The 57,581-nt window shown below is 37.5% G+C and carries 47 protein-coding genes and 1 rRNA gene (1 of these 48 only partly in view); 30 read left to right on the top strand and 18 right to left on the bottom strand.

The window, feature by feature from the left end:
• The first annotated feature begins 174 nt into the window (after positions 1-174).
• Positions 175-284 (top strand): 5S ribosomal RNA (rrf, locus tag ACPDG9_RS04400).
• A 243-nt stretch (positions 285-527) separates the two neighbouring features.
• Here the strand turns inward: rrf and ACPDG9_RS04395 are convergent.
• Together ACPDG9_RS04395 and nadE are read right to left on the bottom strand one after the other, a co-directional pair.
• Positions 528-986, bottom strand: a complete 459-nt coding sequence (locus tag ACPDG9_RS04395; protein WP_430526547.1) for a hypothetical protein — start codon at positions 984-986, stop codon at positions 528-530.
• A gap of 5 nt (positions 987-991) precedes the next feature.
• Positions 992-1,798, bottom strand: a complete 807-nt coding sequence (gene nadE, locus ACPDG9_RS04390) for an NAD(+) synthase (protein ID WP_430526546.1) — start codon at positions 1,796-1,798, stop codon at positions 992-994.
• Positions 1,799-1,870: 72 nt separating this feature from the next.
• Here nadE and gldB point away from each other — a divergent pair, with 72 nt between their 5' ends.
• On the top strand, positions 1,871-2,851 hold the full coding sequence (gene gldB / locus ACPDG9_RS04385) for a gliding motility lipoprotein GldB (RefSeq protein ID WP_430526545.1): 981 nt from the start codon (positions 1,871-1,873) through the stop codon (positions 2,849-2,851).
• Positions 2,851-3,189 carry a gliding motility protein GldC gene (gene gldC / locus ACPDG9_RS04380; protein WP_430526544.1) on the top strand — a complete coding sequence of 113 codons (339 nt, stop codon included), beginning with the start codon at positions 2,851-2,853 and terminating at the stop codon, positions 3,187-3,189. The genes gldB and gldC overlap by 1 nt, the downstream gene beginning before the upstream one ends.
• A 39-nt stretch (positions 3,190-3,228) precedes the next feature.
• Here the strand turns inward: gldC and ACPDG9_RS04375 are convergent, their stop codons facing one another.
• The 3 genes from ACPDG9_RS04375 to ACPDG9_RS04365 all read right to left on the bottom strand — a co-directional run bounded on the left by ACPDG9_RS04375 (position 3,229) and on the right by ACPDG9_RS04365 (position 5,931).
• Positions 3,229-4,212 (bottom strand): acyl transferase, encoded by a 984-nt coding sequence (locus ACPDG9_RS04375; protein ID WP_430526543.1) that lies wholly within the window; start codon positions 4,210-4,212, stop codon positions 3,229-3,231.
• An 83-nt stretch (positions 4,213-4,295) separates the two neighbouring features.
• Positions 4,296-4,655 (bottom strand): T9SS type A sorting domain-containing protein, encoded by a 360-nt coding sequence (locus ACPDG9_RS04370; RefSeq protein WP_430526542.1) that lies wholly within the window; start codon positions 4,653-4,655, stop codon positions 4,296-4,298.
• A gap of 136 nt (positions 4,656-4,791) precedes the next feature.
• Positions 4,792-5,931 (bottom strand): hypothetical protein, encoded by a 1,140-nt coding sequence (locus ACPDG9_RS04365; protein WP_430526541.1) that lies wholly within the window; start codon positions 5,929-5,931, stop codon positions 4,792-4,794.
• 598 nt (positions 5,932-6,529) lie between these two features.
• Here ACPDG9_RS04365 and ACPDG9_RS04360 point away from each other — a divergent pair.
• On the top strand, positions 6,530-8,623 hold the full coding sequence (locus ACPDG9_RS04360; protein WP_430526540.1) for a DUF4280 domain-containing protein: 2,094 nt from the start codon (positions 6,530-6,532) through the stop codon (positions 8,621-8,623).
• A 55-nt stretch (positions 8,624-8,678) separates the two neighbouring features.
• Here ACPDG9_RS04360 and ACPDG9_RS04355 read toward each other — a convergent pair whose 3' ends face one another.
• Positions 8,679-11,426, bottom strand: coding sequence for a TonB-dependent receptor domain-containing protein (locus ACPDG9_RS04355; RefSeq protein ID WP_430526539.1), 2,748 nt, complete (start codon positions 11,424-11,426; stop codon positions 8,679-8,681).
• Positions 11,427-11,611: 185 nt separating this feature from the next.
• Between ACPDG9_RS04355 and ACPDG9_RS04350 the strand changes: the two genes are divergently transcribed.
• From ACPDG9_RS04350 to ACPDG9_RS04330, 5 genes are all read left to right on the top strand, one after another.
• A complete protein-coding gene (locus ACPDG9_RS04350) occupies positions 11,612-12,301 on the top strand; it encodes a response regulator transcription factor (RefSeq protein ID WP_430526538.1) in 690 nt (229 codons plus the stop codon).
• A 4-nt stretch (positions 12,302-12,305) separates the two neighbouring features.
• The gene (locus ACPDG9_RS04345; RefSeq protein ID WP_430526537.1) at positions 12,306-13,373 is read left to right on the top strand and encodes a sensor histidine kinase; all 1,068 of its coding nucleotides are present in this window, start codon (positions 12,306-12,308) and stop codon (positions 13,371-13,373) included.
• Between the two features lie 75 nt (positions 13,374-13,448).
• Positions 13,449-14,120 carry a tRNA (guanosine(46)-N7)-methyltransferase TrmB gene (gene trmB, locus ACPDG9_RS04340; RefSeq protein WP_430526536.1) on the top strand — a complete coding sequence of 224 codons (672 nt, stop codon included), beginning with the start codon at positions 13,449-13,451 and terminating at the stop codon, positions 14,118-14,120.
• Positions 14,121-14,123: 3 nt separating this feature from the next.
• Complete coding sequence (locus ACPDG9_RS04335) at positions 14,124-14,747, top strand: LysE family transporter (RefSeq protein ID WP_430526535.1); 624 nt, start codon at positions 14,124-14,126, stop codon at positions 14,745-14,747.
• On the top strand, positions 14,747-15,076 hold the full coding sequence (locus tag ACPDG9_RS04330) for an MGMT family protein (protein WP_430526534.1): 330 nt from the start codon (positions 14,747-14,749) through the stop codon (positions 15,074-15,076). The genes ACPDG9_RS04335 and ACPDG9_RS04330 overlap by 1 nt, the downstream gene beginning before the upstream one ends.
• Before the next feature lies 1 nt (position 15,077).
• On the opposite strand, the gene ACPDG9_RS04325 is transcribed toward ACPDG9_RS04330, so the two are convergent.
• Positions 15,078-16,403: a sensor histidine kinase gene (locus ACPDG9_RS04325; RefSeq protein ID WP_430526533.1), complete on the bottom strand. Its 1,326-nt coding sequence runs from the start codon at positions 16,401-16,403 to the stop codon at positions 15,078-15,080.
• A gap of 12 nt (positions 16,404-16,415) precedes the next feature.
• The gene (locus tag ACPDG9_RS04320) at positions 16,416-17,762 is read right to left on the bottom strand and encodes a sigma-54-dependent transcriptional regulator (protein WP_430526532.1); all 1,347 of its coding nucleotides are present in this window, start codon (positions 17,760-17,762) and stop codon (positions 16,416-16,418) included.
• A gap of 154 nt (positions 17,763-17,916) precedes the next feature.
• Here ACPDG9_RS04320 and ACPDG9_RS04315 point away from each other — a divergent pair, with 154 nt between their 5' ends.
• From ACPDG9_RS04315 to ACPDG9_RS04245, 15 genes are all read left to right on the top strand, one after another.
• Positions 17,917-19,158, top strand: a complete 1,242-nt coding sequence (locus ACPDG9_RS04315; RefSeq protein WP_430526531.1) for an efflux RND transporter periplasmic adaptor subunit — start codon at positions 17,917-17,919, stop codon at positions 19,156-19,158.
• Between the two features lie 2 nt (positions 19,159-19,160).
• The gene (locus tag ACPDG9_RS04310) at positions 19,161-19,865 is read left to right on the top strand and encodes an ABC transporter ATP-binding protein (protein ID WP_430526530.1); all 705 of its coding nucleotides are present in this window, start codon (positions 19,161-19,163) and stop codon (positions 19,863-19,865) included.
• 12 nt (positions 19,866-19,877) lie between these two features.
• Entirely contained in the window at positions 19,878-20,630 is a 753-nt protein-coding gene (locus ACPDG9_RS04305; protein ID WP_430526529.1) for a GIN domain-containing protein, read from the top strand.
• A 57-nt stretch (positions 20,631-20,687) separates the two neighbouring features.
• Positions 20,688-23,021, top strand: a complete 2,334-nt coding sequence (locus tag ACPDG9_RS04300; protein ID WP_430526528.1) for an ABC transporter permease — start codon at positions 20,688-20,690, stop codon at positions 23,019-23,021.
• Between the two features lie 3 nt (positions 23,022-23,024).
• Positions 23,025-25,436, top strand: coding sequence for an FtsX-like permease family protein (locus ACPDG9_RS04295; RefSeq protein ID WP_430526527.1), 2,412 nt, complete (start codon positions 23,025-23,027; stop codon positions 25,434-25,436).
• A 2-nt stretch (positions 25,437-25,438) separates the two neighbouring features.
• Positions 25,439-27,838 carry an ABC transporter permease gene (locus tag ACPDG9_RS04290; protein WP_430526526.1) on the top strand — a complete coding sequence of 800 codons (2,400 nt, stop codon included), beginning with the start codon at positions 25,439-25,441 and terminating at the stop codon, positions 27,836-27,838.
• Positions 27,839-27,840: 2 nt separating this feature from the next.
• Positions 27,841-30,258 carry an ABC transporter permease gene (locus ACPDG9_RS04285; protein WP_430526525.1) on the top strand — a complete coding sequence of 806 codons (2,418 nt, stop codon included), beginning with the start codon at positions 27,841-27,843 and terminating at the stop codon, positions 30,256-30,258.
• Positions 30,259-30,261: 3 nt separating this feature from the next.
• On the top strand, positions 30,262-32,676 hold the full coding sequence (locus tag ACPDG9_RS04280; protein WP_430526524.1) for an ABC transporter permease: 2,415 nt from the start codon (positions 30,262-30,264) through the stop codon (positions 32,674-32,676).
• A gap of 19 nt (positions 32,677-32,695) precedes the next feature.
• Positions 32,696-33,508 carry a GIN domain-containing protein gene (locus ACPDG9_RS04275; RefSeq protein ID WP_430526523.1) on the top strand — a complete coding sequence of 271 codons (813 nt, stop codon included), beginning with the start codon at positions 32,696-32,698 and terminating at the stop codon, positions 33,506-33,508.
• Between the two features lie 7 nt (positions 33,509-33,515).
• Positions 33,516-33,950 (top strand): ABC transporter permease, encoded by a 435-nt coding sequence (locus tag ACPDG9_RS04270; RefSeq protein ID WP_430526522.1) that lies wholly within the window; start codon positions 33,516-33,518, stop codon positions 33,948-33,950.
• On the top strand, positions 33,943-35,238 hold the full coding sequence (locus tag ACPDG9_RS04265; protein WP_430526521.1) for a TolC family protein: 1,296 nt from the start codon (positions 33,943-33,945) through the stop codon (positions 35,236-35,238). The genes ACPDG9_RS04270 and ACPDG9_RS04265 overlap by 8 nt, the downstream gene beginning before the upstream one ends.
• 117 nt (positions 35,239-35,355) lie before the next feature.
• Positions 35,356-36,486, top strand: a complete 1,131-nt coding sequence (locus ACPDG9_RS04260; RefSeq protein WP_430526520.1) for a P-loop NTPase — start codon at positions 35,356-35,358, stop codon at positions 36,484-36,486.
• A 22-nt stretch (positions 36,487-36,508) separates the two neighbouring features.
• The gene (locus tag ACPDG9_RS04255) at positions 36,509-36,748 is read left to right on the top strand and encodes a NifU family protein (protein WP_430526519.1); all 240 of its coding nucleotides are present in this window, start codon (positions 36,509-36,511) and stop codon (positions 36,746-36,748) included.
• Between the two features lie 109 nt (positions 36,749-36,857).
• On the top strand, positions 36,858-37,910 hold the full coding sequence (locus tag ACPDG9_RS04250; RefSeq protein WP_430526518.1) for an NAD(P)/FAD-dependent oxidoreductase: 1,053 nt from the start codon (positions 36,858-36,860) through the stop codon (positions 37,908-37,910).
• A gap of 2 nt (positions 37,911-37,912) precedes the next feature.
• A complete protein-coding gene (locus ACPDG9_RS04245) occupies positions 37,913-38,248 on the top strand; it encodes a ferredoxin (RefSeq protein ID WP_182647342.1) in 336 nt (111 codons plus the stop codon).
• Between the two features lie 77 nt (positions 38,249-38,325).
• On the opposite strand, the gene ACPDG9_RS04240 is transcribed toward ACPDG9_RS04245, so the two are convergent.
• Positions 38,326-39,024 (bottom strand): DedA family protein, encoded by a 699-nt coding sequence (locus ACPDG9_RS04240; protein ID WP_430526517.1) that lies wholly within the window; start codon positions 39,022-39,024, stop codon positions 38,326-38,328.
• Positions 39,025-39,058: 34 nt separating this feature from the next.
• Complete coding sequence (locus tag ACPDG9_RS04235) at positions 39,059-40,312, bottom strand: dicarboxylate/amino acid:cation symporter (RefSeq protein WP_430526516.1); 1,254 nt, start codon at positions 40,310-40,312, stop codon at positions 39,059-39,061.
• Positions 40,313-40,596: 284 nt separating this feature from the next.
• Between ACPDG9_RS04235 and ACPDG9_RS04230 the strand changes: the two genes are divergently transcribed.
• From ACPDG9_RS04230 to ACPDG9_RS04220, 3 genes are all read left to right on the top strand, one after another.
• Positions 40,597-42,498: an alpha/beta fold hydrolase gene (locus tag ACPDG9_RS04230; RefSeq protein WP_430526515.1), complete on the top strand. Its 1,902-nt coding sequence runs from the start codon at positions 40,597-40,599 to the stop codon at positions 42,496-42,498.
• Positions 42,499-42,689: 191 nt separating this feature from the next.
• Positions 42,690-43,889, top strand: coding sequence for an aminopeptidase C (locus ACPDG9_RS04225; protein WP_430526514.1), 1,200 nt, complete (start codon positions 42,690-42,692; stop codon positions 43,887-43,889).
• Positions 43,890-43,912: 23 nt separating this feature from the next.
• Positions 43,913-44,740 (top strand): mechanosensitive ion channel family protein, encoded by an 828-nt coding sequence (locus ACPDG9_RS04220; RefSeq protein ID WP_430526513.1) that lies wholly within the window; start codon positions 43,913-43,915, stop codon positions 44,738-44,740.
• A gap of 142 nt (positions 44,741-44,882) precedes the next feature.
• Here ACPDG9_RS04220 and ACPDG9_RS04215 read toward each other — a convergent pair whose 3' ends face one another.
• The 6 genes from ACPDG9_RS04215 to dusB all read right to left on the bottom strand — a co-directional run bounded on the left by ACPDG9_RS04215 (position 44,883) and on the right by dusB (position 48,585).
• Positions 44,883-45,176 carry a hypothetical protein gene (locus tag ACPDG9_RS04215; RefSeq protein ID WP_430526512.1) on the bottom strand — a complete coding sequence of 98 codons (294 nt, stop codon included), beginning with the start codon at positions 45,174-45,176 and terminating at the stop codon, positions 44,883-44,885.
• Positions 45,177-45,322: 146 nt separating this feature from the next.
• Positions 45,323-45,592, bottom strand: a complete 270-nt coding sequence (locus ACPDG9_RS04210) for a hypothetical protein (protein ID WP_430526511.1) — start codon at positions 45,590-45,592, stop codon at positions 45,323-45,325.
• A 267-nt stretch (positions 45,593-45,859) separates the two neighbouring features.
• A complete protein-coding gene (locus ACPDG9_RS04205; protein ID WP_430526510.1) occupies positions 45,860-46,207 on the bottom strand; it encodes a hypothetical protein in 348 nt (115 codons plus the stop codon).
• A 50-nt stretch (positions 46,208-46,257) separates the two neighbouring features.
• Complete coding sequence (locus tag ACPDG9_RS04200) at positions 46,258-46,638, bottom strand: hypothetical protein (protein ID WP_430526509.1); 381 nt, start codon at positions 46,636-46,638, stop codon at positions 46,258-46,260.
• A complete protein-coding gene (locus ACPDG9_RS04195; RefSeq protein ID WP_430526508.1) occupies positions 46,639-46,893 on the bottom strand; it encodes a hypothetical protein in 255 nt (84 codons plus the stop codon).
• A 699-nt stretch (positions 46,894-47,592) separates the two neighbouring features.
• Entirely contained in the window at positions 47,593-48,585 is a 993-nt protein-coding gene (gene dusB, locus ACPDG9_RS04190; protein ID WP_430526550.1) for a tRNA dihydrouridine synthase DusB, read from the bottom strand.
• Between the two features lie 140 nt (positions 48,586-48,725).
• On the opposite strand from dusB, the gene ACPDG9_RS04185 reads away from it, so the two are divergent.
• The gene (locus ACPDG9_RS04185; RefSeq protein ID WP_430526507.1) at positions 48,726-51,107 is read left to right on the top strand and encodes a hypothetical protein; all 2,382 of its coding nucleotides are present in this window, start codon (positions 48,726-48,728) and stop codon (positions 51,105-51,107) included.
• Here the strand turns inward: ACPDG9_RS04185 and ACPDG9_RS04180 are convergent.
• Positions 51,088-52,245, bottom strand: coding sequence for a Pycsar system effector family protein (locus ACPDG9_RS04180; protein WP_430526506.1), 1,158 nt, complete (start codon positions 52,243-52,245; stop codon positions 51,088-51,090). The genes ACPDG9_RS04185 and ACPDG9_RS04180 overlap by 20 nt on opposite strands.
• A 27-nt stretch (positions 52,246-52,272) precedes the next feature.
• Between ACPDG9_RS04180 and ACPDG9_RS04175 the strand changes: the two genes are divergently transcribed.
• Complete coding sequence (locus tag ACPDG9_RS04175; RefSeq protein ID WP_430526505.1) at positions 52,273-55,980, top strand: metallophosphoesterase; 3,708 nt, start codon at positions 52,273-52,275, stop codon at positions 55,978-55,980.
• Here ACPDG9_RS04175 and ACPDG9_RS04170 read toward each other — a convergent pair.
• Positions 55,963-56,844: a hypothetical protein gene (locus tag ACPDG9_RS04170; protein ID WP_430526504.1), complete on the bottom strand. Its 882-nt coding sequence runs from the start codon at positions 56,842-56,844 to the stop codon at positions 55,963-55,965. The genes ACPDG9_RS04175 and ACPDG9_RS04170 overlap by 18 nt on opposite strands.
• A 337-nt stretch (positions 56,845-57,181) precedes the next feature.
• Here ACPDG9_RS04170 and lepA point away from each other — a divergent pair, with 337 nt between their 5' ends.
• Positions 57,182-57,581, top strand: partial view of a translation elongation factor 4 gene (lepA, locus tag ACPDG9_RS04165; protein ID WP_430526503.1) — the start only. It continues 1,397 nt past the right edge of the window; only the first 400 of its 1,797 coding nucleotides appear in the window; its start codon is at positions 57,182-57,184; its stop codon lies off the right edge, out of view.

Below are 57,581 nucleotides of genomic sequence, written 5' to 3'. Positions count from 1 at the left end.
ATAGATGTAAAGGCAGTAATGTCAAAGTCGAGTAGTACTAATAGCCCGTAAGCTTATGTGTATCTCCCTCTCTTAATAGAGAGGGAGGGCAACTTTCTAAAAAGATATGTATTTGTTCTGTTATAATATACAAAATTAGTTATAGGATTAGCAATAAACTTATAACAACCGCTTTAGGGTGGTTATTGCGGCGGGGCTCACCTCTTCCCATTTCGAACAGAGAAGTTAAGCCCGCTAGCGCAGATGGTACTGCCACATGGTGGGAGAGTATGTCGTCGCCCTTCTTTTGAAAAGCCTGATTACGTTAGTAGTCAGGCTTTTTTTTTGGTTATCTGTTATCAGTTATGAGGTATCGGTCAATTTTTCTGAAATAGAAAGCCCTTTATTTAAACGATAATCGGGACAACCAACGACGAACGACTCACAACGCAAAACTCACAAAAAAAGCCCTTTTAAGGACTTTCTTTATTTTTATATACCAATATGAGATTAATGTCTTATCGTTGCTTGATGTCTCCTATAAAGCGCTAAGGCAGGAGTTCTACAGTCTCTACGTAGACCGGGTCATTCGGGTGTAGTTTGGGAACGATGGCATGATACGTGACGTATCGCGGTCGACCACCCCAATTTTGTAGAAATTCAACGGATAGGATGAATTCGTTATATCGGTTTTTTCTGTAGATATATTTAATGTCTTCTGTATTAGATTCCACCCAATATTGTCCAATGATTAAGTCAAAGTATCTAAAATCAAGGGCAGCGTTACAACCTTGAACTAATTTTCTATAGTCATATGAATTGGTAATGATGATAAATTCATTTCCTCTAAGACTTGGTACAAACAAGTTTTCCTTCGTATTATAGCATCCGTACTGCTCTAAGCCTTCTGTTCGGATGAATTGGTCTCTGTCATAGTAATCGTCGTTTATATCACAACCAGTAAACAGTACAAGAGATCCAAGTATAAGACAATATTTTTTTATCATTGTAATTATTTTAAATGTTGAGGAATGGTACAGACAGGAATCGGATTGATTTTATGTTGATTGATTCGATTCAAGCGTGTATAAATAAGATAGACTTCTTTTGCTCTGCCCTCATCGAAGTCTGCTAATGTTTTACCTTGATCCACAGCAAGCATCGCTGCTTCAAGTTCATCGTACGTTGCTCCTAATTGATCTTCATCTGTGCGATCATCTCCAAATAATCCATCTGTTGGCTTGGCTTTACAGATGCTTTGAGGAATTTTTACGTATTCACCAATTAAGCGCACTTGTGATTTTAATAAGTCTGCAATTGGACTTATATCTACACCACCATCGCCGTATTTCGTAAAGAAACCCACACCGAAATCTTCTATTTTGTTTCCTGTTCCAACAACCAGGTAGCGGTGAATGCCTGCATAGTAGTATAAGGTGGTCATTCGTAGTCTCGCTCTTGTATTCGCTAGTGTTAACGCTTGGAGCTGTTCTTCCTCAGTCGTTGGAATATGTTGTTTGAGAAGTTCAAATGTCGATGTTAAATCGGTTGTTGCCGTATTTACATTGGAAAAGTTAGCTTTTAAAAAATCCAAATGTTCTTTGGCTCTGTTCAGTTGTGAATTCGCTTGGTGAATTGGCATTTCCACACAGAGTAACGGCAATCCTGTCATCGCACATAGTGTAGAGGTGACGGCAGAATCAATCCCTCCAGATATACCAATAGTGAATCCTTTGACCCCACTTTCTAAAGCATAATTCTTAAGCCATTCAACGATGTAATGCGTTACCGCTTCGGTCTGAAAGTTTTGATTCATCATGGTAATTTTGTGATTGATTTGTGGTTCTTCTTTTTATATTTGTAGTGATTAGAATAATAATTCAAGAATACTATGTTCAAAATTAGCAAAATATCTTTATCCTTCTTGTTGGTTTCTGGTTTTTTTGTTGTGGGTTGTGGGAACCCCCAATCGAAGTTAGACAAAGAAGTAGAACAAATACCGATGGAGGTTGTTGTAGAACGCTTTGATCAAGAGTTTTACAACGGTAAGGATGAGGACTTCCAATCGTTAAAAGCGAAATTTCCCTATATGTTTCCTGAAGGTGTCTCTGATGATGCTTGGTTAGAGAAGAAAAAAGACACTATTTTCCAAGAACTGCAGGATGAAGTAACGAAACAATACGCAGATTTAGGTACTTTACCGGAAGATTTAAAGCGTTTATTTCAATATATCAAGTATTATTATCCTGAAGAGTCTGCAGATAAAAAACTGATTACCGTACTTTCTGAAGTAGATGTTTCAGTGAAGGCCATTTATGCAGATACACTAGCACTTGTAAGTTTAGATACGTATTTAGGCAGTGATCATCACTTTTATAAGAGTTTTCCAGCATATACCCATACCACGTTTGATCGCACTCAAATCTTACCCGATATGGCTGAGAGTTTTGTTGTTCAAAAATTGCCTAAGAGTATGGATCGCACCTTTCTTGGTGCGATGATACAAAAAGGGAAAATGGCTTATGCAAAAGAGGCTTTATTACCTGGAGTTGCGAAGGAAACACTGATAACGTACACCAAGGAAGAATATGCGTGGTGTGTGGCAAATGAAGCGCAAGTTTGGCGCTATTTTATCGATAATCAGTTGATGTTTGATACGGATGGGAAATTAGCAGCTCGCTTCATTGATCCTGCACCTTTCAGCAAGTTCTATTTGGATATTGATAGTGAATCCCCTGGTAGAGTTGGTGTTTGGATGGGGTGGCAAATTGTTCGTTCGTTTATGGAAAATAATAATGTAACTTTGCAGGAACTCTTTGCAATGAATGCAAAAGATATTTTTGAAAAATCAAAGTATAAACCCAAGAAGTAATGAGTAAAAATCACGTTTCTGATATCAATATTAGAGTAGAATTAGATGAGAATCGCGTTCCTGAAAAATTAACTTGGACCGCTAAAGATGGTGGAGTAGATAAGGCAAAATCAAAGGCCATGTTGTTGTCAATATGGGATGATAAAGTACAAGAAACACTGCGTATTGATTTGTGGACAAAAGATATGCCTGTAGATGAAATGAAGAAGTTTTTTCATCAGACGTTAGTCGCTATGGCAGATACCTATGAACGTGCGACGGAAGATGAGAAGATGTCGGCTACTATGCGCGACTTTTGCGACTATTTTGCGGAGAAGAACGATTTATTGGACAAATAAAAAAGAGGGAGGTTTTATCAGTAAAATCTCCCTCTTGTATTATACGACCATGAGGTTACACCCTCTGATGTCGGAATGGTCAAATCGACCTAATATTTCAAAGCTACCATCCTCGAATTTTTTCCCTAAGTCTTGTGTGGCGATAAAAGAACAAGAGTTGATATTGGCTAAATCGATAACGTTAACTCCTCCTGTTTTTCCGAAAGCTTCAATTCGCGTTAAAGGATCTTCAGGGTCTCGAATTACGATATCCATCCAACTAGGGCATTGGAAGAGGCCATCACCAAGCGAATAGGCTTGAGAGAGCAGTTCTGTCATTCCATATTCGGAGTGGATTTTAGTTACACCAAATCCCTCGCATAAGATTGAGTGAAGTTCTGCTCGAATCATTTCTTTTCGCTTGCCTTTCATTCCTCCTGTTTCCATGATAATGGTGTTGTTTAGCTTGAATTGCTGCTGTTCAATAATATCGAGTAGTGCGTAAGTTACTCCTAATAAAAGAACATTTTTCCCCTGCTGATCTAACTGGTGTAGTGTAGTGATTAGGTCTTCATAGTTATGAAGGTAAAACCCACTCTCCGGATGCTTAGATTCTTGAATAAAGTCTTCTGCCATATAGATGAGAGAAGATCCTTCTCTTTCTAAATAAGAGGGCAATAGAGCTAAAACGACGTAATCTTCTATCGGTCCATAAAAATAAGCGAATCCCTTTCTAAAACTCTCTTCATAGTACGTTAAGTCCGTTACCTGGTGTTTGCTTGTGATCATTCCCGTTGTACCGCTACTAGTAAAAGTAGTTTGAACAGGTCGTGTACTACTCAATACCTCTTTATTTTTGAAGAATTCAATAGGGAGAAAGGGAACTTGATCTAAACTGCGAACTTCAGTCGGTGTTTTTCGAATGAGATTACAAAATTCACGATACACCGTATTGTTCTCATACTGAAAGCGATATACTTTCATCGCTATTTTATGAAACTCTTTTCGGGTTTGTATGCTAATGATATCTTCTGGTGTAAACACAATGCAATAATTTGGTACAAAAGTACAATAAAAAAAGCATCCTTGTTGAAAGGATGCTTTAGATTTATCTAAAATGCGTATTGTTACTTGACAATTAGTTTTCGCGTTGCAGAGGTGTTATTTTCTTTAATTTTGATAATGTAAATTCCTGCTGTCACGGTATTAGGTAAAACTAATTCTTTGGTATTTAGGCTTGTGGAGAAAATTTTCTTACCCACTACGTTGTAAATTTCGATTTCTTTAGCCTCATTGTTTTTTGTTTCGATCGCTATCTTACCGTTTATTGTAACGGGATTAGGATAAATAGAAAGATTTTCAATTGTTTTCACAACTGTTGCTTTATTTTGAGGTGTACCAACAGTACTCACCTGAGCAAAGCTCAGACCGGTAAGCAATACAAACGTTATAATAAAGAAATGTTTATGAAAGTAATTTTTAATCATCCAAACAAAATTAGTCGTATAAAAATAGTAAATATTTCTTATATGATAAAAAAAATATTTGCTTTTTAGGGCAAATATTTTTCTTTAACATAAATTAGTGACTTATTCTTGTTTGTGATTTAAAAAAATCAAATTCTTATAACCCTGCAGTCCAGCCTTTTGTCCACTCTGGTGTATTTGAACCGTTACCAGCTCCTTGGTTTTCACCTTCTACAAATACACCATTTACATCTACTGATTCGCCTGCTGTATTTTTACCTTTTGCTTTTTCTGTTACATCGATTAGTTTAACTGTGTTTACAAGTAATGATCCATTAGCAACGTTTGCAATTGTTTCGTCATGCTCTACGTCAAAGGCTGTTTTCCATCCACTTAACACTACGTTGTTCAGTTTTCCTTTTGTTCCTTCACGTAATTTCATCGCTGTTCCTTCTCCTTTTACTGCCGAGATTAAAGTAATTCCGTCAATTGTTGGATTAGAATAAGGCTCTGCTGTTCTTGTTTTTGAGTTGTTGTCCGCTTCAAATCCTTTGTCTGCTGTTCCACTTTGCTTAGAATACCAGAATTTGTTTTCTTGTCCACTCCATCCTTCTGTCCAGTCAAACTGATCATCATCGTTATGGCTAGATACTAAGTATTGTGCACTTACAGTTCCACCAAACCACTCGAATCCGTCATCAGAACCCTCGTGTGCTTGTACGTATTCAATTTTTGTTCCGCTTCCAACTCCGAATAAAGATAATCCGTTGAATTCTTTCTCACTGTTAAAGTTTGCTCCTGCGTACTCAATTCTCAAGTAACGGATAGAACCTGAATTGTCGTTGGTTACATCTCCACCATACGTTAAATCAGAAACCTCTGCAGTAGCTGTTTTAGCTTTGTTGATCGGAGCTTTTCCACATACTACTAAACCTCCCCAGCTTCCTCTTTTTTTCTCAAGAGCAGTCATAACAACTGGGTTTGTATTGGTTCCTTTTACAAAGATTTGTCCTCCTTGTGCAACCGCGATATAAGAAGATGTTCCTCCTGTTCCGATGATCTCAACCCCTTCTTCAATGTTTAAGGTTGCTCCATCTTCTACTACCAATTTCGTTGATAGGTTGTATTTTTTATTTTTTTCTAAAGTAAGTGTCTGTCCTTTTTTTAGTGTTTGTCCAATGTTCTCTCCTGGATTTGGACCTCCTCCGTTGTCGTTTGAATTGTCGTCTGATGAACAGCTAACGATTAAAGCTGATACTAATGCAATTGATAAAGCTGATTTGAATAATCTTTTCATAAAGTAATTGTGTTATTTTATTTTAACTGATACAAAGATTGCCTACTTGTATGAACTGATAGTTAGCTCTTTATCATTGAATTGTTATGATGTTAAAGGGAAATATTAATGAATTGTTACCAAGTGAATTTCTCAAACCTTTAAGCTGATGCTGAAACAAAAAGTGATCTTTTCTCTTTTTTTTTGAGCTAGGTGCTCCATTTCGTAGCGATTATTTCATATAAAAAACAATTAAAATAAAAGAATTTCGTAATAAAAACACCTATTCCAGTAGGGTTGATTTATTTTTAATAAGGATTGCTTGTATATTCGTTAGGCTGAAGGTTGGACGTCGCGTTTTTTTATTGCTACATTTTGAATGTATCAGGAAGTAAGCTAAGGCAATTGCGATGGTGCCATCCGGGCAATCGAAAGAGATGTTATGCGATTTAAACAAGAGCTCCTAAGTGCAGTGCTTTTTAAAGGCGATAGGAATAAGTCAATTGAGGGGCATAGAATTCGACATAGAATTCGACAAAGTCTACAGGTATTAGGGAGAATATTCTTTGTTTGTATGCGGTGTAGCAGTGATTTATAATAACGATTATGCAGGAAATAAATGAAGGAAAAAACAGCAGAACCAACGTCAATTTTAGTGGCGGCAGTCACACAATCTTTTTCAGATCTAGTGGTCTGTTCAGGGGCGACCTGTATGTGTACAGGGAATCCTACTATTTTTGCGTCACTTTCAATCACTACGCATCAAAAGTACTACCTCAATGCAGTAGATAAACTTATCGCCACTGTTGAAGATACTCAATTTGAATCGGGATCTTCTCCTTTTCAACAATGCAAGCATAAAAAAGGAAGGGATAAAACGTGTGTATATCAACCTTCTGGCAATTGGGAGATGGATGCTAAAGAATCGGTTCACACTATTGATGGAAGGGGGATTTTAACGAAAACGGGCACGTTGCGCTGTGGAAAAGGAGGTGTATTATCCATACAGACTACAGGTCAGGTGGACGGTATGGAGGACGTTCATAAGCTAGAAAAAGAACAAGCGTTCAGCAAAGGGAAAACGACAAGGGTAAAGCGCGTAGATTTTAGAAGCTATCCAGCTCAAGCCACGTCTTATGTTTCTCAAGTAGAAGAATTGACGTTGTGTAATCTAGAGCAACTCCACTGGGGCAGCCTTATGCGAGATAATCCGCGTGCTTTGCGCATACTGAAAGGAGATGAATTAATCTTTACTGCTGCGACTAGAGGTAAAGAAGAGTCGAAAAACATCACTTGGAGTGTGCTTTATGCAAGGGAAGGTTCCCGAGTATTGGAAGTAGGTAAAACAGGAAAAACAATAGTACTCCATGCTGTTGGAGAGGGGTATCAAACTTATAGCACGAAACATCGGGCTTTTAGTTGGCAACCCCAAAGCGCAGGTGTTTACCTGATTGGGGTATCGCCTTCACCACAATTGGGAGTAAGTAAAACGTATGAAGAAAATTTTTATTACTATTTGGAGGTAGTGGAAGATGCTACAATAACATCTTTACAACTAAGTGTAACTCCGGAGGAAAAAATGGTTGTGGGTGATCGTGTTGGTATTACGTTACACAGTGATATTAAATTAACTACAAGGCAAAAAGAGCAGTTGCGCATTAAGGTTAGTGCTAAGGATGTTCACCCTGGCAATCATACGGCTTATATCTTCACTTCTAAAGGGAAGGATTCGTTTAAACAAAGAGGCACCGCAGTACAAGTGATCTTTGATTGTGTGAATGTCAATTCGTATCAAGTGGAGGTGTATAAAAACTTAGTGCGTCAAACAGCGATCCCCACACCAGAATTTACCGTTGAGTGTAGCGATCTTTTAACGGTTCTTCCCCCTGTAGAAAGTGTTCGAATAGGCAGTCGTCTTGTGTTGGCTGCCGAGTTTAAAAATGGGGCAAATATAAACCCCCTCTTAGTTCAATGGCGCATTAAAATGCCAGATAGTGAGGTTTTTCAAGAGCACTTTATCAAAGATAGAACGATGTCTTTGTCTTTCTCAAGGCCAGGAGAGTATGTCATTGAATGTGTGTATGATCGTTTAGGCGTGCAGCGACAGCGTTTTCGACGTACGATAAGAGCTGTAGCGAATACGTTAGAAGAACTGATCGTGCTACCTTGTATTTCGGTTGAAAGCCCAAAAGATAACAAGTTTAAAATTAGTGGTAAGGATCGCGTTAAGGTTATTCTGGGAACCACCATTGGTTATCAACCTCCTACTGTGGAACCAGCTTATGTTGAAGTACAAACAAATGAAGAATCAAGCTCTTTTACAAGGATCATTCAACGCACTCTTTCTCCCCTGGAAAAAAAGAGTATACGTCCAAGACAGCTTAGTACAGATACAGCAATCGTTTGGACGTTGCGCTATATCAAGGGAGCTAAAAAGAAGGTTGGGTTTGGTTTATCGATCTATTATGAAACTCCAAAACCAACGAAAGCAGCGCAAGGTAGCGTAAAACAAGGGATCCTTAAACAGGTTGCTCCAACAGTAGCAGTTGTAGCCCCCTTGTCTATTTATTCCATTTACACCCAAACAGGTTGTATTGTATTGCGTTCGAATAGCGCTCAGTTTGATTTTCAATTTGAAGAGGTAGGGGTTTATCAATTGGATGTAGCATTCAATCAGATCACTAAATCCTATGAAATAGAGTGTGTAGAGTAAAACACAAAAAAGCCCGCATACTATGCAGGCTTTTCTGTGAACAGGATATTTTGATTTAGAAGGTATATTTAAACCCTAAACTGAAGTTCTGACCAAGTTTGTATGATTGGACTAAAACGTCTTGGGTTGTGTTTTCTTGTTTTCTTTCTATAGCTGGATCTAGCAAGTTTCTCGCATTAAAACTCATGCCGAATTTCTTAGAGAAATCATACTTGAAAGCAAAATCTAAAAATCCAAATGCTTTGTCAACCAAGTTTCCACTTTGTTCCGTTCCTAACGAATAAAGTTTGTCTGAGAAATGGGCATACGATAGTGTTGCCATTAATTTTTGATCTCTTTCCCATTCTTTGATATACGAGATGTCTGCATTGAGTAATAAATCAGAAGCTCCTGTAAAACTTGCATTGTCGTGGGTAAAAGAAGTGCTTAAATATTTGTTTTCTCTGTTTACTTTTTCATTATCAAGTTTTTGATACGTTTTCATCAATGATGCATTTAACCCTCCTGTAATTTTGTTCGTTAAAGCATCGTCAAAGCTAAATAAGGTTTTGCGAACTTCAACTTCTAATCCTGCAGCATATCCATAATCTCCTGTATTCGCGTATGTAATATCGTTGGAAGAAGAAGCTGAAACGATTTCATTGATAGGGTTTTTGATGTACTTTCCGAATACGGTTGCTGAAATAACTTCATCTGTTTGAGGGAAGTATTCCCATTTCAAGTCTACGTTGTAATCATCAGAAGCGTATAAATCAGGGTTACCTACTTTGATTTCTGTTACGTCCTCATAGATGAAACGCGCTCTTTCTTTAAATTGAGGTAATGTATAGGTTTTGGATAAAGCGAAACGCAAGTTGTTGTTGTCGTTTGCTTCGTATTTTAAAGACAAACTAGGTAAGAAAGCATTTTTTGTAAACTTGTTGCTTGTTTGATTGGCATCAAGTTGCGTTTGCCACGTAACATCTTGCGAAATAGTTTCGAAACGCGCACCTAAAGATCCAGATAATTTGTCTGTTAATCGATATTCTACGTTTACAAAACCTGCATGGATAAATAATTCTCCATCATAGGTCTGCGGTACTAATGCATTAGGTGTACCAGAACCTCCTCTAAAAGTATAGATGTCGAAGTAACCCTTGTCAAAATTAGATTGATTGAAGAACTGATCTAAAGCGTTTGGATTGATGTTATTGTTGTATTCTCTGTTGATTTGGAATACAAACTGAGTCGCTTTAAAATTTCTGTCTTTTTTTCTGAAGTTGTAGCCCACGGTTAATTTACCATCGAATAAATTTTCTTCGTTCTTAGCAAATTTGTAATCTGCTGCAATATTCGCCGCTAGTTCATTTTCTTTTAGATCTTCAAAGTAACGGTTGTTGTCTGATCTAGAGTTAATAGAAAATTGGTAGCTGTCAATGTCTTTTAATTTGTTTAAGGTGTATTGTTGCCTATCTGGTGTTTGAGCTGAAATTGTATTGAAAGCAGCTCCCCAGTTTAAGTCAATTTGCTCTGTTAAGTTGTGATTACCCAATAATTGGTTTACCATTAAGCGATCTTGACGGTAGGTTTGTCTGTTGATCTGTGTATAATCGGAGTTATCTAAAGTAATATCTCTTACATATCCGCGGTAATCTTCATTTTTTTCTTTTGAATCGTTTACAACTAAGAAATTGTATTTTAGGGAGTTGTTTGCGTTGATATCAAATTTAGCATTTAACATTCCCGTTGTGTTTGTACTGTATTCAAAAGCTTCTAGATTTAGATCTTTTGTGAATGAGTTTTGTGCTTGTGCAGTTCTTGTAATTCCCTCTTTTTGTTTGAAGTTGTTGCCAAATGAAGCCGTTGCAAATAAATGTAAAGCAGATTCGCCAAAGAAGAATGATTTTCCTGTATTAATGCTTAAGCCAGCCCCCCAAGGACTACGTGTATCGCTTTGGGTTGAGTTCTTAAAATGGTATCCTTTTAGTGCATTACCTGGTATTTTGGTGTCGGAAAAACCAAAGAAACTGCGGTTAGATAACGTTTTAAAGTTGTCTTGTTTTACAGCGTTGGTGTTGATATTCGAGCTTAATCCTACTTCTACAAAACCTTCTCCTGCGTGATTTTTGGAGATAATGTCAATATTTCCACCTGCAAAATCTCCGTAATTTCTTGCAAAATACGTTTTGTCAATCGCAATGTACTCTACAATATCGGTAGAGAAAATATTCAAATCGATGTTTTTCTTTTCAGGATCATTAGAGGCTAATGGCAATCCGTTTAAGGAGGTGCTATTGTATCGGTCTCCCAGTCCACGAACAAAAATAGTTCCCGAACCTTCTTGTTTGGCTACTCCTGTTGTTTTGGCTACGGCACTCGCAACATCACTTACTCCTTTTCTAGCAAGTTCTTGCGATCCAATATGTTGTTTCATCTCAACCGAGCGTTGTTGATCAATTAACAAGGTAGCTTCTCTGGATTTTGAGCGTGTAGCTTGTACAACAACTCCTTCGAGTTGTACACTTTCTGAAATTAAATCAACCGTTACTTCTATCGTTTGATTGGGTTTTACCTCTATGGTTTTGTCTGTAGAAGTATATCCAACATAGTTAAAAGTCAAGGTTTGCGTTCCTTCCGGTACTTCTATGGTAAAGAAACCGTCTAAATCTGTATTTACACCTTGTGTCGTTCCTTTGATGCTTACAGAAGCAAAAGCTAGCGGTTCTTTGGTTGTGGAGTCTTGTAAAAGCCCCTTAATCGTTCCATTAGATGCTCCAACTATTTGGCTAATAAATAATAGAGCGAATAGTAACATTGATTTCATAATTCTTATTTTATTTAAGCTAGTGCAAAGAACAAGCGTAAATATGTCTTGTGTGTTATCGCTTCTTTAACACATTTTACAGTAAACGTTATTAAATGGTTATCACATTAAATAATTGTAAACTTTACTTAACATAATGTATTATCTTTATCTTTGGACTGATTTATAACACACACACTTAAAGCATGAAAAACGCAGACATTAAGGTCTTGTTGGTTGATGATGAACAAGATATAATTGAGATTATCAGTTATAATTTAGAGAAAGAAGGGTATCAAGTAAGCACAGCAAGAAATGGAAAAGAGGCTATTGAGAAAGCTAAAAAAGAGCTTCCGCACCTTATTATCTTGGATGTGATGATGCCAGAAATGGACGGAATGGAAGCTTGTGAACATATTCGTAAGATAGACAGCTTGCAAAACGTAATTATTGCTTTTTTAACGGCTAGAGGTGAAGATTATTCACAAGTAGCAGGGTTTGACGCTGGAGCAGATGATTACATCACCAAACCTGTTAAGCCAAAGGTTTTAATGAGTAAGATTAAAGCATTGTTGCGCCGTTTAAAAACAATTGAAGAAGCAGAACAAGGCGATGTAATTCAAATTGGCAATATTGAAATCAACCGCGATGAATATAAAATCATGATTGATGGGGTAGAGCTATCTTTACCTAGAAAAGAATTCGAATTGTTGTACTTGCTGGCTTCAAAACCAGGCAAAGTCTTTACAAGAGAAGAAATTTTAGATCGCGTATGGGGTAATGAAGTAGTTGTTGGAGGAAGAACAATTGACGTTCACATTCGAAAATTAAGAGAAAAAGTGGGAGATGATTGTTTTAAAACAATAAAAGGAGTAGGTTATAAATTAGATATGTAATTGAATGTCAATACGCTTTAAAAAATCTTATAAATTTGCTGTTAAGTCAGCTTTATTGATAACCATTTGTTCTCTTATTATTACGCTTCCCTTTGTTTTTTTAGTTCAAGAAGGATTGGGTAAACTCCTTATCGTTCATACGATTTTGGTTTATTTTGCTTCTTTTTTTGTCATTCAATATCGAGTGGAGCATTTTATCTATCGTCGAATTAAGAAGATTTACGATAAAGTTTCGCTTTTAGAACACACGGACTTCCGAGCTAATGCGGTTACGACAGATATGAAAACGCTGACGGAAGAGATTGAAAGGTTCGCAACCAATAAAAAGATTGAGATCGAATCGTTGCAAGTTCGAGAGGAGTATAGGAGGGAGTTTTTAGGAAACATATCACACGAATTAAAGACGCCGCTGTTTATGATTCAGAGCTATCTAGAAACGTTAACAGATGGTGCAATAGATGATTTAGAAGTGCGCGATCGCTACTTAGAGCGTGCAGCACAAGGGGTAGATCGCTTGATCTATATTGTACAAGACTTGGATATGATTTCCAAGTTAGAGTCGGGTGACTTACACTTGAATATTGTGGAGTTTGACCTGATTGAGATGATCCAGAATGCCTTTGACTTTCTAGAGTACAAAGCTAAAAAGAAGAATATTTCCCTGTTGTTTGATATGGGCTATAAGAAGCCAATTTACGTTTTGGGCGACAAAGAACGCATCGGACAAGTGATCACCAATTTAATTGAAAACTCAATTAAGTATGGAAAAGAAAAGGGAACAACAGAAGTTAGCATTGAGAACTTAGTGCAGAATAAATTAATTATCCGCATTACCGACAACGGATTGGGCATTCGCAAAGAGCATATTCCACGCTTATTTGAGCGCTTCTATCGCATTGATAAAAGTGGTGCGCGAAGTGTCGGAGGGTCTGGGTTGGGCTTATCCATTGTTAAGCATATCGTTGAGGCACATGACGAGCATATCTATGTAGAGAGTAGTTATGGTTATGGCTCGGAGTTTTCTTTTACTTTAGAAAAAGCAGTTGAAGGATCTACAGAAAGCGGAAGTTAATTTGTGTTCCCTATAAAAAGGTTTTACTTTCGTGATAATTATTTAATTTTGCGTCGAATTTAAACGAATAACCCTGTGGGAAGTAAAAACAAGTTAAAGCGATTTAGAGAAAACGAAACTTTTGGTAATGTTTTCCAACCATCAAGAGAAGAAATGATTGCCAAATTGCCACAAAAAGGCAAATGGGCATCGGAAGTATTTAAAAACAATAACCCTATTGTTTTGGAATTAGGCTGTGGAAAAGGAGAATATACGGTAGAGTTGGCTCGTCGTTTTCCCAATACGAACTTTATAGGAATCGACATCAAAGGGGCTCGTTTTTGGAGAGGAGCGAAAACGGCTGTTGAGGAAGGACTAACCAATGTAGCTTTCTTGCGTACTCAAATTGAATTGATTGAATTTGCTTTCGAAAAAGAAGAAGTAAGTGAAATCTGGATTACTTTTCCAGATCCGCAAATTAAGTACAAGCGCACGAAACACCGTTTAACGAACACAGAGTTTCTACAGCGTTATAAAGGCATTTTAACGGAGGACGGTGTCGTTAACTTGAAAACGGATAGTGAATTTATGCATGGGTATACGTTAGGCTTGCTACATGGTGAAGGTCACGAAGTAATTTATGCCAATCACCATGTTTATAAAAACGAGGGAGCTCCTTCAGTTGTAACGGAAATCCAAACGTTTTATGAATCCCAATATTTAGAACAAAATAAAGCCATTACTTATATTCAATTCAGAATTAAATAGCGGATGGATCACTATTTTATCTTATTATTATTTGGCTTTTTAGCGGCAGTGATAGGTGTTTCTCTTCCGGGGTTATTGAATATGACTGCTGTTAAAGTAGCACAAGAAAGGGGAAAAAAAGCGTCTATTTTATATATTGCAGGTGCTTTATCCATTATTTTCATTCAAACCTATGTTGCGATTTTCTTTGCTAAACTGATTGATTCTAGTCCTTTTATCACTGAAATTCTGCACGAAATAGGATTGGTTATTTTTGGATCGTTGACGCTATACTTTTTGGTTTTTGCCAAACGGAAGGAGAAAAAGGACAACGACGAGGTGAATCGTTTAAAAAACCCATATATATACGGGGCTTTATTAGCCTTAATCAACGTGTTTTCTATCCCGTATTATGTTTTCCTAAGCGTTACGTTAGCCTCTTATGCCTATCCTATTTTTGAATGGGCGTATACGGTTATTTTTTCTACTGGAGTTGTGATAGGCTCTGGTTTGATGTTTTACTCCTATATTTCTATTTTCCGAAAAGTCGCTAATGAAAATACTTTTCTCATGCGAAATATAAATTATGTTATCGGATCTATTACGGGGATTATCTGTTTGATTACGCTCTATAAATTACTGCGTTAATGCCTGATACACCCTCTTTTTTTGAACGTGTGTATGGCGTAGTTCGCGAGATTCCTTTTGGAAGAGTGACTACGTATGGTGCGATTGCAAAAGCAATTGGTGCTCCTCGTTCTGCGCGAATGGTGGGATACGCGATGAATGCTTCTCATTTTGACGACTCTGTTCCTGCACACCGTGTGGTGAATCGATTGGGGATGTTAAGTGGAAAACATCACTTCGATGGTTCCAATTTGATGCAGCAACTGCTTGAAAGCGAAGGGGTTGAGGTCAAAGATAATCAAGTGCAAAACTTTGCGTCAATCCTTTGGATTCCCCCTGTGCAATTCTAAATTAGTTCAGCGGAAAATTAAGACTGAAATAAGTTAGTTCCTCTTTTCGGTTAAAGGTTAAGTAACCGTTGTGCATTTCTACAATATTTTTAGACAAGGGCAATCCAATCCCTGCACCATCGGCTCTTGTAGTATAAAACGGAATGAAAATTTTGGGTTTTATTTCTTCCGGAATCCCTTTTCCGTTGTCTATGATATCAATCCACAGGCGATTGTTGCGTTCAAATACGTGGACTTGAATCGTTCTTTCATGCTGATTTTTTACGGCATAAATAGCATTCGTCAATAGATTGATGAATACTTGCTCCATTTGCTTTGCGTCCCAGTACTGCGATACTTGTGTTTCGATTGCCGAATGTAAATCCACTTTGTACTGTTGGCAGATAGGCTTGAGTATAGCTATGCTATTTGTGATAATCTCAGCGCTGTTTACCCAAGCTTTTTGAGGACTTGGAAGCATCGTTAGCTTGCGGTAGTTATCGATAAACTGACGCAAGTGATCCGTTCTATTGGCAATGGTTTGTATACTCAATTTTAAATCATCCATGTCATCCGCTGTTAGGGGCGAATCTTCTTCAAGAATACCTAAGGTATTGTGGGCTAACGAATGTATAGGCGTTAAGGAATTCATGATCTCATGTGAAATTACTTTCATTAAGTTTTCCCAGGTGTCTTTTTCTTTCTTGTCCAATACTTTTTGGATCGAATCAAGTAAGACAATATAAAATTCTTGGTTTTGACTTGTAGTAATCGATGTTTGTAAGATAAACGTCTGTTTTTCTTCCCCTTCAATTCGCATATCAAGGGAGTTTTTAGACTCTTTAAACTCCAATTGTTCAAGATGATGTGTCAAATTCGGCAATAAACGCGAAAGATTTTTCCAAGACTTAACTTTGGGAATATCGAATAGTTTGGCAAAGTAATCGTTGATCAAGAAAATATCCCAATTGTTTTTGTTGCGTTCAAAAATAACAATTCCCGTTTCTAGGTTGTTGAGAATGTTGAGGTAAACCAATTCCTTGACTTCATTTTGCTCCTGTTCGTGTTGTAATTTTTGATAGAGCTGTTGTAAATTGTGAAAGGTCTCGTTGGCTTGTTTTTTGTTTGATTTCAAGGAAAAATCATTGTAAATCATCGCCAAGACTAAGCGGTCAATGATGCTGTAATACTTGCGTTGAAAAGAATATAGCTCAATCAAGAAACCAATAATTACGAGTATGGCAATGAAGAAAGTATAGGTATACGCCTGTAAATACAACCAAACGGCAATCAAGGATAAGCCGATGATCACCAGAATACGCATAAAAACTTTGAGGTGGAATGACATATGCGGTGGTTGTTAGTTTTTAATATTGTACTTTTCGAGTCTGCGATACAAGGCTGCACGCGATAAGCCTAGCTCATCTGCTGCTTGACTGATGTTGCCACTGCATTTTTCAAGTGTGCGAATGATGGTCGTTCGCTCGATATCTTGAAGGGTGGAATCATCAAGGGGTGTTTCCTTAATTACAGCCGCAGAGATTCCAAAATCTTGCAGGTTTAGTTCTCCTGCATCTGTTAGAATCAGCGCGCGTTCAACGCGGTTTTGCATTTCGCGTATATTTCCTCTCCATTCATAATGGCAAAGCGAGTCTAAAGTGTGAGGTTGAATCTTAGGAATCTCAATTTGGTATTTTGTTGCATATTGCGCTATGAAAAAGTCGAGCAAGGCAGGGATATCCTCTTTGCGTTCTCTTAGTGCAGGTAAAGGTAAAACAACTGTATTGATTCTGTAGTATAAGTCTTCTCTAAACTCTTTTTGCGCAACTTCTGTTTCAATATCAGCATTGGTCGCTGTAATAATTCGCACGTCGACAGGACGGGGTTGTGATTCGCCAAGGCGAATTACAGATTTTGATTGTATTACCTGCAGTAGTTTAGCCTGTAAGTGTAGGGGTACATTGCCAATTTCATCCAGAAAAATAGTTCCTCCATGTGCGGCTTCAAATCGACCTGCTGTATCTTGTTTGGCATCTGTAAAGGCTCCTTTGGCATAACCGAATAATTCACTCTCAAAGAGATTGGCATTGAGGGATCCCAAATCTACATGAATAAATGGTTGTGCTTTACGTGTCGAATGGTTGTGTATATATTCCGCTAACACGTATTTTCCCGTTCCATTTTCACCCAAAATCAAGGTATTCACTTCGGTTTGAGCAACGCGTTGTGCCATGTGATAGGTTTTTTGGATGGCTGGAGAAGTTCCTTCAAAATAAGAGGGTGCTTCTGTCTTAACAACGGGTTCTTGTTCTTTTTTGCGTCGTTGTTGCACCGCTTTTTTGACAATGTCGATCAAGTGATCGTTGTCCCACGGTTTTAAGATGTAGTCAATAGCGCCTAGTTTAATCCCTTCAACAGCCGTTTCAACATGGCCATAAGAGGTCATGAGGATAATTTGTGCCTGAGGGTAGTTTGCCCTAATCTCCTTAAACCAGAAAATCCCCTCTTTTCCATCCTCAAAACCCACGCGGTAATTCATGTCTAGTATAATGACATCTACAGGGGTTTCTTGTAGAATTTCAAAGATTTTTTTAGGGTTATTATTCGTTAGAACAGATTCGAAATGACGTTTTAAAAGCAGTTTAGCGGCAATTAGAACTTCTGTATTGTCATCTAGAACAAGGATTGTGGCATTTGTTTTTCTCATATCGAAGGGCTGTATACGTTAAAACCGAACAGTAAGGTGTTCACTATCGGACACTCTGTAAATGGTTTTATATTTATCTTTTTGATTTATAGGTGTTTATGTCTCTATTCTTTCTTGGCACATTTTTGTCATTACTCTTGTAAATCAGCGTACTATGGATAGAGTTTTACCTCGTAAAAATAGAAAAAAACAAAAGATTTTGCTAATAATTGGTGGAGTGCTTCTTTTAGGGTTGACCTCCTATTTTACTTTTTTTCAAGATATTGTACTCAATGTATCTAAGAAGGAAATTCGAGTAACCGAAGTGAAGGAAGGTGTTTTCGAAGAGTATATTTCCATTCAAGGGAAGGTAGAACCTTTGCAATCGCTTTTAATCAATATTCCAGAAGGAGGTGCTGTTAGTGAAATATTTGTCGAGAATGGAAGCGTGATTCAGCAAGGTGATCCTTTGGTTTTGTTGCACAATCCGAGTTCTGAATTAGCCTATATGTCACAAGAATCTTCCTTGATTGAGCAAATGAATAATTTAAATGTCAATTTGATGAATATACGCAACCAAGAAATTGGGTTGATGAAAGATCTCATTAGCATTGAATACGATTATAAAAATGCAGAGCTACAATATACGCTGAATAAGAAACTATTTGACCAAGAGATTTTATCTTTGAATGAATGGAATCAAACGGCAGAGAGTTTTTCTTATCAACAAAAACGCAAAGCGTTGATGGAGCAAAGCGTGGAAAAAGAGAAGCAATCTAATCACGTCCAGGTGCAACAGATCAACCAATCTTTAATCGTTATCCAGCGCAGCTTGGAGAAGCTGAGAGAAAACAAACAGAATTTCTTGCTTAAGGCACCTATTTCGGGTCGATTGTCCTCGTTTGACCCTATGTTAGGAAAAACGTATAACGCAGGGGAAAGCATTGGTAAAATAGACGTGTTAGAAGGATATAAGTTAGTGGCGAATGTCGATGAGTTTTATTTAGATCGCGTTGTGGTTGGGCAAAAAGGACAAGTGGATATTAAAGGGCAAATTGTGCAGGTAGAAGTAAGCAAAGTATTACCAGAAATTGTCAACGGGCGATTTGAAGTACAGCTTAATTTCAGTGCGGTGGATCAATTGAGATTACAAGAGGGAAATAGTATGGGAATCAAGTTGTTTTTATCAGGTAAAGAACAACGCTTACTCTTGGCGAAAGGAAGCTTTTTTACGGACACTAAGGGCGAGTGGGTCTATGTCTTACAAGAGGGAAAAGCATCGCGTAGAAACATAGAAATAGGGAGGGAAAACCCTGCTTATTACGAAGTCGTTTCTGGATTATCCGCTGGGGAACAGGTGATTATTTCAAGTTATAAAGATTATTTAAGAGTGAATTATTTACAGCTAAAAGAGTAGTTATGGTTATAGAAATCAAACAATTGTCTCGTGTTTTTCAAACAGAAGAAGTAGAGACAACCGCTTTAAATGAAGTGTCATTAGAAGTTAAAAAAGGAGAGTTTATCTCCGTGATGGGACCCTCAGGATGTGGAAAATCCACCCTGTTGAATATTATTGGTTTGTTGGATGACACTACTTCGGGTAGTTATCGTCTATTGGAGAAGGAAATGGTAGGGTTGACAGAAAATCAACGTGCCTCAATTCGCAAAGAGAATATTGGGTTTATTTTTCAAAATTTCAATTTAATTGATGAATTGTCGGTGTATGACAATATCGAATTGCCGTTGATCTACAACAAAGTTCCCAGCAGTGAACGCAAGAAAAGAGTAATGGAAATTGCAGAGCGATTAAATATCGTACACCGTTTGAAACACTATCCTCAACAACTCTCAGGAGGACAACAACAACGTGTTGCAGTTGGACGTGCTTTGATTAACAATCCGAAGATTATCCTTGCCGATGAGCCTACAGGAAATTTAGACAGTAAAAACGGAGCTGAAGTGATGGAGCTTTTGACCGAATTACACCAACAAGGAGCTACCATCATTATGGTTACTCACTCGCATCATGATGCTTCTTATTCTGAACGCACCATTTTGATGAAAGATGGAATGATTTTATCCGAAAAAATCAATACAAAAATCGTAGATGTATTTACGGTATAAAAAACAAAACTTATGATACGTTTTTTCTTAGGGTTATTGTTATTTCTCTTTAGCCTATTGGTCAACGGACAAGTAAAACAAAACCATGTTATTGCAGGTGAAGTTACCAAATTAGTTGCGTCTATGCCACTAGATATTCAAGTGGATGCAACTTCAGATTCCAATACGGTTCGCGTGGAAGGAACGCAAGAAGACTTAAACCATGTTTCGATAAGACAAACGGGGTCAACATTATATGTGGATATGAATGTCAAAAAAACGAAAAGGTCGATTCGCGATAATAGAGCAAAAGTGTTTATTAGTCAATCTAAAATTGTGGATTACTACGTAAGTACTACGGCAAACGTACGCGTAAATGGACGTGTTCAAGGAGGGACGGTAGTACTAAAAGCAGAAGCTGCGGCCTACATAACGGCTGATTTTACAGCGACGAATGTCACAATTAATTTAGATTCTGCTTCGAAGTACAAGGGAGATATTACAGCCAAAAATAGTAAAGTGAATCTTGATAGTGCCTCTAGTGCTACGGTAACAGGAGATGTAGAAAACCTAACGATTAATGTGGATAGCGCTGCCAAATTTGATGGAAAAAATTTGAAAGCGAAGTTTGTCAAGGTAGAAGCAGATTCAATGGGAAAAGCAGAGGTCTATCCGATCGAAAGCTTAAATGCCTATGCAGATTCTATGGGGCGAGTGATCTACTATAATACACCAAAAGAACTAAAAAAATACACAGATTCGATGGGGTCTGTCAAGTCAAATTAAGCAATCACTATGTTGTTCAGCTGGTTTAATACATTTAGTAAAAACATACAAAAATCGATGTTGTTCTTTTGTTGGACAATTTTGGGTTTGGCCATCGGTATTGCGTGTTTGTTACTGTCTTTGTTCTTCTTACAAGATGAATGGAGTTACAATAAATGGATTGCTCATGTAGAACAATATTACGAAGTCAATGTTACTGTTGGTGAAGAAGCCAATGCGATTGTTGTTCCTGCCGCTGTAGGCCCTCAATTATTGCAAGAAGGAGCAATTGACAACTATTGCTACTATGCCTTAGACTATATCGATTTTTACGCAGAAAGCAATTTTCAGCAAGCGATTGTCCATAAAATATTAAATACACAACCCACGTTTTTTGACTTTTTTAATTTTGAGTTTGTGTATGGTAGTGCAAATGAGGTAATCAAACATCCTATGAGCATAGCCATTTCTGAAAAAGTAGCTCAACAATTTTTCCCACACCAAGACCCGATCGGTCAGACTTTATCTTTGGCCCACAGCCCTTATCAAGTAGCGGGTGTCTACAAGCTAGATCACAAGGCAACGATTATGCCGGATGTGGTGTTGATGCATATGGAGTGGAATGATGAGGTAGAACCTTCGCTGTGGCAAGAGCACGGAGGAGGGTTACTCGTTCGGGTGAAATCGGGCAATGACCTTTCGTCTATGACGTCAAGGTTGATTAGCTGGATTGAAAACAATCAAGATCAATTGGTCGAAACGGGAGAACAGGTTGAGAAGTACAATGTTTTTCTTTCCCCCCTAAAAGAAGGGCGTTTTGTTTCGAAGCAAACGGCTTTGTTAGAAGGAAAAACAAATAAAGAAACTCTAAGCCTGCTGGTTGGTTGTTCTATTTTAATTTTTTTATTGGCTGTATTAAATTACATCAACCTCAACCAAGCGGGAATTTTATCGCGCTTGAAAGAATTTCAAGTTCGCGCGATGCTCGGTAGTTCGAAAGGGCAATTGAGACTTCAAATTGGATTTGAAACGCTGTTAAACGTCTTAATGGCGATGGGAATTGCGCTCATGCTTGTGGAGTTTAGCATGCCTATTTACAATGCATTTTTACACAAGTCGATTCAGATCAAGCATCAGGTACTTTGGAGTGGAATTGTGTTCGTCATCTGTATTGTTGTGCTTTTTGCTGGAGGTATTCTTTCCCTTTATGTTACTCGACTCGTTGGTCAGTTCTATCAAGTGAAAGCGTGTAAAAAGCGAAAGAAAGGACTTCGATTGAGAGAGGGGAGCCTATTTATCCAAATGACCATTGCTTTTTTCTTTGTTGTAGGTGGATGGATTATTGCAAGACAAGTAGATTTTATGGAAGAAAAACCGCGTGGTTTTCAGGGAGATCAAGTGGTGCAAGTCAAACTGTTTACCCAACAGATTCGCCGTAAATTCTACCGCAATGATAAACTTATACGTGAAATCGAGAAGATTAAGGGAGTTAAAACAGCTGCATTAGCCACTATTTCCTATGAAGATAAGTCGATTAAAAATAAGTACACGGCTTATTATGGGATGCAGAAAATACCTGATTTTGTGATGGAGGGGGTAGATGGTCGCTATATCGATATGGTCGGCTTTGAAAAAATCGCCTATCAACCTATAGAAGTAGACAGCCTGCCAAAAGTATGGATCAACGAAAAGTTTGCCACCAAAATGGGGGTTACGCCTCAAGAGGCTTTGGGTAATGTTATTTCGTATGATCGAAGTACTTACCTTATTGAAGGGGTTGTGAAAAATTATTTTAGTGCTGGGTTTGAAGATGCAATTCAACCTATTCTGCTATTTCAATGGAAAGATATTGAGTTTCTTCCCTACGGAATTAATTATTTGTCTATCGAATTGGACCCAACTGTTAATCAAGCAGAAACTTTAGAGCGTTTGCAAGCGTTTTGGATTGTCCATGTCGATTATGAATATCCTTTTCAACAGCAAACCATTTCTAAACAATTTGAAGGAAACTATCAACATATTAAATCTCAAAAACGCATGTTTTTCATTTGGAATGTTGCCGTTGTTTTTATGGCCTTATTTGGCCTTTACGCAAGTCTATCGCTCTATTTAGAACAAAGACAAAAAGAGATTATTATCCGAAAAATAATTGGCGCTAGTACGCGTGAACTTTTTTTCCTCTTTGGAAAACCATTTTTTACCGCTGTGGTATGGGCTTGTTTAGCCGCCGTATATCCCGTTTACTGGATTATGGATGCCTGGTTAAACAAATTTAAATACAGACAAGAAATAGTAGAATATCCCTTTGTGTTTTCCTTTCTATTAATTGTCGGTCTGGTTTATCTGATCCTTTGGACCAAAGTGCAGATTGCCACAAGAGTTGATTTTATTAAACGCATTAAATACGAATAATGTATGCTGAAAAATTGGTTTAAAATTTATGTTTATAACAGTAAGAAAAACAAGGTGTATTTCTTATTGACTCTTTTGTGTTTAGCCATCGGTATAACGGCTGTATTGTTGTCGACACTTTATTTTAAGGAAGAATATTCGTTTGATCAATGGAATGAAAACAAGGAAACGATTTATTTTGTCGAAAGTGGTGGAGGGAAAGTCATCCTAAGTGGGCATCCTATTCCTCTAGCTGGAAAATTAAAAGAAGAGTACCAGTGGATTGACGATTATTTGCTTTATGGACAGTATCAATCGCTAGTTGTAGAACACCAAACAAAAGAATATCGTTTGGATAAGATATTGGCTACCAATCAAAGCTTTTTTGATTTCTTTCCGTACACCCTAGTCTATGGAACCAAAGAAGGGTTGTTTCAACATCCGAATGAATTAGTATTGGAAAAGAAGCAATCGGATTTGTTGTTTGGGCAAGGAGTGAATCCGATAGGCGAACAGGTTAAAATTGACGAGGATTTTTTCACGGTGGTCGGGGTATACGCCTTAGAAAACAAGAAAAGTAGCTTTATGCCAGAAGCTGTTGTCAATACGTATCAGTTTTTGTCCGCAGAACAACAAGCCGCTTGGAGGCAACCGAAAGTGGGCATTCTAGTAAAGACGAAGCATCCTTCAGAAACCATACAAGCAATAGAAGCGCTGTACAAAACGTATTACTTTACTCCTTGGGCTGCAGAGTCGAATATGGAAGTGGATGATTTTATTACGCAAATGAAAGGGATTATTGCGCTAGATACAAAACTACATCACCTGCCTGAGATTCACTTCCAAAGGGAGGCGACTATAACAGGAAATATACTAGAACCCAAAGCGAATGTAAAAATGGTTTACATCATTGTTGGTTTATCTGGCTTGATGTTTTTATTGTCCTTGTTTAACTACGTCAATTTAGCGCTTTCTCAGATTCTATATCGCGCTAAAGAGGTTGGCGTGCGAAAAGTATTGGGTGGGGTTAAATGGACGATTATCAAGCAAAATTTGATGGAAACATCGTGGACGATTTGTCTTGCTTTTGGATTAAGTGTTTTCTTTTTTTTAGGAGTGAGGCCTTTTGCTAACGCTTATTTAAAAGTAGATATCTCCGTGCAATTCACTGCATTTGTCTTCTTGTTTGTTGGGGTGTATGTTTTAATACTGCTGTTGGCCGGATTAATTCCTGCACTTTATATCGCCCAATACCGTGTTTTACGGGTATTAAAAGGGGATTTTTCTCGTTCTCGTTCTGGAAGCTGGATTAAAAATAGCTTTCTTATCGTGCAATTTGCTATCGCTTGCTGGTTTAGTGTGGGAACTTATGTTGTCTATCAACAAGCCGCTTATATGACCAAAAAGGAGCTGGGCTTTAATGGTTCGCAAGTGGTTGCTTTTCACTTTTTGCCCGAAGTCACCGACGGAACAAAAGTGCAGCAATATGAAACGTTTAAAAAGGAAGCTTTAAAAATAAAGGGAATTGAGCAGGTGGCTGTTTCAGGGTTGGGATTTGGAAATAACTACGGGATGTCTGACTTGAGTATTTTCGCTTATAAGGAGAATCCTCAGATCATGGCGATGAATATCAAGGCAGAGGCCTCTTACTTTGAGATGATGGAAATGGAGTTGAAAGAGGGACGTTGGTTAGATACCAATTTGGCGAATGATAGTATTCAAAATATCCTCATCAATGAAAAACTACTTCAAGAATTAGGGGAAACGAGTGTGGAAGGACTCAAACTTAATGACAAAATGGTAATCGGAGTGGTCAAGGATTTTCATACCAGTGGGTTAGAAACCCCCATTAATCCTATGATATTTATGTTGCCCAATGCAGAAAATAGCTACTTTACGGAGGTAACGATGAAGGTAGATGTAGAACAACTCGACACATTTCTTCCTGCGCTTGAAAAATTGTGGCTTACATTTAATCCAGAGGCTAAGGCGCCTTTTAGCTATCAGTTTATCGATAAACAATTTGCAGAAACGTTTGAGAAAATACAGCAGCAAAAACGAGTGCTGTTTTATTTGAGCTATATCGTCATCTTTATTGCTTTATTTGGTCTTTTTGCGGTGTCGTCTTTTACGATTGGTACCAAGTTAAAAGAGATTGCAATTCGCAAGGTTTTAGGTGCAAGTCGAGAGGGACTGATCGGAAAGTTATCCTATCAGTATTTAATCTACTGTTTGATCGGTTTTGGCCTGTCTGTTTTTCCAAGCTATTATTTGTTGAATAAATGGTTAGAGGATTATGCCTACCGCATCACGATCGACTATGAAGTCTATGTTGTTTGCCTTCTTTTTATTGTGCTATTAACCCTAGTTGTGGTGGTTAGCCGTGCATACAAAGCAACAAGATTGAATGTTTTAAAGTATATTAAATACGAATAAATATGCTAAATAATTGGTTTAAAATATATCGAAATAACAGGAAGAAAAACAAGGTGTATTTCTTACTAACACTCGTGTGTTTAGCTGTGGGGATGACGGCGGTATTGCTGTCTGCGTTGTACGTAAAAGAGGCGTATTCATTTGATCAATGGAACGACAGAAAAGAAGAAATTTTCTTTGTAGAAAGCAAAGGTGAGGTGTATAGTTCAGGAAGTCAGCCTTTTGTTTTAGGTTCACTCTTGAAGGAACGCCATCCTTTTGTAGAAGATATCTTGTGGTATAATGGGTATACAGACGAAGAGGTAACCTACCAGAAGAAAACCTATTTCTTTGACAAAGTGATACAGTCGAATGAAAGTTTTTTTCGTTTTTTTCCTTATTCTTTTGTTTATGGATCGCCTACATCCGTTTTTAATAACCCGAATGAAATTGCTTTAGAAAAGGAAAAAGCGGTTTTGCTCTTTGGGGAGAACAACCCCATAGGAGAACAACTAACGGTTGACGAAGAAGTCTATACTGTTGTTGGCGTTTATGATTTAGGAAAAACGCGAAGTAGTTTTATGCCCGAAGCAGTAATTAATGATTTTCAGGTGGTTGAGGCTGATTTACTGACGAGTTGGAGCCATAGTCGCGCCGCGCTTTTAGTGATGACTAAAGAGCGAGACGCATTAACAGATGCAATTGACAAACTCTATACACAAGAATATCTGCTTCCTTTGGCAAAGAAAGATCAGGTTGGACTTGATGAATTTCACGAGAAAACAAAAGGACTTTATAGACAAAGAACAGTTGTACATGCCTTGCCTGACCTGCATTTTGATCTGTCTAAGGCTATTAATAGTCCCGAATCAAGTATCTCCAAACAGTTTATACTGGTCTTAGTGGGGTTATCCAGCGTTTTATTGATTTTGTCAATTTTTAACTATGTTAATCTTTCTCTATCTCAAGCTCCTTCGCGAGCAAAGGAGGTTGGGGTACGAAAAGCATTGGGCGCAAGTAAGTTTGATATTGTCAAACAGATGGTCATGGAAACATCTTGGACTCTGATACTTGTATTGCTCATTAGTGTCGTACTTGTGCTTTGGATGTTGCCCTTTGTCAATTCTTTTTTGCACTCAAATATCACAATTCAACTACACGAAATAGTGGGGATACTCCTTGTTGTCTATGTGGTTGTACTTCTGTTGAGTGGTATAATTCCAGCATTGTATCTTGCTAATTATAGGGTGTTACGCATCTTAAAAGGCAATTATACTCGAAGTAGGCAAGGAGGGGTGTTAAAAAATGCTTTTTTAATTGTTCAATTTGCTATAGCGTGTGGTTTTAGTATGGCGGCTTACGTTATTTTCGAACAAGTGAAGTTTATGACCAATAAAGATCTAGGTTTTAATGGAAATCAGGTGATTCAAGTCCCTTTTTTATCACGCAATTACGAGGATGATAAGTATAGGGTGTATCAAACTTTTAAACAAGAAGCACTGAAGATAAAGGGGATAGAGCAAATAGGAATAACAGACTTGGATTTTGGAAGTAAGGAGGGCATAGGGTATAATATTGCGTTGAATTATGAAGGTAAAAATCTAGTTATTGGTGTTTCGAATGTAGAAGAGGGGTATTTAGAAATGATGGAAATTGGATTAGTTCAAGGTCGTTATTTAAATCAAGCTATCGCTAATGACAGCATCCAAAATGCGTTAGTCAACCAAAAGTTATTTGAATTACTAAAAAAAGATGGTTTAGAAGGATGGACATTAAACAACAAGCAAATTGTAGGTGTCATTCAAGATTTTCACTTCAATGGATTGGATCGAGCCATCCGCCCGATGCTGTTCATGTTACCATCAGAAGAATACACGAATTTTAATACAGTATCTGTAAAGGTAGATGTCGGTCAATTGGAAACGCTACTTCCTTTGTTAGAAGAGTTGTGGATTACTTTTAATCCAGAGTCCCATAGCCCCTTTGATTATCAATTCGTCAATCAGCAATTCGCTCGCAGTTTTGAACAGGTGCAACTTCAGAAAAAAGTGATGGTAGGCCTGAGTTATCTGGTTCTTTTTATCGCGTTTTTTGGCTTGTTTGCAGTTTCTTCTTTTTCGATCGGCACGCGATTAAAAGAAGTAGCTATTCGCAAAATAGTAGGAGCTGATACCACAAGCCTAATACGAAAACTTTCCTATCAGTATCTGATTTACTGTGGAATAGGGTTTGGGCTGTCTGTATTGCCTAGTTATTATGTATTGAATTTATGGTTGAATGAATATGCTTATCACATTGAGATAGGCTATGAGGTTTATGTTGTTTGTTTGGCACTTATGGTGTTATTAACCTTGGCTATCGTAGTTAGTCGCGCCTATAAAGCAACAAAAGTAAATGTATTGGAGTATATAAAATATGAATAAGTATGTTGATTAGTTGGTTAAAAGTTTATCGGTACCATTGGTTAAAAAATAAGCTCTATTTTATGTTGACCGTCTTGGGGTTGGCTTTTGGTCTATCCCTCCTCACCTTGGCTGTAATCAACTATCAAGAGGAACACACCTATAACCAATCGAATCCCGATAAGGATAAAATTTTTATGGTGTTGAATCGTCATGAGGATTTTACATCAATCAACCAACCTTTTCCCTTGGGAAAAGCACTGAAAGAGAACTATCCCTTTATCGAAGATTACACCTATTATACGGGCTATGATGAGCTTGTAGTTGAAAAGGACAAAAAAGCCTATACCCTTACCAAGGTACTGCCTGCTCAAAGTAATTTCTTTGATTTTTTTCCTTATTCGTTTGTCTATGGAGCTGCACAAACGGTTTTTCCAGATCAACGAAGCCTTGTTTTAGAAGAACAAAAAGCCATTGCGATTTTTGGACCAGGGGTAAATCCTTTGGGAAAAGAAGTGTATGTGAATGAGGAGTGGATGGTGATAACGGGTGTTTTTACCTTAGGTAATCACAAGAGCAGCTTTATGCCCGAGGCAATTATAGCCGTGATGGACCAAATGATTGCAACACGAACGAATTGGCGAGAGCGTTTTTTTGGGGTATTACTCAAAACAGACAAACCCGATCAGGCATTGGAGGCTATTCACGCAACATTAGAGGAACATTACTATAAACCCGAAGCTAAAAGGTACGGAATAAGTGTTGAAGAATTGAAGCAAAAAGACATGCTCAATGATCCTATATTCTTGAAAGATTTAGCTACGGTTCGTTTAAGTCCCTATGGGAAACAGACACCAGAAGGAAGTGGAAACCTCAAGATGATTTATATTTTTTGGGGATTGGCCGTTGTTATTTTTAGTTTAGCCGTAGTTAATTTTATCAACTTTTCCATTACTCAGTTTGTATCGCGATCCAAAGAAATGGGGGTAAGACGAATATTCGGCGGGAGTACAAAGTATATCGTGAGACAGATCGCCCTTGAAACAGCCTTAACCTTGAGTATAGCACTGGGGGTTAGTGTCTTTTTTATGGGAGTGATGTTGCCTTATCTCAACCTCATGATAGATACACAAATAGAGCTATCTATCACCATGGTGAGCGTTTGTTTTCTAGTGTTGTTGATTAGTATCTCAGGACTGACTGGTGGAATTGTTTCATTGTATGTAACAAGACAAAAGATAACGTCAATTTTGAAAGGCAATTTCTTGTCTACGCAAAAGGGATCTTTGCTCAAAACGATATTCTTAATTCTCCAACTTACCATTGCTTGTTTTTTCGTTAGTAGTATCTTTATTTTTAATCAGCAAGTGCACTATATGCTCAATAAAGATTTAGGATTTAAAGGCGATCAAATCATTAGTTTTAATTTGAATGAAGCGCTGAGGTGGGAGAACAATGACCTGCTTTTAGAAAAGTATGAAACGTTTAAAAAAGAAGTAGAACAACTTCCCGGAGTGGAAGGAGTATCTGCATCCGATCAAGTTTTTGGACGTGGTGGTTCTGCTTTAACTTCTGGTAGCATGGACGATAAAGATTTCATTTATAGTGTGGTACAAGTTGACTACGGCTATTTTGAACTCCTTCAAATTCCCCTAGTCCAAGGACGAAGTTACGATCCGTTATATGCGTCTGATTCCATCCAACATATTGTGGTGAATGAAACTTTTGTTCGCGAGGTTGGGATAACGAATCCCTTAGGAAAAACTTTGCGTGCATCCAATAGTTCATACAACGTCATTGGGGTTGTAAAAGACTATAATTCCATGAATCTAGAAGATAAAGTAAGCCCAACGGTATATTTTTATATGAAAGGGGTAGCGAATAAGATGGGGAGTATTGAAAAAGTGTATGTCAAAATTAAACCAGAGGACAACATCGTCCAAACCATCAAAGCCATTGAAGAAAAATGGAAAAAATTTACCATTGATCAAAATTTGACCTTTAACTATCAATTTGTAGATCGACAGTTTGCTCAATCGTTCGAGCAAGTCTTACTTGAGCGAAAAGTATTGAATGTTTTGAGTATTGGTGTTGTTTTTGTAGCCTTGTTTGGCCTATTTGCCATTGCTTCTTTTGTGATACAAAGTCAATTAAGAGCCATTGCTATTCAGAAAGTACTAGGAGCAAACTCTTTTCACCTCTTAAAAAAGTTGATGCTTCACTATGTGTATTACGGGGTGATCAGTTTTGTACTTGCCATTTTTCCAAGTTATTACTTGTTAGAAAGTTGGTTGAGTGGTTATGCCTATCGCATCGAGATTGAGTGGATGACCTATTTTCTGAGCTTGGTTGTGATGTTGTGTTTTATTGTGCTTATTGTTTGGTTTAAAGCATACAAAGCGGTTACTCTAAATGTATTGAAATACATCAAATACGAATAGAAGATGTTACAGAATTGGTTAAAAATATATAAGGCACATCAAGTTAAGAATAAAGTATATTTTATTCTGACCATCCTTGGTTTAGCCATTGGGCTTTGGGGAGTGTTAGTGGCGTATCTATACTACAAAGAAGAAGTGCGTTATGATCAATGGAATCCGTACAAAGATGAGGTGTATCTGGTTAGCGCGGACTTAGGTGATGGCGATATTTGGATGTTAGCGCCCTATCCAGTAGGCTCTGCTTTAAGCGAAGGACAGCAATCTATTGATTCGTATATGTATTTGTCTAATTATCAAAATGGTAGCTTGGAGGTAGAGGGTGAAAAAAAGTTTTTTGAGAAGGGATTGGTCGTACAAGCTAACTTTTTAGATTTCTTTCCCTTTCCTTGGGTAGAAGGGACTAATGCCCTAGACAAGCCAAATAGTGTATTGGTTTTAGATACGTATGCGAAACAACTGTTCGGTGCTGAGGCAATAGGTAAAAAGATTCGCTATCAAGGCGAGTGGTACACTGTCGAAGGGATCTACTCCTTTGGAGATACGCGTAGTTCGATTGCGCCAAATATGCTGTTTTCAGGATTGGAAAAAACCATTGCTAGCAATCAGAACAATTGGAGTAATTACAATGCGAGCTTGTACTTAAAAATTAAGGATGCTGCGTCATTGGAAGAAGTAACGTCTTATATGTCGAATTTGATGTATGAAAACGTGTACGCACGCTTGGCTAAAGGGGAAGGAAAGACCGTAGAAGAGTATTTAGCAGATGAAGGAGAAAGTGTGGAACACTTTCGCTTGTTTCCCTTGTCAGGGCAACATATGATTGCTGATCAGGCGTATAATGGAACCTTAGAACAGCCGATTAATATGAGTCGACTGTATATTCTAATTGGGTTATCTGTAACCATTCTTTTGCTATCTGTGGTCAATTATATCAATTTGTCTATTGTACAAAGTTTGAAACGCCATCGCGAAATGGGGATTCGCCTTGTTGTAGGAAGTACGAATAAAACGCTGTTCGGACAATTGTTTGTTGAAAACAGTATAACTTTGTGTTTAGCCTTGGGCGTGAGCTTCGTTTTTATTGAACTGTCGCTTCCGTTTCTCCGCGTTTTTCTAGCATCTTCCCTAATTTTTAATTTGGGACAAGCTATGCAATTAGGCGTTGTTTTTGTAGTTGTACTCGCTAGTGTAGTAGCGGCTTTATTGCTGGTGATTATGCGTAGAGTTTCTACACTTAGCCTGTTAAAAGGATACTTGCTCAAGACGAAAAAACAGTTTGGCTTGCGTTCGGTTATGTTGGGAATTCAATTTGTAATCGCTAGTTTTTTTATCATTGGAACAACGGTGGTGTACCAACAGGTTAGTTATATGCTAGACAAGGATTTGGGATTTAATAAAGAGCAAGTCCTCATTCTTCCATTTTTTACCGCTAAAAGAGGAGCGGAAAGAGCCTCTTTGTATCAAACATATAAGGAAGAACTACATCAAATACCAGGAATAAACAACATTGGAAGCACTTCTTTACCCCTAGGCGGTTATGGCTATAACTCTAGCTCCATCTCCCATCAAGGAACGTCGGTACAAATTATGAATGTAGGTACGGATGGTGAATTTTTGTCCATGTTGGGAATCAAGATTGTAGAAGGGAGAGCGTTGGACAGTCGCTTTGCTTCTGATACAATTAGCAATATTATGATTAACCAAAAATTGAAGGATAAATTTGGCGATCCTGATATTGTTGGTAAACAATTGAATTGGAACAATAATGCGTTTACCGTTGTGGGAATTGTGAGCAACTATCACACGGCTGGATTTAAAACGGATTACGAGCCCATGTTGTTTTTTTGCATGCAAACTGTACCTGGGTTGTATGAAAATATCCAAGAACTCTACGTACGGTTTGATCCCAAACAAACGCAGCAAATTTTGGGTTCTATCGAACAAACCTATGAAAAATTAAATGTCTCGGACTATCCGTTTGCCTATGAGTTTTTAGATCAACGTTTTAAAACTATATTCAACAAGACTATTCAAGAGCGAAATATCTTATTGGTTTTGAGTAGCATGGTCGTGTTTATTGCTCTTTTTGGCTTGTATAGCGTGGTTTCTTTTAATCTGAGTAACCAATACAAAGCGATTGCTATTCGAAAGGTCTTGGGAGCTTCCAATCAAGAACAACTGAGGCAACTGATCAAACAATATGTGTTGATTGGATTTTTGGGATTTGGTTTGGCCCTTTATCCAAGCTACTATTTTCTCAATGCTTGGTTAAGTGATTACGTTTTTCGCATTGAGATCAGCTGGATTAATTTTGTCGTAGCGTTTTTGTTTTTAATGCTACTGACGTTGTTAGTTCTTATTCTCAAAGTACGCCAAGTTTTGCAAATGAACGTCGTGCAACATATTAAATATGAATAACCCTAAAATATAGATCAAAATGAAAAAATTAGCAATAATCTTCCTTTTAATTGGGAGTACAGTATTGGCTCAAAAGCAAGAAAAAAGACAAGTAGCAGATTTTTCTGCTGTAAAGGTATCCAGTAGTATACAGCTCGATTTCACCTATGGAGGGAGTAAAAGTGTAGCCGTAGAGGTAGAAGATGCCAAAGACATGGAGTATGTCAAAACGGAAGTGAAGAATGGCGTTTTACAAGTGTATTTTGAAACACCGAAAGGGATGATCAACTACAAAAGAGGAACGGTTCATGTACAGGTAAGTAATCCGACTCTTTCCGGGGCTTATGTGTCATCTTCGGCTAACTTAAACCTGACAAACAACGTAGTGACTAAAGATTTTAAAGGTAAGGCGAGTAGTTCAGGTCGTCTGACTACACAAGTCATTCAAGCGGATAATTTAGAGCTGTCAGCGAGTTCGTCTGCTAAAATTGAAGGTCACTTCCAAGTAGCGAATAATACAGCGATAGATGTTAGTTCCTCTGCTAAAGTTGATGTAGAGTTAAAAGCGAATAAAATGGATATAGCTGCGAGTAGCTCGGGTAAAATAGCAGTAGAAGGAATCGCAAAAACAGTAACTGCAAAAGCGTCTAGCTCGGCTAAAATTGATGGAAAAGAAATGACCGTCAAAACCTTAGAAGGCAAAGCGAGTTCATCGGGGATGATGAGTTTTACCGTTTCAGATGAGGTAAAAGGAAAAGCAAGTTCGTCGGGAAAAATAAGGGTGTATGGATCAGCTAATTTAGTTGAGGTAACCAAGTCTTCTGGAGGGAAAATAGAAAAGGTAAGCAAATAATAGTTGTATGATTTCCAATTGGATTAAGCTGTATTTCAGACATTTTAAAAAGAGTTTTTGGTTTTCCACCCTTAATATTTTAGGGCTAGCTATAGGAATGGCTGCCCTATTTGGATTAATGGCGATTGTATCGTTTAGTATTGAAAGTAGACTCAAAGAAATTGCTATTCGAAAAGTGTTAGGGGCAGATACAAGAGCGTTGGTGGTTAAATTGTCTACTCGTTTTCTGTTGTATTGTACTTTGGGATTTGTCCTTTCAATTTTCCCTGTTTATTATTTGATGCAACGTTGGTTGGAAGATTTTGTTTATCGCATAGCTATTACCGTTTGGCCTTTCCTATTAGTTTTTATTAGCTTGATGATTTTTTCGATCTTATTGGTCTTGTGGAAGTCTGTACAAGCAACACGTATAAACACACTGAAATATATAAATTATGAATAAGCTTATTTGGTTGATCGTTGGGTTCTTTTGCACTCCATTTTTATTTGCACAAGAAAAATGGACGTTGCAGGATTGTATGCGTTTAGCGGAAGAACATAGTTATGAATTGATGATCGCTCAACTTGAGCAACAGGCTGTGAGGGAGCAAGAGCAAAGTGTAGCCTCTTATTTTTTACCCCAAGTGGGGGCAACTGTGGCGCAAAGCTTTAATTATGGTTCGGCAATTAATCCGTCAACCAATGCTAGGGTGAGTTCCAATATCCAGTCATTACAAACGTCAATTGACGCTTCGATTAGCTTGTTTGATTGGTCAGATTATATCGATCAACAGCGAAAAAAAATAAATACCTCTTACGCAAACTTGCAACAAGCAGAAGTTAAATACTACTACCAACAGCGTCTATTGGACCTGTTTTTTAAGATTATTGGGACACAAGAATACCATAAACTACAAGCATTGCAATTGACTAACAGTCAGTTAAATTTAGAACGTGTGGTGAAAGAGGTAGAGGCAGGAGCTAAGCCAGTCAGTGATCAGTATGATATTGAATATATTTTTAACAATGAACAACTGAGTATACAAGTCACGCTAAATGAATTGCAAAATCAGAAATTGCTGCTCTTGCAAATGCTGGATGTAAAGGAGGAAGAAATGACTTCTTTTGAGCTGGTCTTTGAGCGGGAATTTGTTGGATTTAATTCGGATTATGAGTTCAATCCTATCTTGGAAAAAGTACGTAGTTATCAAGCGCTTTTAGAAGCGGATAAAAAGGCGTTAAACGCGAAAAGATACCCTCGGTTATCAGCCAATTATCAATGGGGAACATTCTATTCGAAACCTTTTAATACGAGTTTAGATTGGGATGTAGCATCCTTCTCTCGTCAGTTTGGAGACAACAAAAGTCACTATATCGGATTGGGAATGAGTATTCCTATTTTTCAAGGGGGAAATATAGCGCGACAGCTGAGGAAAAACAAAGTAGAAAGACAGCTGAATGCCTTGAGAATAAAGGATAAAGAGCGTTACGTTCAAAAAGAAAACGACCAATTAACACAGGAGTTAAATCAGGTTGAAAACTTAAATGAAGGATTGAAAAACAGCATTGATTTAGCCCAAAAATCCTTCCATACCACACAGGTAAAATACGAGAATGGAAAGGCAGATATATTCTCATTTAATGCAGCGAAGAATCAGTTGCTCAATGCGGAATTTGCCCTAATTCAAAACGAAATAAAACGCGTTTTTCTGGGTAAAAAAAGAGCGCTTAATTATGCGAATCACCTTTAATATCAAGTGTGCTAGTGGTTTGCATTTAGAATATATTAACATCAAAATTTCAAATATAACTGCTATATTTGCGTTAGTCAAGATTTATAGTAAAATATTGAAAACTAATCGCATATAATGAAATTAGATAGAAAAGATATTCTGAAGGCTTTAGAGACTATCTCTATTGCTGGAGAAGGGAAAAATATGGTTGAAAGTGGGGCAGTTAACAACGTAATGACCTTTGGAGATGAGGTTGTTGTTGATTTAGTATTGTCAACCCCTGCTTTGCACATCAAGAAAAGAGCAGAAGTAGATGTGATGAAAGTGATACACGAACAAGTGTATGAAAAAGCAAAAGTAAAAGTAAACATAAAAGTAGAAGCACCTGAGAAACCAGAGATTAAAGGAAAAGCAATTCCAGGTATTAAAAATATCGTTGCTATTTCTTCTGGAAAAGGAGGGGTAGGAAAATCTACGGTTACTGCCAATATTGCAGCTAGTTTAGCTAATATGGGCTTTAGTGTAGGTGTATTAGATGCGGATATTTACGGGCCTTCTATGCCTATTATGTTTGATGTAGAAAATGCAAAGCCAATCTCAGTTGAAGTGGATGGGCGTTCTAAAATGAAGCCAATCTCTTCGTACGGGGTAGAGCTATTATCGATTGGATTTTTTACCAAAGCAGATCAAGCAATCATTTGGAGAGGACCTATGGCTGCGAAGGCGTTGAATCAAATGATTTTTGACGCGGATTGGGGTGAATTAGACTTCTTACTTTTGGATTTACCTCCAGGAACTGGGGATATTCACTTGTCAATCATGCAATCACTACCTGTAACAGGTGCTGTTGTAGTATCTACTCCACAAGCAGTTGCACTTGCAGATGCGAAAAAAGGAGTGTCGATGTTTACGTCAGAAAGCATCAATGTTCCGGTGTTGGGAATTGTAGAAAACATGGCTTACTTCACGCCAGAAGAATTGCCAAACAACAAATACTACATTTTTGGAGAGAACGGAGCGAAGAATTTAGCCGAAGACTTGCAAGTGCCTTTCTTAGGGGAAGTTCCAATTGTTCAAAGTATTAGAGAAGCAGGAGACTTCGGTCGTCCAGCAGCTTTGCAAAAAGATACGATCGTAGCCAAAGTATTCGAAGAAATTACGAGAAATGTAGTAGAGCAAGTTGTTATGCGCAACGATTCTTTGCCCCCAACGGAGGCAATCAAAATTACCACTATGGCTGGATGTTCAGCAGTAGGAAAAAAATAAAACCATTTTATAGAATAAATATATGGCATCAGAAACTATCAGAGAAAACGTTATGAAGGCGTTAGACGAGATTCGCCCGTTTTTGCAAACCGATGGAGGAGATATTACATTAATTGAAATAGTTGATGACAAGCACGTGAAAGTTCGCTTAGAAGGTGCATGTACAGCTTGCAGTGTGAATCAAATGACATTGAGTGCAGGGGTTGAAACTACAATTAAAAAATATGCACCCGAAATCGAGACGGTAGTTAATGTTGGATAAAAATAACAGGTCAACTATTTGCTAAAGAACGAGTTGTCTTTCGAATAGTTGACTTTTATCATTTTTAATAAACGTTACAAGGGGTACCTTTGTATTAAAGAACTACATCATGATTGAAACCGATATAATTATTATTGGAGCTGGACCAACGGGTCTATTTGCTGTGTTTGAAGCGGGCTTACTAAAGTTAAAATGTCATTTAATTGACGGATTGCCTCAACCAGGGGGGCAATTAACCGAGCTTTATCCTAAAAAACCCATCTTCGATATCCCAGGATATCCTTCTGTAGGAGCAGCAGAATTAGTCGATAATTTAATGGAACAAATCAAGCAGTTTCAACCGGGGTTCACCCTCAATGAAGTTGCTGAAACAATCGAAAAACAAGAGGACGGTACATTTATCGTTACAACCAATAAAGGCACAAAACACCACGGAAAAGCAGTGGCAATCGCAGGAGGGTTAGGATCATTTGAACCGCGTAAACCCGATCTAGAAAACTTAGCGTATTACGAAGATAAAGGCGTTGAGTATTTCGTGAAAAAACCAGAAATGTTTGCTGGTAAAAAAATCGTTATTGCTGGTGGAGGTGACTCTGCATTAGATTGGAGTATTTACTTAGCTGATCTTGCTGCAGAAGTGTATTTGGTACACAGACGCAATGAATTTAGAGGAGCTTTAGATTCGGTAGAAAAAGTACAAGTACTCAAAGATCAAGGGAAAATTAAATTAGTTACACCAGCGGAAATTGTTGAATTAAAAGGAACAACAAGATTAGAAGCAGTGGTGGTAGATCGAGAAGGAGAACGCGAAGAAGTTGCTTGTGATTACTTTATTCCTTTGTTTGGGTTAACGCCTAAATTAGGTCCAATTGCAGATTGGGGATTAGAAATTGAGAAAAATGCGATTAAAGTGAATAACGCATTAGATTATCAAACGAATATCCCTGGGATTTATGCGATTGGTGATATTAATACGTATCCAGGTAAATTGAAGTTGATCTTATGTGGGTTCCACGAAGCAACTTTAATGTGTCAAAGTGTTTATAATATGTTGAATCCTGGAAAGAAATACGTGTTGAAATATACTACGGTTTCTGGTATTAATGGATTTGATGGTACACGCAAAGAAGCGGAAAAAGCTGTTGTTAAATCAATTGAATAATCATGTCAGATATTAAAATTACAATTATTGATAGAGAAGGTGTAAAGCACGAAGTAGACGCACCAACAGATATGAGCATGAACATCATGGAAGTGGTACGTGCTTATGAGTTAGCTCCTGAAGGTACTATTGGTATTTGTGGTGGTATGGCTATGTGCGCTTCTTGTCAGTGTTATGTACACAATGCGGATGAGGTTGATTTACCAGAGATGAATCCCGATGAAGAAGCAATGCTTTGGGAAGCATTAAATGTCAAGGAAAATAGCCGCTTAGGCTGTCAAATTGGAATCGCTCCTGAGCTGGAAGGACTAGTTGTAGAATTAGCTCCTGCAGAGTAAAATAAGGGTTAAAGCCTGTGGCTTTGACTATGAACCATAAAAAAAAGCGACGTTTTATTAAACGTCGCTTTTTTGTTTTATTCTTCTTCTGTATGTACTTCTTCAGTTTTCTTTCTTTTAGCCAATTTAATAAGGATTGGCAGGGTTGTAACTAGAACTAAGAACAGTACGATGTATTCGATATAATCTTTTAGGTTGATACCGTAACTTTCTAATAGCCAAACTTGTAGGTAATGTCCTGCAAATATCAATGTGGTCGCCCATAAGAAGGAACTGATTACATTATAAAACATAAAGCGTTTGATATCCATGCGAACAATTCCAGCAATGATAGGAGCAAAGGTTCTTACAACAGGTAAAAAACGAGCGAAGATAATAGCTCTTCCTCCATGTCTTTCAAAGAAAACTTTAGATTCGTATAGGTATTTTTTCTTGTATATAAAGTTGTCTTTTACGTTGTAGAGATAGTTTCCGCTCTTGGCTCCGAACCAATAGCCGAAGGTGTTACCTAGTATCCCAGCTAGGGCAACCAACGTGGAGAGCAGCGCTACATTTAAGAAGTCGCTTTCGATTTGAAATAATTCTTGCATTAAAGCTGTGCTGTATATACCTGCTAAGAATAGCAAACTATCTCCTGGTAAAAAGAAACCAGCAAATAATCCTGTTTCAGCAAATACAATGAACAATACAACGTAGATTCCAATAGAGTGACCTGCAATCTCTAAATTGATATAGAACTCAGGATTGATTAGTTGTGAGAAATGAAATTCGTCCATAGTTTGTTTTTATTGTGTCTTATTGTGTTTGTTTTTAACTTTCAGTAATTGGAGAACTATCGTTCTCGCTGTTGTGTTCAAATTTGTCAATTGATGCTGTTGATAGTGCATTTCCCAATACGTTTGTCATACTTCTACCCATATCACAGAAGTGGTCGATCGGTAAGATAAAGGCAATTCCTTCCGGTGGAATGTTAAACATAGCACAGGTGGCGACAATAACAATTAAGGAAGCACGAGGAACACCAGCTACCCCTTTACTCGTTACCATAAGAACTAATAACATGAGGATTTGATCTCCTAAGGTCATTGGAACATCGTAAATTTGAGCAATAAAAATACTGGCAAAAGTTAGGTACATCATACTACCGTCAAGGTTAAAGGAATACCCCAAAGGCAAAGTGAAAGAAACAATTTTAGGTGAACAACCATATTTGTTTAATTGTTCCACTAGTTTTGGAAAAACGGCTTCACTACTAGTGGTGGAAAAAGCAATCAGTAAAGGCTCTTTAACGGCCTTTAATAAGCGCCAAACATCTTTTCCGAGGATTAGGTACCCTACGAGGATTAAAACCGTCCAAAGAACAAGTAAACCGCAAAGAAAGGCAACTAAATATTTAGCATAGGTCAAGAAAATACTCAATCCATATAGCGCAACAGCACTAGCAATAGCTCCTAGTACCCCTAATGGCGCTGTCCACATGATATAAGTAACCATTTTTAATACTACTTCTGAAATGCGATCAAACAGCTTGATGATCACTTTTCCCTTCTTGCCAATGCTCGCTAAAGCAATACCAAAAAAGACAGCAAATACCACGATTTGGAGAATCTCATTGTGTGCAAATGCCTCAAAGATACTTTTTGGAATTAAATGCTCAATAAAAGTTTGTAAACTTAAAGCATTGGTGTTGGTCAATAAGTCATTAGCCGAAGAGGTGTTTGCTAAATTGAAATTTGCGTTAGCGCCTGGTTTAAACCAATTAACTAAGATTAAACCAATCCCCAACGAAACCAAAGAAGCCGTGATAAACCATCCCATTGCTTTTCCTCCAACGCGCCCCACCATTTTCATATCACCCATTTTAGCAATTCCAACAACTAGTGTACAGAATACTAAAGGAGCTATGATCATTTGAACCAATCGAATAAAGATAGTTCCAAGTAGTTTAATGTTTTTTGAAAAACCAGTAATATATTCAGGTAGTGAATAGTGAATAATGCTTCCAAAGATAACACCTAGTACTAAGGCGATGATGATAGCAATAAAAAGTTTATTGTTTTTCATAGTGAAAAAATTTGTCCGTGAAAATAGTTATTATTTTTATAATAATTCGATGTTTTAGATAAAAATAACACTTCAAATACCTTTCCAATCTTCATTAATAGCAATCTTTTTTTTAGTTTACTATTTTCCATTTCAGTAAATGCGATCTTTTTTCTCTTGATAGTGATTTTCTGCAAGAGGAAGGCTGATTGGTGCTAACTATCGCTTTAACAGTTCTCTTTTGGGATACTTTTACTAGAATCAAAAGAAAAGAGTAAATTTACGGCTAAATAAACCTACTCAATATGAAAAAAATAGTTTTGTTTGCCTTGAGTTTAGCGTGTTTTAATGCGTTTTCTCAAGAAGTAATGACAAAAGAACTCTTGTGGAAACTAGGACGAGTAAGTCCTGTTGGAATTTCCAAAGACGGGAAAAACCTTATTTTTAAGGTAACACACGCCAAAATGGAAGAGAATAGCTTTGATTCTAAAACGTATCAAATGCCATTGGCAGGAGGAAAACCCGTTGAAATTGATTCTTACAAAGATTTAGTACACAACGAAAATATTTCACCGGATGGAAAACATATTTTATTCGATGAAGCGGTTAAGATCAACAAGGTTTTAGGGAAAGACTTATACCCCTCTATGGAAAAATCAGATGCTTATGTGTTTGATGGATTGGATTATAGACATTGGGATACTTGGAACGATGGAACGCATAACCATGTTTTCTACGCGGCAAAAGACAACAAGGAAAACAAAGTGGACATCATGGAGAACGAGCCTTATGACGCTCCGCAAAAACCATTTGGAGGATCTGAGGATTACGTATGGTCTCCTGATGGAAAATCTATTGTCTACGTTTCTAAGAAGAAATTTGGAACGGATTATGCTTTGAGTACGAATACAGATTTATATGAGTACAACCTAAACACTAAACAAACGAAAAACTTAACAGAAAATAATGTTGGGTACGATACACATCCGAGCTATTCTCCTCAAGGGCATTTGACTTGGTTGCAAATGAAGCGCGATGGTTATGAAGCGGATAAGAATGATATTATCGTGCGCATGGGGGATGTGGAGCAAAATTTAACGGCTAATTGGGACGGAACGGTTGATAGCTACAAATGGAGCGAAGATGGAAGTAAGGTGTATTTCGTGGCTGCTGTTGGTGGAACAGTACAGTTGTTTGCTGTGAACTTCCCTGGTTTAAAACGCATTGCACCTGTTGTTGTACAACTAACAGATGGTGATTTTGACGTTACGGGAATCGTGGGGTTTGACGGAGATAAAGTGGTGCTAACTCGTACGGATTTTAACCATGCAACAGAGATCTTCTCTTTTGATTTAAAGAAAAAAACATGGAATCAGTTGACGAAAGTTAACGATGAACTCTATGCTAAAATTGCGTTGAGCAAAAGTGAAAAACGCATCGTTAAAACGGTAGATGGCAAAGACATGGTAACATGGGTTGTTTATCCGCCAAATTTTGACCCAAATAAAAAATACCCAACGTTGTTGTACGCACAAGGGGGACCACAATCGGCTTTATCTCAGTTCTATTCGTTCCGTTGGAACTTCCAATTGATGGCTGCTGAAGGATATATTATCGTAGCGCCAAATCGCAGAGGGATGCCAGGGCATGGAGTAGAGTGGAACGAAGCAATCAGCAAAGATTGGGGAGGAAAACCAATGCAAGATTATTTAGCAGCTATTGACGATGTAGCAAAGGAAAACTATGTAGATAAAGAGCGTTTAGGTGCAATTGGTGCTAGTTATGGCGGTTATTCTGTCTTCTACTTGGCCGGAATTCACGAAAATCGTTTTAAAACCTTTATTTCTCACTGTGGTGTATTTGACTTAGTGAGTATGTACGGAACAACTGAAGAGGTGTTCTTCCCTAACTTTGATACAGGTGGAGCATACTGGGAAAAAGACAATAAAGATGCACAAAATGCAATCCAAAACTTTAACCCAATCAACTTGGTGGATAAATGGAATACGCCTATTCTAATCATTCAAGGAGGTAAAGATTACCGCGTGCCAATTGGACAAGGACAAGAAGCGTTCCAAGCCGCACAGTTAAGAGGAATTAAAAGTAGATTTTTATACTTACCAGAAGAAAATCACTGGGTTATTCAACCGCAAAATGCCCAAGTATGGCAAGGTGAATTCTTCCGTTGGTTAAAAGAAACACTATAGGAAACGACCTAATTCGTTTGGTAAAAAAAACAGCAATTCAATTTGGAATTGCTGTTTTTTTTTGGGTCCTATAGTAAAAATAAGGCAAAGGAAAAATACATCCTATTGAAAAGATCGTTCCCCATTTTTCTCCTCGATGCGCGATCGTTCCCCATGTTTTTTTTATCTTTACCATTATAACAACAATAAAAATGAATAAAAAAACAATCCAATCCTGGGTATTGACAGCGGTTTTATCTGTTATAACGGCGTCAACGACAGTAGCACAAGACAACCTTGTTAATGCATTAAAATTAAACGCAAGTGATAAAAGTAAAGAACTTTATCAGTTTAAACCCGTTGTAGATATTGAAAACACATCGATTAAAAATCAAGGATCGTCTGGAACTTGTTGGAGTTATTCTGCCAACTCTTTCATCGAATCAGAAATGATGAGAATGGGAAAACGTCCAGTAGAAATCTCTCAAATTTTCTCAGCGCGTAATGCTTACATTGAAAAAGGAAAAATGTATGTGCGCATGCAAGGTGCTGTAACGTTAGGAGATGGGGGAGCTTTTCACGATGTGATGAATATGTATCGCATGTATGGTGCAGTACCACAAGAAGTGTATACTGGATTGAACTATGGAACGAAGAAAAATCAGTTTGCTGAAATGGCAGCGATTCAAGAAGGGGTATTAAAAGCCGTAGTGTCTAATCCAAATGGCAAGCTAACACCTAACTGGGAAAAGGCGTATACCGCTGTAATTGACGCTTATTTGGGTGAGGTTCCTCAAAAGTTTAAATGGGAAGGAAAAGAATATACACCTAAAACATTTGCAAGTGAGGTCATCGGAATTAATCCAGAAGATTATATCGAAATCGGATCGGATATGAACTATCCGTACTATGATAAATTTGTATTGTTAGTACCTGATAACTGGGCATTTGATCAAGTGTATAACGTAAAAGTGAACGAGATGACAGATATTATCGACTTAGCTATTAACAACGGATTTACTGTGGCTTGGGGCGGAGACGTAAGTGAAAAGTACTTCAGCTGGAAAAATGGCGTTGCTTATGTACCAGAGAAAGATTGGGAAGATATGAATGAAGAGGAACGCAAAGATATTTTTAACGGACCGAAAGAAGAGCGCAAAGTAACAGCTGAAATGCGACAAGAAGCGTTTGACAATTATTCGACTACAGATGATCACGGTATGCATATTGTAGGAATTGCAAAAGATCAAACAGGACGTGAATTCTATATTGTGAAGAACTCTTGGGGAGTTTCAAATGATCACCAAGGGTATATGTATATGTCAAAAGAATATGTGAAATACAAAACGACTGATTTCATGGTTCACAAAGACGCGTTGTCTAAAGACATGAAGAAAAAATTGAAAATCTAAGAAATAATTAAAAAGAGAAAGCTATGGAAATGTTAGTAAATGGATTAGAACAAATGCTCGACTCGATGTGGCATGCAATACCTAAAATTATTTTGGGTCTTATTATCTTGGGAATCGGGTCTTATTTGGTGAAGCTCATTTTGAAGATGATCCGCCGTCGTTTAGAAAAACGAGAGGTAGAGTTATCTTTACGCGGGTTTTTACTCAGTGTGGTGAAAGCAACGCTCTATATTATTTTACTTATTGTAGTGGCGGCAACCATGGGATTCCAAGTGGCGGGAATCGCAACGATTTTTGCTTCTGCGGGGTTGGCTATTGGTTTGGCTTTGCAAGGGAGTTTATCCAATTTCGCTGGTGGGGTTTTAGTTTTATTGTTTAAACCCTTTAAAGTGGGGGATTATATCTCCAATCCTAGTGGAACTGAAGGTACAGTAGAGCGTATTGACCTATTATACACAACGCTGACAGGTCCGACGGGATTAAAGATATTTAGCCCCAATGGTCCTTTGGCGAATTCGGTGATTACCAATTACTCCGAGATCACGTCAAGAAGACATGATTTTGTGGTAGGAATCGGTTATACCGAGAATATCAAAGAAGCACAAAACATTATTTTAGGCGCATTAGCCAAACACAAAGCCGTATTGCAGAATCCTGAACCACTTGTGTTTGTTAGTAGTTTAGGTGATAGCTCGGTTGATTTAAACGTGCGTACTTGGATTGGTAAATCCGATTATTGGAATACGGTATATGAAATTCAACAAATTGTCAAAGTAGCTCTAGACGAAGCGAATATCGAAATTCCTTTCCCACAACGCGATTTGCATATCGTTTCAGATAAAACGAAATAGGTTTTTGGAAATCGAAACGAAGGGAAGATTCATCGAATACCAAAACAAAATATAAATTCGGTGAGATAGAGAAGAGAGAGGAAATTCTAATTCATCATCTCACCATCCTGTAAAATAAAAAAGACCTCATTCGAGGTCTTTTTTATTTTACATCAATAGAAGAATAATCTAATTTTTTCAACTTCATGTCAATATAAATAGAATACCGAAAATGCTGTTCCTCATCTTCAATTTCATAGTAGATAATATCTAGGTTTTTAGATGGATTTAATGGATCGTATGTTGATTTAGTGAAGAATAAAAGTGCTGAATGTAGTATGTTCTCATAATCGGATGGATGAAATTGAAAAGAAACAAAGTGAACAATATTGCCTTTAATAGGGTATATATTTTCCTCTTCTATTATCTCATATTCATGTTGAATTTTAAGCTTCAAAATTTCTTCAATTTTACTAATATCATGCGCAATAGGAAATTCAGTATCCTTACATGATACGAATAATAAGAGCAAAAAAAATATATAGTATTTCATCTTAGTTTATCGAAATAATGGTTGTGAATTCCAGCTTTCAGATCGAGTGATTATTCGTCTATGTAGTAGTAATTGACATATTTTTCAAGTGTGTTTATCGATATAAATTCAATTCTATTTCGCGTGTCATCTGTTATACTATATGTGATTAGATTGTCTTGATGATTACTTTTGTCAAACCTTGTTTTCGCTGCTTGATAGAGGGTGTTGAAATCTACCTCAGAAAATTTTACAGTAATAGAATGAGAGGTATCACCACCATAACTGTAATCATTTTGTGAATCTAGGATTTCGTATGAATCGTCTATTGTAACGTTCAAAATGTCTTCTAATCTTTTAATATCATGTTGAATGCTAGTAGTATCATCACATGATACCATTAGTAAAATTAAAACAAACAAACAGTATCTCATCTAATTTCGTATTGATGTAGTTCTTATAAATCGTATCACATAAGGTGTGCCCTGTTGATTGTAAAAAGCACCCCACAATGTTCCAACATCTCTTGTAATTCCTTTGAGATCTAAATTAAATCTTATATCAAAATCATAGGTGTTAGGGATGGTGATAAAAGAAGATAACGTTTTTTATTCCGCACTAAAAGAGTATTTAAACGAATGAGAAATAGTGTCCAAAGAAAAGTACTCTATGCTATTGTCTTTCTCTATATTATAAAAATAAACCTGCTCACTTTGATCAAACTTTCCTTTTACAGCTTGATATACACGGAGATAATCTTTTTCAGAAAGTTTTATTGTGATAGCATGATACATATCTGCTCCCCATGCAGTTTCCTCTTGTTTACTTAAAATCTCATAAGTGTCACTTATCTTAACATTTAGAACGTGTTGTATCCTGTGAATGTCCTTTTGATCTCTAGAATGATCCTTACAGGATAAAATTAAAAGAAGGAATAAAAATATATAGTATTTCATCTTATTTTATCGAAATAATGGTTGTGAATTCCAGCTTTCAGATCGAGTAATTATTCGTCTATGTAGGAGTAATGAACTTCTTTTTGTTGCAGGTCAATATAGATAGAATACCTTAAATTTCTTTCTTCGCTTTCTTTTTCGTAATAGATAATGTCTAAATGTTTACTTGGATTTAATGGATCGTACTCTATTTTTTTAAAAAATAAGAGGGCTGATTTTACTATTTTATCATAATCATTAGCTGAAAATCTTATACTAGCTGCATGATAGGTATCGCCTATAGCATATTCCTTTTGTTCTTCTATAACGCTATATTCATCAGCGATCTTAATGGCTAAAATTGTTTCTGTTTGTTGAATATGATATTGAATCATATCATCACTATCACAGGATATAAAGATAAAAAACAATATATAAATACAATATCTCATCTAATTTCGTATTGATGTAGTTCCTAAAAATCTTATTTCATACGGTTTTCCAAATTGATTATAAAAGGCTCCCCACAACGTTCCTACATTTCTCACTATTTCTCTTGTCGACAGATTAAATCTTATATCAAAATCATAGGTGTCAGGTAGAGCCATCACGCGATTAGGTCCTATTAAGACTAAGGCAATGGAACCATAAATCAAAGCTTGTTTGGGATTAGTATAATATGCTTGATCAAAGTTTACATAGATCATTGGATGTTTTTGATGTTTTTTGTTTGTGTCTTTAAAATCGTTAACCCTCACTCGTGATAAATCTAAGGAAGATAAATTGACATCAATGGGGGCACCTTTACCTAATCGATAGTGCCATACCGCATCTTCAAAGGTGAAGTCGTTTAAAAATTTCCTTTGGAGAAAAGGAAACTTTTTGGCCTATTCTTTATAGGCTTTATCCATATTTTCTTTCTCCTCTCTTTCTCTTCGTTCGAAGTACCCTTCTTTGGAGTTGTAACTGGGCATTTTGTAAATTGTACTCATCGCTTTTTTCTGTAAAAATAGTGAATTATTTTTGTTTTGTGTTTTTTTATTGAATATATTGTTTCGTATTAACTTATTTTAGTAGTGAAAAACAATAGGATGAATAAGCAACAAACAAAAAAAAGACAAAAAAAAGACCTCCAATCGAGGTCTTTTTTATTTTTTAAGGATACTCATTACCCATCACTCATCACCGATAACCTTTAGATTCGCTTTTTTGCTTTTTAGCAAGTTGCTTTTTCGTCAGATAATCGATTAAAGAAAATATATTTTTAATTGTTTAGGAGGTCTAACCGATTAAGCAAATAACTAATTAACCCATCAAGAGAATTTCGGATTAAAGAAAATATATCCTTAAATCAGAAAATTCATCCGATAACCGATCTCTGATAACCGATCTCTGATAACCCATCACTATTCAATCACATAATCGCGGTATTCTTCAGCGATTTGGTCAAACAAGTTTAGTAGTTCTGTTACATCATCTGTGGTCACTAATTTGAGGCGATGCGGTTTAAAACCGTGAATTCCCTTGAAGTAATTGGTATAGTGGCGACGCATTTCTACAATACCCAAACGCTCTCCTTTCCATTCTATCGACCAAATTAAATGGTTTTTAGCCGCTTCTAAGCGATCTTCAATCGTTGGAGGTGCAAGTAGTTCTCCCGTCTCAAAATAATGCTTTATTTCGTCAAAAATCCAAGGATACCCAATAGCAGCTCTTCCAATCATCATCCCATCTAAACCGAATTTCTCTTTGTATTCTAATGCTTTTTGTGGGCTGTCAATATCGCCATTTCCGAAAATTGGAATTTGAATACGCGGATTGTTTTTGATGCGTTCAATATGGGTCCAATCTGAATGTCCTTTGTACATTTGTGCACGTGTTCTGGCGTGAATCGTCAAGGCCTGAACTCCCACGTCTTGTAAGCGTTCTGCAACTTCGTCAATATTGATGGAATCTTCATCCCAGCCCAAACGCGTTTTAACGGTTACAGGTAAGGACGTACTATTCACAACGGCTTTGGTTAGTCGAATCATTAAGTCAATATCCTTTAGTACACCAGCTCCAGCTCCTTTGCACACTACTTTTTTTACTGGGCAACCAAAATTAATATCCACCAAATCAGGACGAACGGTTTCTACGATACGCGCAGACATCGCCATAGCTTCTTCATCTCCCCCAAAAATTTGAATACCAACCGGGCGTTCGTAATCAAAAATATCCAACTTCATCTTGCTCTTTATTGCATCGCGAATTAATCCTTCAGAAGAAATAAATTCGGAATACATCAAATCCGCCCCGTGTTTTTTACACAAGCGACGGAAAGGAGGATCACTTACATCTTCCATAGGTGCCAGAAGAAGCGGATGATCGGGTAGTTCTATATTGCCAATTTTAATCATAATCGTTTTCGATATTTCCTGCAAAAGTACAATATTTTATTTTTTCGTTTTTTAGAACTTTTGCAAAGAAGATTATTCCATCGAAAGTGGATTAAAACTGAAGGATTCCGTATCTTTAAGCCTTTATACCCAACTATAGCATGAGATTAAAAGCTTTTGAATTGACGCCTTTCCATATCGAATTCTCCTTTGACAAGCTAAAGGAAGAATTGAAGAAAATTAGCACCGCAGCTTATGGGAATCCCTATAAAAAAGCCTATTATGAAGATTTACTTGCTAGGGCCGATCAACAGTTGATCGTCGAGGAAGAAGTGTTGAATACACAAGAGGGAAATGCACAAGTGGACAATACATACGAGAGTTTGGTTAAAGAATTGTTTGACGTTATCTTCCCCTCTGCTTTATCTGATAATGAGATTAAGGCGGTTTCTATGCCTTTTCAAAATATCATGTTTAATCACACCAAGCGTTTCAAGCAAATTATTGTGGATGCCGGTGGAACTTATACAGGTGAGATTCGAAATTTTAACCAAAATGAATACTACATTGCTTGTTGTTGTATCATCATGAATTTTTACTTTCAAACGAACTTCGATCTCACGCAACCTCTCTTTATTGATTTACCCGATAAACGCGGAATTACGCGTTATTATCGCGTGTTGTATAATGCTGATTTTGTCGAGCTTTCTCCCCGTGAAAATGCGGTGATGCTCACCAAAGAAGATATTGAATTGCTGCAAGATAATTACGATAATTTCGAAATGTGGCAACGTTATTTTCCTCAAAAAAGTTGGAATCTCAGGGGGTTTGGCTTACTGAGCTTGGTTGATGTTACCTTTGAAAACGCACTTTCTCTTTTGAAAGAGAGTTTCTTAAAAACAGAATTGCAACGCAAGCCCTTGGGAGATTTTGTCAATCAGTTGTTCAGTTCCATTTTTAAACTTCCGAATCTAAAAATTGGACTGACTGTTTTACAAGGAGATAAAACCGCACAATCAGAGCTGAAAAATGTCATGATTGTCAATAGTTATTTACTCAATGAAGAACAAAGCGAGATCGTTATCTCTGCCCAAGCCTATCGTCAATTGATGATTCAACAAAAGTATTTTAGTATTTCCGATGTCGAATCAGAAATACGCAAGGAGGAGCATCGGGCCATGTGCGAGAATTTAGCGAGCAAAGGTGTTCGAAGCTGCTTGTTTAGTCCTATTATTACTTCCACAGGGATTGAGGGGATTTTGGAAATTGTATCGAGTAATCCCCGTGATCTGCACAGTGTGAATGCACAGAAGCTAAACGAGTTGATGCCGATTATTTCAGAAACGATGGAACGCGTAAAGTCGGATGCTTTAAATCACATTGAAGCCATTATTCAACGCGAATACACCACCATTCACCCCAGTGTATATTGGAAGTTTTTGGAAGAAGCACAGAAAAACTATATCGACAGTGTGTCGGATAAGAATTATATTTTAACGCCCATCGTATTTCCAGATGTGTTTCCTCTGTATGGAGAAATCGATATTAAGGGCTCAAGCCAATTGAGAAATGACGCTATTCAACACGATTTAATTGCACAACTAGCGCAGTTGTTGGATCTATTTCAAGATTATGCCAAAGAAGGGGATAGTATCTTACTGGAAAAGCATCGCTTAAAATTGCAAGCCTATTACAAACAAGTGAACAATCACTTTTACTCTGGATTAGAACAGCGCATTCAAAGCTATATACGAGAGGAAATTCACCCGATGCTACAGAAGGAAAGCTTTTTCTTTAATCTAGAAAAATTGAATGCGTATTTTGGCTATGTTGACTATGAACTCGATGTGTATTATCGTTACCGAAAGGTATTTGACAAGCAAATTGGCCGAATCAATAAGTGCTATTCCGATATTTTAGACAAACGTCAAAAACAAGTACAGGAAGTCTATCCACATTATTATGAGCGATTTAAAACAGACGGAGTAGAACACAACATCTATATTGGAGATTCTATCTGCCCAGACCGAGCCTTTGATATTACGTATCTACACAATTTGAGGTTGTGGCAATTGCAAGTGATGGCAGAGCAAATGTGCATCCACTACCGCAATAATATACAAGACAGCATACCCATGGATGCTACCTCGTTAATTCTTGTTTACGACGCCTCTTTGAGTATTCAATTTCGAATGGATGAAAAGCGATTTGATATTGATGGGTCTTACAATACGCGCTATGAAATCATCAAGAAGCGCTTGGATAAAGCCATGATTCAAAACTCTGAAGAACGAATTGTTCAGCCTAAGAGTATAGCTATTGTATTTGCCTCCCATGCCGATCGCGATGAGTATACAGGATACATCAAGTATTTGCAATCCCTAGGGGTGTTGCAATCAGCTATTCAAGCTTTTGACGTAGAAGATTTACAAGGGGTTTCAGGCTTAATCGGCCTTCGCGTTTTGGTGAATCTAGACTATGACCTTGAACAGCTGGATTATCCTCAGTTAATGGTGAATTTTCTTAGAAACCAATACCTCTAAAAGCTAAAACAAAGGCCACAACAGAAGTTAAAATACCAATGGTGAAAATGGTGTACGTCATGCGCAATAAAGTGTATTTGCGGTTTAATACTTTCCCTAAATAGTATAAATCTGTGGTTAATGCTTCGTATATATTCTCTTCCTTTCGAATTAAATTGCGCAAGGTTTTGTAGTATTGGTCTAAGGGCATTTTGTGAAAAGAACCAAAGAACAATAAATTTACGGTGTGGTTATCTAATTCTTCTTGTGAAAAAGTGCCTGCCGTAACTTTCGGCCTTGTTGACATAATGGCAAAAATAATAGTAGCCACACTGAAAAAAATAAGAATAAACGTCGGTACAATTAAGTGAGCGTTTGAAGGGCTGTCTAGTTTAGGAATTAACGTAGACAAGCAAATCGAGATAATGATCGCATTAACGGAGAGCAAAATATTGGCTTTTCGATCCGCAATAGCACTGAGTTGCGTGTGGTTGCGCAACGTCGTTCGAAATAAAGTGTCAATCGACCTGAAATATTCTTTTTTATTTGATTTATTCTTTTTCTTACTGTCTTTTTCAATGCGATCGCGTATAGCAAAAATGTTTTTTTGCTTTTTCGGTTGCCACTGTTGACGCGCATAGTCTGTGTAGAAACGGTGTTTATAAAGTAAAAAGGCTAAGTTTTGCTGATTCCATTCCTCCTTGGTAAAGGTAAATTGACAAGTCACCGTAAACTCTTCACACAATAAATTGCTCACTTCAATGAAATCGGCATCAGCTAGATGAGCAAAATCGGCATCTTTGATAATGCATTCTAAAAGATTCGTTGGTTCGTGATCTAATTTAGTGGCTAAGATTAAGTTGGTGATAGACTGAATATCTTCAGGCGCAAACGCTTGTTCTTTTAAGTAGTTTTCCGCAATTGCAGCGCCGTGTTTTTCGTGATCCTCACAGGATTTAGTATAGCCAATATCGTGAAACCAAGCCGCTAGTTTTAAGAGTAGCGCTTCTTTTTCGCTTACTTCAATTTTTTGCAATAATTCCTCTAAACCATTCACTACACGTGTAGTGTGGTTAAAATTATGGTAGGTATATTGATGTGATAATGTATCTTTGTATAGTTGAAAGATATAGGCTTCAACCTTTTGTAAAATAGTCATAGCAACCCTCTTTTGATGTCTAAAAATATGAAATTATTCAGTCAAAAACCCGATAATCGAGTTAAAATTAAGCCACTGGCTTATTTTGTGCTTTTAATCTTCACGTATTCTTGTGCAACATGGAGTCCTCAACAAAGAGAACAACATAGCTCACATGCAGCAGTAGAACGCAAGAACAACGACAAAATTGTGCATACTTATTATTTTACGGGTGGTTTGTTGGCTGCAAATTCGACAGAAGAACAAGCGCATCTTGAGGAATTGACACAAGTGTTTAAAAAAGCAGATCAAACATCAACTTTAGTTTTGTTAGGTGATAATATACAAAAAAAACAGCTGAAAAACAAAGAGGATAGGCAGCTGAACACTGCTGTGAGTTGGGCCAAACAGTTTCCAGGAGAAACAGTTTTTATCAATGGAGAAACGGAATGGAAAAAAGGATACGAGGGAATTAAAGATATCTCCAAGTACTTAACGGCTAATTTGGAGGATAAAAAAGCACTTTTGCCGCGAAAAGTCTGTGGCTTTGAGCGGTTGAAAATAAACGATCAAACGGTGTTGATTGTTGTGGATAGTCAATGGTATTTAGAGAATTGGGACTTACAGCCCAATATGAATGAAGACTGTGATATCAAGACAAGAGATGATTTTTTTGACGAATTAAGAGGGGAAATCAATAAAAATCAGAATCGAATTGTCGTGTTGGCTCTTCATCATCCCGTGTACAGTACTGGAAATCACGGGGGGTATTTTTCTTTACAAGATCATTTGTATCCCTTCGAAGCGAAGGTCCCTTTGCCCGTGATCGGATCGTTGATTAATTATACACGTTCAGTTTCTGGGATTCAAACACAAGACTTGCAAAGTAAGAAGTATAATGCGTTGAATAAGCGCCTTCAAACGATGGCTCAAATGTATGAAAATGTGGTGTTTGTGTCAGGACATGAGCGCAATTTACAATACCATGAAAAAGACGGCGTGAAACAAATTGTCAGTGGGGCCTTGGGAAATTTATCACCGGCAAGGGCGATTGAACAAGGTAGTTTTTCCGCCGGACAATTGGGCTATGCTACTCTCGCTATTGCAGAAGATAAAAGTGCCGTACTGGGATTTTATACCTTTCAAAATGGGGCGTATCAACGCGCTTGGCAACAGCAAGTTTTTCAACCTGAAGCAGCGTCAATTCACGCGTTTGGGGCACCCGCTATGGATTCAATACACGCTAGTGTGTACCCAAAAGAATGGACAAAAAAAAGCGGGTTTTATCGCTTTCTTTGGGGAGAACACTATCGTTCAACCTATGCGCAACCCATTGCAGTTGCAGTTGCAAACCTCGATACGGTAAAAGGGGGATTAACACCGTTGATTTCAGGGGGTGGAAACCAATCTTTGTCGCTGCGTTTGCAAGATAAAAGGGGTACGCAATATGTGATGCGCGGCGTGCGAAAAAGTGTATCTCGCTTTTTACAAACCGCTGTTTTTCGCGATAATTACGTCATGGAATCGTTCGACGATACTTGGGCGGAAAGGTTTATCTATGATTTTTATACCACAGCTCATCCCTATACCCCGTTTATTATTGGTGATCTATCGAAGAAGGTAGGTATTTATCACACCAATCCAGAGCTATACTACATTCCTAAACAGCAAGCCCTTGGCGCATTTAATGACAAATATGGAGATGAACTGTATATGATTGAAGAACGCCCGAGTGAAGGTCATGAAGAGGAAAGTTTTGGAAATGCAACTAAAATTATCAGTACAACAGACGTAATCGCCAATTTGAGAAAGGATGAAAAATATGCCGTAGATGAACAAATGTACTTACGTGCGCGTATTTTTGATCTGTTAATCGGCGACTGGGACAGGCACGGGGATCAATGGAGATGGTCTGAATTTAAAGAAGGGGATAAGGTAATCTATCGTCCAGTTCCCCGCGATCGCGATCAAGCGTTTGCGAAAATTGACGGGGCTCTACTTTCTTTGATTAAAAAGCTACCCATGTTGCGCCACATGCAAAATTATACCGAGGATTTTGCAAATCCTCGTTGGATCAATCACACGGCATTTCCCTTGGATCAATATCTGTTGAAATCCACAACGGAAGAAGATTGGATTGCACAAGCGACATCAGTTGTAGGTGATTTAGATGATGAAAGCATCGATCAAATTTTTGCCAAGCTTCCAAAAGAAATTCAAGGAGAAGATGTAGAGCACATCAAATACGTATTGAAAGCGCGCAAAAAGAAAATAGTAGATTTTGTGCCTCAGTATTACCGCGAGTTAAGGAAGTATGTCGTGCTATCTGGTACGGATAAAAAAGATGTTTTTAAACTTCTTAGAAATGACGATGGCTCGGTAGAGCTAACTCAACTACGAGATAAAAAAGCAGGACAAGAAACGGTTTTTGAAAAAACGTATGATCCTCGCGAGACCAAAGAGATTTGGATTTATGGATTAAATGATGAAGATACGTTTATCGTGGAAGGAAGTAAGAAGGCGAAGATTAAATTGCGTCTGATTGGAGGGAAAAACAAAGATACTTTTCAGCTAGATCAACCCAAGCATGTGGTGGTTTACGATTATGCAGATAAGCAGAATGAATTGATAGAAGGAAGTAAAAAAGCGAAGCATTACTTTACTAATCACTACGATTTAAATAACTTCAACTATGAGAAATTACCGTTAACGGTGAATATGTTGTTGCCCAATGTAGGGTATAATCCGGAAGATGGCGTAAAACTAGGGTTTTTATATTCTTCAAAACGCCTAAAGTTTGTACAAGATCCTTATGCTGCTCAACACACGTTAAAGGGGTTTTATTCTTTTAATACCCAAGGAGTAGAAGCGGAATATGCAGGTCATTTCCCCAATGCAACAAACAACTGGGGGTTCACTTTGAACGCTAGAGCAACAAGCCCGAATTTTGCAGTGAACTACTACGGAATTGGAAATGAAACTCATTATTTCGACAAAGAAATGGGAGATGAATATAAAAGAGTGCGAATTGAAAGCTATACTGTAGCACCAGGGTATAAATTTGATGGAAAAAACGGAGATTCATTTGAAGTAAATGTAGAGTACAAAGCGATGAAAGTACAGGATAAAGCGAATCGCTTTATCACGAGTAGTTCCAATTTGGTGGATCAAAAAGTGTTTGATTTTCAACAATACGCCACGCTTCAAGCAACGTATGATTTTCAGCAATACAACAATACCGCTAATCCATCCAAAGGTTTTGCTTTTCATGCTACAATGGGATGGAGAACCAACCTAGGAGATAGCAAGCAAAATTTCCCTTTCTTAGATGCGAAAGTGAGTTTTGCTCATTATTTAGAGCGAAGTGAACGTTTAATTCTTGCTACAAATTTTACCTACCAAACGAGATTTAACTCGAATTACGACTTTTATCACGGATCAACAATTGGTGGGAATACCAATTTAAGAGGATTTAGACCCGAGCGTTTTACGGGAAAAACATCGTTTGTTCAAACGACTGATTTGCGCTTTAATGCAGGAGAATTTACCGCAGGATTCATCCCGATGTCTTATGGGGTATATGCCGGATTTGACTACGGACGTGTGTGGACACCACAAGAAAGCTCTTCCAAATGGCATAATGCCTATGGAGCTGGTTTATGGGTAAATGCCATTGAGCAAGCTACCCTGCATTGTTCTTATTTTTACAGCAAAGACGGAGGTCGATTTGTCTTTGGTTTAGGATTTGGGTTTTAATTGGTTGAGGTCTACTTTGTAGATTTTACCCCCTGATTTCTTCTTTACTTCATCTGCAATATAAAGCGTGCTGTCATCTCCAAAGGTGACAGCTTCTTTTTGTGTGTCATGATGTAGTTTGTGCTCCTCAATTTTACCATCTAAAATAGCATTGGGATTGAAGTTGTCTATGATCCATAATTTAGTGTGAGACAATAAGACAAACGTCTTTTGATCTGGACTAATTGCAGCTCCTGTTATCGCACAGTGTTTGTAAACATTACAGCCTCTAAAGGTTTGCACGTATTCCGCTTGATGATGCCCTGCCTTGTTTGGGATTTTATAGACTAAAGACGTTCCGTCAAAAGCTTTACTTCGGTTCTTTGTGAAAAGATAAAAGTAATCGTCATAGTAAAAAAAGGCCTCCGCATCATAGAAAAGCTTAGTGGATTTCGGAGGGAATTCACTTTGTTCTGGATAATCAAAGGTGATGGCATAATCCACTTCTGCCTCTGTCGCGCTGAGCTGATCTTTGTTAATTTTGAGGATTTGTAAGTTTCTACGCGTGTTTTTGTTATTGCCAAAATCACCAATATATAAATTGCCAGCAGGATCTGAAGCTAATTCTTCCCAATCATTGTTTATTTGGTCTTTTACTTTTAAGGTGTGCATCACTTGACCCAATGAATCTAATTGATAGAGCTCGCTTTTGTTGCCACTGTCTTGTAGTACCCAAAAAGAATGGGATTCGGCGTCGAAAGACATACCGGAAACCTCTTTTAAATAGGGCGGAAGTGTCGCGTAATCTTGAACAAGATCACTCTTTTGACTACAGCTTGTTAAGGAGGAAAAAACCAACAAAAAAACGGGGAAATACTTTTTCATAATCACATAAATTTTGAACCCTAAAGTACGGAAAATCTTTGTAGTAAACGAAAACACCTGGAGTAATCTTACCGCAAGCGAGCGGTATTTATTATTTTTATAAGCGCATTCCTCTTTCATAAGAAGTAGAAAAAGAAAAAAATCAATTATTTTCTACAGATTAAAAGTGAATATCTCGTCTAAAAATTCAAACTTTAAAGTATATTTGCAAAATATAGGCGTATTGTTTGTAATTAAAATAAAACGAAAGTCTTACAACTTAGATCACGGGGATAAGAAGTCCTATTTCTTCTGACTTTTTTACTTTATTGATCTTATAATAATGGATATAACCAAGATGAAGAACATTAGAAACTTTTGTATTATTGCTCACATTGACCATGGAAAGAGTACGTTAGCAGATCGTTTGTTAGATGCTACGCAAACGGTGAGTGCACGTGAGCAACAAAATCAGCTTTTGGATAGTATGGATTTGGAACGTGAGAGAGGGATTACAATTAAATCTCATGCGATCCAGATGGAGTATGAATACAAAGGCGAGAAATATATATTAAACTTAATTGACACACCAGGACACGTAGATTTCTCTTACGAAGTTTCTAGATCTATTGCCGCATGTGAAGGTGCGTTGTTGATTGTTGATGCTGCACAGAGTATTCAAGCGCAAACAATCTCAAACCTTTATTTAGCTTTAGAGAATGATTTGACAATTATTCCTGTTTTAAATAAAATTGACT

This window comes from Myroides sp. C6-3 (assembly GCF_050522425.1).
GTDB lineage: Bacteria > Bacteroidota > Bacteroidia > Flavobacteriales > Flavobacteriaceae > Flavobacterium.
The sequence above is the reverse complement of the archived record's forward strand: the minus strand, read 5'-3'. Positions and strand labels throughout refer to the sequence as shown.

Excerpts from the sequence above, each read along its gene's own strand:
- ACPDG9_RS04395 (WP_430526547.1), bottom strand. The coding sequence starts at position 986 with ATGATAAAAAAATATTGTCTTATACTTGGATCTCTTGTACTGTTTACT.
- nadE (WP_430526546.1), bottom strand. The coding sequence starts at position 1,798 with ATGATGAATCAAAACTTTCAGACCGAAGCGGTAACGCATTACATCGTT.
- gldB (WP_430526545.1), top strand. The coding sequence starts at position 1,871 with ATGTTCAAAATTAGCAAAATATCTTTATCCTTCTTGTTGGTTTCTGGT.
- gldC (WP_430526544.1), top strand. The coding sequence starts at position 2,851 with ATGAGTAAAAATCACGTTTCTGATATCAATATTAGAGTAGAATTAGAT.
- ACPDG9_RS04370 (WP_430526542.1), bottom strand. The coding sequence starts at position 4,655 with ATGATTAAAAATTACTTTCATAAACATTTCTTTATTATAACGTTTGTA.
- ACPDG9_RS04365 (WP_430526541.1), bottom strand. The coding sequence starts at position 5,931 with ATGAAAAGATTATTCAAATCAGCTTTATCAATTGCATTAGTATCAGCT.
- ACPDG9_RS04360 (WP_430526540.1), top strand. The coding sequence starts at position 6,530 with ATGAAGGAAAAAACAGCAGAACCAACGTCAATTTTAGTGGCGGCAGTC.
- ACPDG9_RS04355 (WP_430526539.1), bottom strand. The coding sequence starts at position 11,426 with ATGAAATCAATGTTACTATTCGCTCTATTATTTATTAGCCAAATAGTT.
- ACPDG9_RS04350 (WP_430526538.1), top strand. The coding sequence starts at position 11,612 with ATGAAAAACGCAGACATTAAGGTCTTGTTGGTTGATGATGAACAAGAT.
- ACPDG9_RS04345 (WP_430526537.1), top strand. The coding sequence starts at position 12,306 with ATGTCAATACGCTTTAAAAAATCTTATAAATTTGCTGTTAAGTCAGCT.
- ACPDG9_RS04335 (WP_430526535.1), top strand. The coding sequence starts at position 14,124 with ATGGATCACTATTTTATCTTATTATTATTTGGCTTTTTAGCGGCAGTG.
- ACPDG9_RS04330 (WP_430526534.1), top strand. The coding sequence starts at position 14,747 with ATGCCTGATACACCCTCTTTTTTTGAACGTGTGTATGGCGTAGTTCGC.
- ACPDG9_RS04325 (WP_430526533.1), bottom strand. The coding sequence starts at position 16,403 with ATGTCATTCCACCTCAAAGTTTTTATGCGTATTCTGGTGATCATCGGC.
- ACPDG9_RS04320 (WP_430526532.1), bottom strand. The coding sequence starts at position 17,762 with ATGAGAAAAACAAATGCCACAATCCTTGTTCTAGATGACAATACAGAA.
- ACPDG9_RS04315 (WP_430526531.1), top strand. The coding sequence starts at position 17,917 with ATGGATAGAGTTTTACCTCGTAAAAATAGAAAAAAACAAAAGATTTTG.
- ACPDG9_RS04310 (WP_430526530.1), top strand. The coding sequence starts at position 19,161 with ATGGTTATAGAAATCAAACAATTGTCTCGTGTTTTTCAAACAGAAGAA.
- ACPDG9_RS04305 (WP_430526529.1), top strand. The coding sequence starts at position 19,878 with ATGATACGTTTTTTCTTAGGGTTATTGTTATTTCTCTTTAGCCTATTG.
- ACPDG9_RS04300 (WP_430526528.1), top strand. The coding sequence starts at position 20,688 with ATGTTGTTCTTTTGTTGGACAATTTTGGGTTTGGCCATCGGTATTGCG.
- ACPDG9_RS04295 (WP_430526527.1), top strand. The coding sequence starts at position 23,025 with ATGCTGAAAAATTGGTTTAAAATTTATGTTTATAACAGTAAGAAAAAC.
- ACPDG9_RS04290 (WP_430526526.1), top strand. The coding sequence starts at position 25,439 with ATGCTAAATAATTGGTTTAAAATATATCGAAATAACAGGAAGAAAAAC.
- ACPDG9_RS04285 (WP_430526525.1), top strand. The coding sequence starts at position 27,841 with ATGTTGATTAGTTGGTTAAAAGTTTATCGGTACCATTGGTTAAAAAAT.
- ACPDG9_RS04280 (WP_430526524.1), top strand. The coding sequence starts at position 30,262 with ATGTTACAGAATTGGTTAAAAATATATAAGGCACATCAAGTTAAGAAT.
- ACPDG9_RS04275 (WP_430526523.1), top strand. The coding sequence starts at position 32,696 with ATGAAAAAATTAGCAATAATCTTCCTTTTAATTGGGAGTACAGTATTG.
- ACPDG9_RS04270 (WP_430526522.1), top strand. The coding sequence starts at position 33,516 with ATGATTTCCAATTGGATTAAGCTGTATTTCAGACATTTTAAAAAGAGT.
- ACPDG9_RS04265 (WP_430526521.1), top strand. The coding sequence starts at position 33,943 with ATGAATAAGCTTATTTGGTTGATCGTTGGGTTCTTTTGCACTCCATTT.
- ACPDG9_RS04260 (WP_430526520.1), top strand. The coding sequence starts at position 35,356 with ATGAAATTAGATAGAAAAGATATTCTGAAGGCTTTAGAGACTATCTCT.
- ACPDG9_RS04255 (WP_430526519.1), top strand. The coding sequence starts at position 36,509 with ATGGCATCAGAAACTATCAGAGAAAACGTTATGAAGGCGTTAGACGAG.
- ACPDG9_RS04250 (WP_430526518.1), top strand. The coding sequence starts at position 36,858 with ATGATTGAAACCGATATAATTATTATTGGAGCTGGACCAACGGGTCTA.
- ACPDG9_RS04245 (WP_182647342.1), top strand. The coding sequence starts at position 37,913 with ATGTCAGATATTAAAATTACAATTATTGATAGAGAAGGTGTAAAGCAC.
- ACPDG9_RS04240 (WP_430526517.1), bottom strand. The coding sequence starts at position 39,024 with ATGGACGAATTTCATTTCTCACAACTAATCAATCCTGAGTTCTATATC.
- ACPDG9_RS04235 (WP_430526516.1), bottom strand. The coding sequence starts at position 40,312 with ATGAAAAACAATAAACTTTTTATTGCTATCATCATCGCCTTAGTACTA.
- ACPDG9_RS04230 (WP_430526515.1), top strand. The coding sequence starts at position 40,597 with ATGAAAAAAATAGTTTTGTTTGCCTTGAGTTTAGCGTGTTTTAATGCG.
- ACPDG9_RS04225 (WP_430526514.1), top strand. The coding sequence starts at position 42,690 with ATGAATAAAAAAACAATCCAATCCTGGGTATTGACAGCGGTTTTATCT.
- ACPDG9_RS04220 (WP_430526513.1), top strand. The coding sequence starts at position 43,913 with ATGGAAATGTTAGTAAATGGATTAGAACAAATGCTCGACTCGATGTGG.
- ACPDG9_RS04205 (WP_430526510.1), bottom strand. The coding sequence starts at position 46,207 with ATGAAATACTATATATTTTTATTCCTTCTTTTAATTTTATCCTGTAAG.
- ACPDG9_RS04200 (WP_430526509.1), bottom strand. The coding sequence starts at position 46,638 with ATGAGATATTGTATTTATATATTGTTTTTTATCTTTATATCCTGTGAT.
- ACPDG9_RS04195 (WP_430526508.1), bottom strand. The coding sequence starts at position 46,893 with ATGATCTATGTAAACTTTGATCAAGCATATTATACTAATCCCAAACAA.
- dusB (WP_430526550.1), bottom strand. The coding sequence starts at position 48,585 with ATGATTAAAATTGGCAATATAGAACTACCCGATCATCCGCTTCTTCTG.
- ACPDG9_RS04185 (WP_430526507.1), top strand. The coding sequence starts at position 48,726 with ATGAGATTAAAAGCTTTTGAATTGACGCCTTTCCATATCGAATTCTCC.
- ACPDG9_RS04180 (WP_430526506.1), bottom strand. The coding sequence starts at position 52,245 with ATGACTATTTTACAAAAGGTTGAAGCCTATATCTTTCAACTATACAAA.
- ACPDG9_RS04175 (WP_430526505.1), top strand. The coding sequence starts at position 52,273 with ATGAAATTATTCAGTCAAAAACCCGATAATCGAGTTAAAATTAAGCCA.
- ACPDG9_RS04170 (WP_430526504.1), bottom strand. The coding sequence starts at position 56,844 with ATGAAAAAGTATTTCCCCGTTTTTTTGTTGGTTTTTTCCTCCTTAACA.